Below are 56,432 nucleotides of genomic sequence, written 5' to 3'. Positions count from 1 at the left end.
GGCCACGCACGGGGGACCGGCGTCCGCGTTCACGCCGGAGGCCGCGCCGGGCTCCGCGGCTCCGGCCGCCGGGGACCGGCCGTGGCCCGCCGGCGGGAGCGGGGACGCGAACACGGAGGCAGCGCCGGGGCAGGTCCCGGGGGCCGCCGCCGACGCCCCGGGCACCGAGGGGGAAGCCGCCCCGGGGCGGCGGCGGGGGCGCGCCGGCGGGAAGAAGCGGCCCCGTGGGGCTCGGTACGCATGGCTGGACGACGCCGACGACGAGCCTGACGTCCAGGAGGGCGCGCCCGGCGCCGAGGCCGTGCCGCCCGGGCTCGACGGGCTCTCCGCCCCGGCCGCGACGCCGCGCGGCGCCCGCTTCGGAGGGGGCGCCGAACAGACGGAGGCCGCGCCCGAGGCGCCCGCCGCTTGGGCCGCCGGTGTGGAGGACCCGGCAGTCGTACGGGACGCCGTGACCGGGCTGCTGGCGCTGCGGGCGCAGGGGCGTGGCGGGGAGGCGCACGCGCTGCTCTGCGAGGCCGCCCTGTGGCCCGCGCCCAGGCTGCCGCTGCTCGCCGCCGAACTGCACCGCGCCGGCCTCGCCGCCGACTGGGCCACCCTCCTCTGGGAGGCCGCCTATCTGCCGTCCGACCGGCTCGCCGAGCTGGCCGGGGCGCTCGCCCGGACAGGCCGGGACCAGGACGCCCGGCAGCTGCTGCGCCAGGGCGTGGCCCGGCCGACCGGCGAGACGGTGGCGGCCGTGCTTGCCCTGGACGACGACGGGCGCGGCGCGGAGGCGCACGCCCTGGTCGCGGCGTTCGTCGAGGCCCGCTCGCCCGAGGACGTCGCCCGGTTCGCCGCCCAGGCCCCGCACCGCCTCGTGCCCGAGGTGCTGGCCGCCGCCCGGTCGGTCGCCCCGGCGAGCGAGCCCGCGCTCGTGCACGCCCTGCGCGTGGCGGGTCTTGTCGCCACCTGAGCGATGTGCCGCCGGACCGCGGCCGCGTGCGGCCCCGGCCGAGAGGGCGGCCTCAGGAGCCGTATCGAAACATGACCGCTGTGGACCACTTGGGTACGAAACATGATCGACTCCGGCGGTTGACGGCGGCGGTCTTGCTCCGCGATCTGACGAGGCTTACGTTCTCCTCCTACGCAACGCTCTACGTGCGTAGAGGCTCTCTGACGCCGTGCCGAAGGAGCAGCTCATGTCCGACACCGTGCGCGCCGCGCTCGTCCAGGCGTCCTGGACAGGCGACACCGAATCGATGATCGCCAAACACGAGGAGCACGCCCGCGCGGCCGCCCGCCAGGGCGCGCGGGTCATCGGCTTCCAAGAGGTGTTCAACGCCCCGTACTTCTGCCAGGTACAGGACACGGAGCACTACCGCTGGGCCGAGCCCGTCCCCGACGGTCCCACGGTCCGTCGTATGCGGGACCTCGCCCGCGAGACCGGCATGGTGATCGTCGCGCCCGTCTTCGAGGCCGAGGCACCCGGCTTCTACTACAACACGGCCGCCGTCATCGACGCCGACGGCACCTACCTCGGCAAGTACCGCAAGCACCACATCCCCCAGCTCAAGGGCTTCTGGGAGAAGTTCTACTTCAAGCCCGGCAACCTCGGCTGGCCCGTCTTCGACACCGCCGTCGGGCGCGTGGGCGTCTACATCTGCTACGACCGGCACTTCCCCGAGGGCTGGCGCCAACTCGGCCTGAACGGCGCCCAGCTGGTATACAACCCCTCGGCCACCCACCGCAGCCTCTCCTCCCACCTGTGGCAGCTGGAACAGCCCGCGGCCGCCGTCGCCAACGAGTACTTCGTCGCCGCCATCAACCGCGTCGGCCGGGAGGAGTACGGCGACAACGACTTCTACGGCACCAGCTACTTCGTCGACCCGCGCGGCCGCTTCGTCGGCGACACCGCCTCGGACAAGGAGGAGGAACTCCTCATCCGCGACCTCGACCTGGGCCTCATCGACGAGGTACGGCAACAGTGGGCCTTCTACCGCGACCGGCGGCCCGACGCGTACGAAGGGCTGATGAACCCGTGAACACCGGCCACCACCCCCACCACCATCACCTGCTCGACCGCCACAAGGCCGTCCTCCCCGACTGGCTCGCCCTCTACTACGACACCCCCATCGAGATCACCCACGGCGAGGGCCGCCACGTCTGGGACGCCGACGGCAACCGCTACCTCGACTTCTTCGGCGGCATCCTCACCACCATGACCGCCCACGCCCTCCCCGAGGTCACCAAGGCGGTCAGCGAACAGGCCGGGCGGATCATCCACTCCTCCACCCTCTACCTCAACCGCCCGATGATCGAGCTCGCCGAGCGCATCGCGGCCCTCTCGGGCATCCCGGACGCCCGCGTCTTCTTCACCACCTCCGGCACCGAGGCCAACGACACCGCGCTCCTCCTCGCCACCGCGTACCGCCGCACCAACCAGATCCTGGCGATGCGCAACAGCTACCACGGCCGCTCCTTCTCCACCGTCTCCGTCACCGGCAACAGAGCCTGGGCCACCACGAGCCTCTCCCCGCTGCGCACCCTGTACGTGCACGGCGCGGTCCGCGACCGCGGCCCCTTCGCCCATCTCCCGGACGCCGAGTTCACCGCCGCGTGCGTCGCCGACCTGGAGGACCTGATCGGCCAGACCGGCGACGTCGCCGCGCTCATCGCCGAACCGATCCAGGGCGTCGGCGGCTTCACCTCACCGCCCGACGGGCTGTACGCCGCGTTCCGCGAGGTCCTCGACCGGCACGGCATCCTGTGGGTCAGCGACGAGGTGCAGACCGGCTGGGGCCGCACCGGCGAGCACTTCTGGGGCTGGCAGGCGCATGCCGCGAGCGGCCCGCCCGACATGCTCACCTTCGCCAAGGGCATCGGCAACGGCATGGCCATCGGCGGCGTCGTCGCCCGCGCGGAGGTGATGAACTGCCTGACGGCCAACTCCATCTCCACGTTCGGCGGCTCCCCGGTCACCATGGCCGCCGGCCTCGCCAACCTCGCGTACCTCCTGGAACACGACCTCCAGGGCAACGCCCGGCGCGTCGGCGGCCTCCTCATGGAACGGCTCCGCGCCATCGGCGCAGGCGTCGACCTCGTACGAGCGGTACGCGGCCGTGGACTGATGGCCGGCATCGAACTGGCCCACCCCGACACCGGCGAGGCCGACCCGCAGGCGGCCGCGGCCGTCATGGAGGCGGCCCGCGAACGCGGCCTCCTCATCGGCAAGGGCGGCGGCCACAACACCAGCGTCCTGCGCGTCGCCCCGCCGCTCTCCCTGAGCGTCGCCGAGGCCGAGGAAGGCGCCGCCCTCCTCGAACAGGCCCTCCGCACCGTCCAGTAACGGAACACACCCAAGGGGGCCGACAACCCATGACCACCCGCACCCTCGTCCGGGGCGGCCTCGTCATCACCGCCGCCGAGGAGAGCCACGCCGACGTCCTCATCGAGGACGGCCGCATCGCCGCGCTCGCCGCACACGGCTCCAGCGCCGCCGACACCTGGACCCCCGACCACACCGTCGACGCCACCGGGAAGTACGTCATCCCGGGCGGCGTCGACGCCCACACCCACATGGAGCTGCCCTTCGGCGGCACCTTCGCGTCCGACGACTTCGAGACCGGGACGCGCGCCGCCGCCTGGGGCGGCACCACCACCATCGTCGACTTCGCCGTCCAGACCGTCGGCCACACCCTCCGCGAAGGGCTCGACGCCTGGCACGCCAAGGCCGACGCCAAGTGCGCCATCGACTACGCCTTCCACATGATCCTCTCCGACGTCGACCAGTCGTCGCTCAAGGAGATGGACCTGCTGGTGGAGGAGGGCGTCACCAGCTTCAAGCTGTTCATGGCGTACCCCGGTGTCTTCTACAGCGACGACGGCCGGATCCTCCGCGCCATGCAGCGCTCCGCGCTCAACGGCGGGCTGATCATGATGCACGCCGAGAACGGCATCGCCATCGACGTCCTCGTCGAACAGGCCCTGGCCCGGGGCGAGACCGACCCCCGCCATCACGGCGAGGTCCGCAAGGTGCTCCTGGAGGCGGAGGCCACGCACCGCGCCATCCAGCTCGCCCGGGTCGCCGGTGCGCCGCTCTACGTCGTCCATGTGTCGGCGGAGGAGGCCGTCGCCGAGCTCGCCGCCGCCCGCGACAAGGGCCTCCCGGTCTTCGGCGAGACCTGCCCGCAGTATCTGTTCCTGTCCACCGACAACCTCGCCGAGCCCGACTTCGAAGGCGCCAAGTACGTGTGCAGCACGCCGCTGAGGCCGCGTGAGCACCAGGCGGCGCTGTGGCGGGGGCTGCGCACCAACGACCTCCAGGTCGTCTCCACCGACCACTGTCCCTTCTGTTTCCGCGGCCAGAAGGAGCTGGGCCGGGGCGACTTCTCGAAGATCCCCAACGGACTGCCGGGGGTCGAGCACCGGATGGACCTCCTCCACCAGGCCGTCGTCGACGGGCACATCAGCCGCCGCCGCTGGGTCGAGATCGCCTGCGCCACCCCCGCCCGTATGTTCGGCCTCTACCCGAAGAAGGGCACGATCGCGCCCGGCACGGACGCCGACCTCGTCATCTACGACCCGAAGACCATCCAGACCCTCTCCGCCGAGACCCACCACATGAACGTCGACTACTCGGCGTACGAAGGGAAGACCGTGACGGGACAGGTGGAGACCGTGCTGTCGCGCGGTGAGTTCGTCATCGACCGCCGAACGTACACCGGGCGCGCCGGGCACGGCGTCTACACCCCCCGCTCGACCTGCCAGTACCTGGACTGAGGAGGCCCCCCATGGACTTCGGACTCGTTCTCCAGACGGACCCCCCGGCCTCCGAGGTCGTCAGCCTGATGAAGCGTGCCGAGCGCAACGGGTTCCGCTACGGCTGGACCTTCGACTCCGCTGTGCTGTGGCAGGAGCCGTTCGTCATCTACAGCCAGATCCTCGAACACACGACAAAGCTGCACGTGGGCCCGATGGTGACCAACCCGGGCACCCGCACGTGGGAGGTCACGGCCTCCACCTTCGCCACCCTCAACGACATGTACGGCAACCGCACCGTGTGCGGCATCGGGCGCGGCGACTCCGCGATGCGCGTCGCCGGCCGCAAGCCCAACACGCTGGCCCGGCTCGGGGAAGCCATCGACGTCATCCGCGACCTCGCCGAGGGACGCGAGGCCCAGGTCGAGGGCCAGGCCGTCCGCATTCCCTGGGTGAGGAACGGCCGACTGCCGGTGTGGATGGCCGCGTACGGGCCCAAGGCGCTCGCGCTCGCCGGGCGCAAGGCCGACGGCTTCATCCTCCAGCTCGCCGACCCGTTCCTGACGGAGTGGATGGTCAAGGCGGTACGGACCGCTGCCGAGGAGGCCGGCCGCGACCCCTCCACCCTCACGATCTGCGTCGCCGCGCCCGCGTACGTCACGGCCGACAGCTCGGCCGAGGCGCTGGCCCACGCACGTGAGCAGTGCCGTTGGTTCGGCGGCATGGTCGGCAACCATGTCGCCGACCTGGTCGCCCGGTACGGCGAGCACTCCTCGATGGTGCCGGACGAGCTCACCACCTACGTCAAGAACAGGCACGGCTATGACTACAGTCACCACGGCCGCGCCGGTAACCCCTCCACCGACTTCGTCCCCGACGAGATCGTCGACCGCTTCTGCCTCCTCGGCCCCGCCGAGGCCCACATCGCCAAACTCCGCCTGCTGCGGGACCTCGGCGTCGACCAGTTCGCCGTCTACAACATGCACGACGCCAGGGAAGCGACCGTCGACGCGTACGGCTCCGAGATCATCCCGGCCTTCAGCCTCTGACCGTCGTCGTGGCCGGAGCGGACCGCCCGGCGGACGTGGCGTCGGGCTCGGCGAAGGCCGTCGTGTTCGCGACGGGCGCGGCCACGGAGTCCGGCCGGACCTTCCGGCCGGCGGCGGTGGGGGCGCTGGGCTCGACGACCGTGGTGTGCGCGGACCACGCAGCTCGCCACCGAGAGCCACGACGTGCCCGTGGGCCACGACGTGCCCGTGGGCCACGACGTGCCCGTGGGCCACGACGTGCCCGTCGTCGACGTGCGGCCCGGGGACCGCGGGGCCGGCCGACCGGGGCCTCCGCGCGAGCGGAAGCACCCTCCGTCCGGAAGGGTTGGTGCCATGGGGCACTCGGCGCACATCGCGGTCATCGGCATCGGCAACGAGTTCCGGCGGGACGACGGCGTCGGATGGGCCGTGATCAGGCGGCTGCGGGAACGCGCCGCCCGGCGGTCCCTGCCACCGGGCACGGTGCTCGGGACGTCCGACGGAGAGCCGAGCCGGCTCATCGCGCTGTGGGAGGACACCGCCCTCACCGTCGTCGTCGACGCCGTGCGCACCCACGGCGGCAGCCCGGGCCGGGTGCACCGGCTCACGGCCGAGCACCCGGACGCGTACGCGACAGGTGCCGTCACCTCGCACGGGCTGGGCCTCGGCGAGGCCGTCGAACTCGCCCGCGCACTGCGACGGCTGCCCCGGCGCCTGTGCGTGTACGCGGTGGAGGCCGCCGACATGTCGCTGGGCACCGGCCTCACGCCCGCCGTCGGGGCCGCCGTCCAGCCGCTGGCGGAGCGCATCGAGGCCGAGGCCCGGCACCACCACGGCACCGGCCCCCGCCGCGCCCCGCCGGCACCCGGACCGGTGAACCGCCCATGAGACGTCTGGACGCGCCCGGCTCGCGGCCACCGCGCCCCGGCAGCACTCTGAAGGAGCCCGGGAGGAGCCCGGGACGAGCGGGTCGTGCCGAGGCCCATCGGCCTGTGCCCAGGCGACCGGGACCAACCGCACTGGAAGAGTGTCGTCCGAACCCCCGGAGCGCCGCGGTGGGGCCGGCGACGCGGAGGTGAGAGCGATGGCGGACACGGCCGTCCCGAGGACGGACCCGGGTACCCCGACGGCGGTGATCGACCGGGACGGTCTCGACGTGCTCGTGCGGGAGCTGCGGGCCCGCGGGCACACCGTCATCGGGCCGACGGTCCAGGACGGGGCCGTCGTCCTCGCCGAACTCGACTCCGCGGCCCTGCTGCCCCACGGCTGGGGCGTGGAGCACGAGGCCGGCCACTACAGGTTGCGGCGCCGTGAGGACGAGGCGGCCTTCGCCCACAGCGCGGGACCGCAGTCCTGGAAGAAGTACCTGCACCCCCAACGCGTACGCCAGTGGACCGCCGACCGAGACACCGACGGGCGGCTGACGGTACGGGCCGAGGAGCCCGACCCGGTGTCGTACGCGTTCCTCGGCGTACACCCCTGCGACCTGCGTGCCATCGGCATCCAGGACCGGGTGCTGAGCGGAGGCCGCCACGCCGACGAGGGATACCGGAGCCGGCGGGCACGGGCGTTCGTCGTGGTGGCCGAATGCGGCGAGCCCGGTGCCACGTGCTTCTGCGTGTCGATGGGCACGGGCCCCGGTGTGTCCGACGACGCGGGATTCGACCTGGCCCTCACCGAGCTCGTGGACGGCGGCCACCGCTTCCTCGTCCGCGCGGGCACTCCTGCCGGGGCGGAGGTGCTGTCCGCCCTGCCGCGCCGTACCGCGGACCAGGAGACGCGGGAGGCCGCCCGTGACACGGTGGCGAGGGCGGCCGACCGCATGGGGCGGTCGATGCCCCCTGTGGACCTGCGGGACCTCATGGCCGACACCCGTGAGGCCGAGCGCTGGAAGGACGTGGCCTCCCGCTGCCTCACCTGCGGGAACTGCACCATGGTCTGCCCCACCTGCTTCTGCACCACCACCGAGCAGGTCACCGACCTCACCGGCGACCACGCGGAGCGCTGGCAGCGCTGGGAATCCTGCTTCGACCTTGACTTCTCCCTGCTGCACGGCGGCCCCGTACGCACCTCGGGGCTCAGCCGTTACCGCCAGTGGCTCACCCACAAGGTCGGTACCTGGCACGACCAGTTCGGCACCTCCGGCTGTGTCGGCTGCGGACGCTGCATCGTCTGGTGCCCGGTCGGCATCGACATCACCGAGGAGGCATGGGCGCTGGACCAGGAGCGGTCCGGGACACCTGAGCAGGCTCCCGAAGGACCCGCCACGTCATGACGGACGACGCCACGACCGGCGGCGGCACGACCGGCGACGCGCCCCCGGGGCGGGGTCTCTTCGCGGCGCTGCCGCGGCACGGGGCGGAGGCGCTGTCCGCCCTCGCGGCGGACGTCGCGTTCACCGCCGGGAGCCGCCTGTTCGAGGAGGGGCGTCCCGCCGACCGCTTCTGGGTCGTCCGCACGGGGACGGTCGCGCTCGACACGCACATTCCCGGACGCTCCGCGGTCGTGGTGGAGACCGTCGGCGCCGGGGAGCTGGTCGGCTGGTCCTGGCTGGTTCCGCCGCACGAGTGGCGGCTGGGCGCGAGCGCGACCACGGCGGTACGCGCCTGGCAGTTCGACGCCTCCGGTGTGCGGGACCTGTGTTCCCGGGACCCGGTGCTCGGGCAGGCGCTCGCCCTGTACGTCGCCGGCGTCGTCGGCCACCGCCTGGAGGCCACCCGCACCCGGCTGCTGGACCTGTACGCGCCGCGCCCCGTCGACGTGCCGCCTGCCGGGGGAGCCCGGCGATGAGCGCCCCGGCCGCCGGTGCCGGGACCGCCGTCGGCGCCACCGTGCCGGTGCCGTACCGCGTGGTGCGGCACCGGCCGCAGACCCACGACACGACCACCCTCGTCGTGGAGCCGACCGGGCCCGCCCTCCCGCCCTTCGCGCCCGGGCAGTTCGCGATGCTGTACGCGTTCGGCGTCGGCGAGATCCCCGTGTCCGTCAGCGGCGTCACCCGGCCGGGGCACGGTCCCGGGCGCGCGGGGGGACACCGGCAGGAGCACACCGTCCGCGCGGTCGGTGCGGTGTCGGCCGCCCTCCGCGACACCGCGCCCGGCACCGAGATCGGCGTGCGCGGCCCGTTCGGCACCGCCTGGGACCTCACCCGGGCGCACGGCCGCGACGTGCTGGTCGTCGCCGGAGGTATCGGCCTCGCGCCGCTGCGGCCCGTGGTGCGCGCGGTCCTCGACGACCGGGAACGGTACGGGCGGCTCAGCGTCCTGGTCGGTGCCCGAGCCCCTGCCGAGCTGCCCTTCCGCGCCGACCTCGCCGACTGGACCGCGGTACCCGGGGCGCACGTGGCGGTCACCGTGGACCGCCCGGATCCCGGCTGGCGTGGCGAGGTCGGTGTGGTGACCACCCTTCTGGACCGCGCCCCGTTCACCCCCGCCCGCACGGTCGCGCTGCTGTGCGGACCGGAGGTGATGATGCGGGCCACCGCCCGTGATCTACTGCACCGCGGCGTACCCGCCGAGGCCGTACAGGTCTCCCTGGAACGCAACATGCACTGCGCGACCGGGCACTGCGGCCACTGCCAGCTCGGCCCGCTGCTGCTCTGCCGGGACGGGCCCGTCGTGGGCTACGACACCGCCGGACCGCTGCTGACCTACCGTGAGCTGTGACGGGGAGCTGTGACCGACATGACCGACGAGGCACGCGCCCGCCCCCGGCTCGGCGTCTTCAAGTTCGCCTCCTGCGACGGCTGCCAGCTGACCCTGCTGGACTGCGAGGACGAGCTCCTCGCGATCGCGGAAGAGGTGGAGATCGCCCACTTCCTGGAGGCATCCAGCGCCGTGGAGCCCGGCCCGTACGACCTGTCCCTCGTCGAGGGCTCCATCACCACGCCCGACGACGCCGAGCGCATCCGCCGGGTCCGGGAGGAGTCCCGCCACCTCGTCACCATCGGGGCCTGCGCGACCGCCGGAGGAGTCCAGGCCCTGCGCGACTTCGCCGACGTCGAGGAGTTCACCCGGACCGTCTACGCCACGCCCGCGTACATCGACACCCTCGCCACGTCCACGCCCATCTCGGCACACGTCCCCGTCGACTTCGAGCTGCGCGGCTGCCCCATCGACCGCGGACAGCTCGTGGAGGTCATCACCGCCTTCCTGCACGGCCGCAGACCGGACGTTCCCGACCACAGCGTGTGCTTCGAGTGCAAGCGGCGCGGCACCGTCTGCGTGACCGTGGCCCACGGTACGCCCTGCCTCGGCCCCGTGACGCACGCCGGCTGCGGGGCGCTCTGCCCCGCGTTCGGACGCGGCTGCTACGGCTGCTTCGGCCCGTCCCGGTCCACCAACCTGCCTGCCTACATCCCGGTCCTGCGCCGCGACGGCATGGACGACCGGGACATCGAACGGTTCCTGCGCACGTACAACGCCGCCGCCTTCGAGGACCCCGCGGTACGGGAGACCCGCCCGTGACCCGCGACGAGTCCCGTGTCCTGCGTGTCGGCGCCCTCAGCCGCGTGGAGGGCGAGGGAGCGCTGCACCTGCGGATCCACGACGGCACCGTCGCCGAGGCACGGCTGGAGATCTACGAACCGCCGCGGTTCTTCGAGGCGTTCCTGCGCGGCCGGGGCCACACCGAACCCCCCGACATCACGTCCCGGGTGTGCGGCATCTGCCCGATCGCCTACCAGATGAGCGCGTGCCAGGCCATCGAGGACGCCTGCGGCGTCACCGTGGACGGCCCGCCGGCGGTCCTGCGGCGGCTCGTCTACTGCGGCGAATGGATCGAGAGCCATGTCCTGCACATCCACCTGCTGCACGCCCCCGACTTCCTCGGCTGCGCGAGCGTCGTCGAACTGGCCCGCACCCACCGGGCGCACGTGGAGCGCGGTCTGCGGCTGAAGCAGACCGGCAACGCAGTCATGGAGCTCCTCGGCGGCCGCGCCGTCCATCCGGTGAACGTCCGGGTCGGCGGCTTCCACCGCGCCCCCACCCGCGCGGAACTGACGCCCCTGACCGAGCGACTGCTCCGCGCGCGCGACGACGCGTGGGAGACCGTGCGCTGGGTGTCCGGCTTCGAGTTCCCGGACGCCACCACCGACGCCGACCTGCTGGCCCTCGCCGCACCCGGGACGTACGCCATCGAAACGGGAACGCCGACCGTCCTGCCCTCCGGCTCCACGGCCCCCTCGCGCGCCTTCGGGCTACGGGACTTCACCCGGCACGTGACCGAGGAGCAGGTACCGTACTCGACCGCCCTGCAGTCCCGTCTGGACGGCCGCCGCCATCTGGCGGGCGCGCTCGCCCGCTACGCCATCAGCGGCCATCTGCTGTCGCCTGCCGCGCGTGAGGCGGCTCGCGAGGCCGGTCTGTCCGCGCCCGGCGACGGCGGAGCCGTGTGCCGCAACCCGTTCCGCAGCATCGTGGTCCGGGCGATCGAGGTGCTGTACGCCGTCGACGAGGCCCTCCGCCTCATCGACGCCTACGAACCGCCCGCGCGCCCGTCCGTCGACGTCGTCGCCCGGGCAGGCACCGGCCACGGAGCGACCGAGGCGCCGCGCGGCCTCCTCTACCACCGCTACACCCTCGACGGCGACGGCACCCTCACGGATGCCCGGCTGGTTCCGCCGACCGCCCAGAACCAGGGTGCCATCGAGCACGACCTCCGCCGCCTCGTCGAGGACGAGATCCGCCGACGCGGCCTGCCCGACGACGACACGGAGCTCACCGGCCTGTGCGAGCGTGCCATCCGCAACCACGACCCGTGCATCTCCTGCTCGACCCACTTTCTCCGACTGGACATCGAGCGCACGTAAACAACACGGCCCCTAAAGGAACTGAGCTTTCCGGCTCTGGGTCCCTGTGAGGCTCCGCTTATGCTCCCGACTGCCCCCTACGACAGGGCGGTCACGGGTCACATCGCCCGGCCCCGCTATGCGGGGCCGGGTTGGGGCATGTTTACGAATACCCACGCCGTGGCCCCTCGCTGTGCGATGTTGACCCCGGCGACGTGGTCGGCCGGCCCAGCGAGGCCGCACCGACGACAAGAGAAGTGGTCCCGAGTGCGGCGGTTGCCGCGCTCGGTGTGGCCGCAGCGCGGGCAGCGCTGCGAGGTGTAGGCCGGGTCCACCTCGATGAACGGCACGCCGGCACGGCGGGCCTTGTACTCGATGAACGAGCCGAGTTGGTGGAACGGCCAGGAGGACTGGCGTGCTCGCTGGTCGCGGGGAACCGTAACCCGCTCGCGGATGCCCTGGAGCTGTTCCAGGGACAGGCCGCGCTCGGTGCGTTGGGCGACAGCAACGACAGTCTTTGAGACCTTGTGGTTGACGTGGGTCGCGTGCCGGGCCTCGCGGCGGGCACGCTTCTTGAGGAGCTGGGCAGCGCTGCGGGTGCGCTTGGCCTGGATCTCGGCCTTCTTACGGGCCTGCCAGCGCCGGTACCGGCCCAGGCGGCGGCCGGAGTGGTTGTCCCCGTCGCTGGTGGTGGCGAGGTTGTTAATGCCCCGGTCCACTCCGATCCAGCCCTTCGGCTCGAACACCTCGGGCTCGGCGATGTCGATGGTGGCGACCAGGAACAACTTGCCGTCCCGCCCGATCAGATCGGACTCGCCCTTGCGGTGCTCGGTGAGCTGCTTGAGCGCGGCCGGAGAGCAGGCGAACCGCACGTTCTTGACCCGACCGCTCAAGGTCCAGATGGACACGGTCTGGGCGTCGTAGTTCCAGCTCAAACAGCGATCGTCATACGTGTGCGCCGCGTCGGACCGGAAGGTGATCGGCTTCGACTCGACCTTGCGGCGGCGTTTGGAGCCTTCCGGGCCGAGGTTCCCGGCCTTGATGCCTGCGCGCAGCGTCGTATACGCGTCGGCGACGCGCTTGATGATGTGCTGCGCGGCCTGCGCCCCGAAGCCACGGGCCTTCAGCTCGCCGTAACACAGCTTCCGCAGCTCGCGGACGGAGCCCTTGAGGCCGAAGTGTTCGAACGACACCTCGGACACCCGGTTCGCGGCCTCGTTCGCGGCATGCAGGGTCGACTCGATCGCCGGTGCCTGCACAGCATCCGGCGTGAGTTTGACCTGCACGACGATCTTCATACGAGCACCGTACCATCGTGTCTATGTCACCTCGATGGGAACCAAATCCCGATATCCGCAGGGGCCGTAGTGTCGTGTACGCCCTGCACGCGCATCTGGTCTTCACGCCCAAGTACCGGCGGAAGGTGTTCACCGACGAGATCCTGTCGCGCTGCGAAGAGATCATGCGGGAGGTGTGCGCCAAGGCGAACGTGGAACTGCGCGAGTTCAATGGCGAGACCGACCACGTGCACCTCCTGGTGCACTACCCGCCGCAAGTCAAGCTGTCTGCGCTGGTCGGCTCCCTCAAGGGCGTCTCCGCCCACTACCTCCGCAAGGAGTACCCCGACCACATCAAGCGGTACCTGTGGGGCGAACGCTTCTGGTCCCCGTCCTACTTCGCCGCCTCCTGCGGCGGCGCACCGCTCGCCGTGATCAAGGAGTACATCGAGAACCAGAAGCGTCCCGACTGAGGTCAACAGTGCGGACCCGTGCTCCGGTGCGGGTCACCCCTATCTTGAGAAGCAATTCCTCCCGAGCCCTGAAGGGGCCGGGGTTCCTTGCTAGATCATGCTGAAGCCGCTCGCGGACTACGGCTGGGCGGTGGGGCTCGCCGCCTCGCTGCTGCTGTATGCGGCCCTGATGTCCGGCCGGGCCGCTGACACGGAGGTTACGCGCCAGTAGGCTCCGCTGGTATGACCACTCACGCGGCGGTAGCGGACCTCGGACTCGCCGAACAGGCAAGGCAGTTGAGGGAGGGCCTGGTCACCTCCACGGCCCTGGTGCGGGCCTCGCTCGACCGGATCGAGGCGACCCGCACCACCCTGAACGCCTTCCGCTGCGTACGGGCCGAAGCCGCCCTCGCCGAGGCAGCGGAGGCCGACCGGCGCCTCGGCGCGGGAGAGGCCCTGCCGCTGCTCGGCGTGCCGGTCGCCGTCAAGGACGACACCGACGTCGCCGGGCTGCCCACCCGCTTCGGCTGCGCGGGCGACATCCCGCCCGCCGAAGCCGACGGGGAGGCCGTCCGCCGGCTGCGCGCCGCCGGGGCGGTCGTCGTCGGCAAGACCAACTCCTGCGAGCTGGGCCAGTGGCCGTTCACCGAGGGCCCCGCCTTCGGCGCCACCCGCAACCCGTGGAACCACGGCCACACCCCGGGCGGCTCCTCCGGCGGGTCCGCCGCGGCCGTCGCCGCCGGGCTGGTGCCCGCCGCGCTCGGCTCCGACGGGGCCGGCTCCATACGGATCCCTTCCGCGTGGACACACCTCGTCGGCATCAAACCGCAGCGCGGCCGGGTCGCCGTCCACCCGTACGACGACTGCTTCGAGGGCCTCACCGTCAACGGTCCCCTGGCGCGTACCGTCGCCGACGCCGCGCTCCTGCTCGACGCCGTCTCGGGGGCGCACCCCGGCGAGCGGTTCCGGCTGCCCGCCATCGACGCCTCGGCGGCCGCCCGCCGCGAACCGGGGCGACTACGGGTAGCGCTGGCCTGGCGGCCGCCGTTCACCGCCACGCCCGCCCCGCTGCACCCGGACGTACGCCGGGCCGTCACCGCCCTGGCCGAGTCGCTCGCCCGGCTCGGCCACACCGTCGAGGAGGCGCGGCCGCGGTACGGGCTGATCGGCCTGAGCTTCCTGCCTCGCGCGACCGCCGGGATCGCCGCGTACGCCGACCGGCACCCCGACCCCGGGCTCCTGGACCCGCGCACCCGCGGCGCGACCCGCACCGGCCACCGCCTCGGCGGCCGTGCCCTGCGCGCCGCCCGCGCCCGTGAGGCGCGTCAGCACCGACGGGTGGGCGCCCTGTTCACCGCGTACGACGTGATCCTCACGCCCACCACGGCCGCGCCGCCCCCGCGGATCGGCACCTTCGACGGCATGCCCGCGTGGCGCACGGACCTGACGATGGCCGCGGCCTGCCCGTACGCCTGGCCGTGGAACGTCCTCGGCTGGCCCGCCGTCAACGTCCCCGCGGGCTTCACCCGCGACGGCCTCCCGGTCGGCGCGCAACTCCTCGGCCCCGGAGGCGGGGAGGAGCGCCTCGTCTCGCTCGCCGCCCAGTTGGAGGACGACCGGCGCTGGTACGAGCACCGCCCGCCGGTCGCGCTCAGTCCGGCGAGCCCCAGGCCGTCGTGAGCCCGTCCAGCCACGCGGGCGGCAGTTCGGCGGCGTCCCACTCCTCCCGCAACGCCGACGACGCCGTGGCGAGTCGTTCCAGTACGGCGACGCTGGTGGGGGAGTGGACCAGGGAGTAGCGGCCGTGGACGGCGACGGAACTGCCGGGCCCGTACTCCGCGTAGAGGCGCTCCAGGCGCGCTCGGTCGGCCGAGGTGAACTCCGCCAGCCGCCCGGCGTATCCGGCGCGCTGCCTGGAGTTCATGGTGCCGAGGACGGCGGTGAGTACCTGCTCGGAGACTTCGGGATCGAGGTCGGACACGGCGGTGAACGAGAGGTACAGAGGCATGACCGCCGCCTTGGCCCGCTCCACCTGCATCCTCCTGACGGGAGGGCGGGCGTCCGGAGCGGCATCCGACGGATCGGAGGCGACGGCGCGCCGTAGCGCCCCTTCGGCGAGGCGGCCGAGTTCATCGGTGACGACCCCGGCCCCGTCGAGCCAGCCGGCCTCGTACAGCTCGCCCTTCTCCGTCGGCGCGCCCCGCCCGGTCACGCGGACCTCCTGGTGCGCGAGGGCGAGGGCGCCCGCCTCGACGAGCCCGATCAACTCCTCCGCGTCGCCGGAGTAGACCCCCGCGCGGCCGAGGAGCTGGAGGAGGGTCTGCTTCGCGTTGCGGACACTGACCGCGTCCAGCTGCTGCCGTCCTTCGTCGACGGCGTCCATGGGGTCCTCCTCGTCGCATGAGCCGTGCGGCGCGCCTCCGTGGACGCTCCGTTCGGGGCCGATGGTGTCGTGTCCTACAGCGACATCTTGACACCGAGCGGGTGCCCGTGGCGCCCGTGTCGTCGCCCGGGCTGACGCGGCCGTCTGCCGGAAGCCGGTGTCGGACTCCCGGCGCGCCCGCCCCCAGCTCCGGCCGGCCGCGCACCACGCGCCCGGGCGTCGTGACCGTCGAGTCCCGCCCGGACCCCGCCGTGGTCGCCGAGCCTGCGCCGTCGGCGCCTGAGATCACCGCACGTCACCGTCCGTACACCCCGGGTGTCAGCGGGGCGTGGTGTGATGGAGGCATGATCGATGACCTGCTTGACGACTCCGGTTTCCTGTCCGCCGCCGAGGACGCGGTACGCGCGGCCGCCGCCGACGAGGTGATGCCGCGCTGGCGGCAGCTCGCCGCGCACGAGGTCGACCAGAAGACGGGTCCGCACGATCTGGTGACCATCGCCGACCGCAGCGCCGAGACGCATCTGGCGAAGGCGCTCACGGCGCTGCTGCCCGGCTCCGTGGTGGTGGGCGAGGAGGGCGTCCACGCCGACCCGGCGGCCTACGCGGCGGTCCGGGGCGATGCCCCCGTGTGGATCGTCGACCCGGTCGACGGCACCCGCCAGTTCGTCCGCGGCGAGCCGGGCTTCTGCACACTCGTGGCTCTCGCCCACCACGGCGTACTGCTGGCGTCCTGGACGTTCGCCCCCGCACTGGGCGAGATGGCCGTCGCCGTACGCGGCAGGGGCGCCCGGCTGAACGGCGCGGAGCTGCGGGCGGGCTCGCCCGCCCGGGGCGCGGTCCTGCGGGTCGCCACGGCCCACCCCGACTTCGCCACGCCCGCGCAGAAGCGCGCCCTCCTGGGCCTCGCAGTGGAGGGCGTCGACGCCCGGCCGTGCGGCTCGGCGGGGCTGGCGTATCTGGCCGTGGCACGCGGCGACTCCGACGCCGTCGCGTTCACCTGGGAGTACGCCTGGGACCACGCGGCGGGACTCCTCCTGGTCACCGAGGCGGGCGGCGCGCACGTCACGCTCGACGGCGTCCCGTTCAGTGTCACGGGCGGCAACACCCTGCCGTTCACGGCGGCCCGGGACGCGGCGACGGCGGCACGGATACGATCCCTGCTCCGCGCGCAGTGACGCGCTCCCGATGACGGACCGACGGGTCAGGTGACGACGGGTCAGGTGACCGACAACGACCGCCCGGCGCCTGCCCGTCCGGTGCGGCGCAATATCCTGGCCCTCCTGGCCACCGGCTGACGAAGGAGTCCGAAGGTGCCGTCGATGCTCGATGCCGTCGTCGTGGGGGCGGGCCCCAACGGACTGACGGCCGCCGCCGAACTGGCCCGCCGCGGCTTCTCCGTGGCCGTCTTCGAGGCGCGGGAGGCGGTCGGGGGCGGAGCGCGCACGGAGGAGCTCACACTCCCCGGCTACCGCCACGACCCGTGTTCGGCGGTGCACCCCCTCGGCGTCGGCTCGCCCGCCTTCAAGGCCATGCCCCTGGACCGCTACGGCCTGGAGTGGCTGCACGCACCGCTGCCCATGGCGCACCCCTTCGACGACGGCACGGCGGCGGTCCTGTCCCGCTCCGTCGCCGAGACGGCCGCGTCGTTCGGCCCGCGCGACGCAGGTGCGTACCGCCGCCTGGTCGCTCCGTACACCGGCAGGTGGGACACGCTCGCCCGGGACTTCATGTCCCTGCCGATGACCGCCCTGCCCCGCGACCCGGTCACCCTCGCCCGCTTCGGCCTGACCGGCCTGCCGCCGTCCACCTGGCTGATGCGCCGCTTCCGCGACGACCGGGCCCGAGCCCTCTTCGCCGGGCTCGTCGCGCATGTCATCGCCCCCCTGGGCGGCCTGGCGACCGGTGCGATCGGCCTCGTCTTCGCCCTCGCCGCCCACGCGAACGGCTGGCCCGTCCCGCGCGGCGGCTCCCAGTCGATCTCGGACGCCCTCGCCGCGTATGTGAAGGACCTGGGCGGCGCGATCCACACCGACTACGAGGTCAAGCGACTCGACGACCTGCCGCCCGCCCGCGCCTACGTCTTCGACACCTCGCCCACGGCCCTCGCGCGCATCGCGGGACTGGGCCGGTACTACGACGGCTACCGCTACGGCGCCTCGGTCTTCAAGATCGACTACGCGCTCGACGGCCCCGTCCCCTGGACCGCCGAGGAGCCCCGCCGTGCCGGCACCGTCCAGATCGGGCCCGGCAGCCACGACATCGCGACCGCCCTGCGGCAGGCGTCCACCGGAACGGCCCCTGACACGCCCTTCCTGATCACCTCTCAACCCAGCCTGGTGGACCCGGGCCGCGCTCCCGCCGGGAAGCATGTCTTCTGGGCGTACGGCCACGTCCCGAACAGCTGGCAGGGCGACCTCACGGAGGCGATGGAGCGCCAGATCGAGCGCTTCGCCCCCGGCTTCCGCGACCTCGTCCTCGCCCGCGCCACCGCCGGCCCGCCCGAAATGGCCGCCCGCAACGCCAACTACGTCGGCGGCGACATCGCCTGCGGTGCGGCCCGCGGCCTCCAGCTCCTCCTCCGCCCCCGCCTGTCCCTCCACCCCTACAGCACCCCGCACCCGGCGGTCTTCCTCTGCTCCTCCGCCACCCCACCCGGCCCCGGCGTACACGGCATGTCGGGCCACAACGCGGCGAAGGCCGTCTGGCGCCACCTCCGCGCCATGAACCACGACACGAAGTCCTGAGCGGACGACGAACGGCCGCCATGAGCCGGCGCGCGGCCCAGGGGGCCCCAGAGGGCCCGCCAGGGAAAGGGGGGAGCGGCGGACCGTCAGCTGGGCGACACCTCCTTGGCGTACGGCGGGTCGGCTCCCGGGCGGGCGCAGGTGAGCGCCGAGACGCGGGCGGCCAGCCGCAGCGCGTGTGCCAGGTCCGGGTGCGCGGTGGTGCCGCGCGCCGCCTCACGCAGTCGCGGCGCGGCGCCGTCGCCGAGGAGACCGGCGGCGAGGAGCCCGGACAGCAGGCCCGCCATGAAGGCGTCCCCCGCGCCGATGGTGTCGGCGACGGTGACCGGCACGGGCGGTACGTCCAGGCGTCCCGCCGACGCCCAGTAGGCGCGGGCGCCCTCCGCGCCCCGGGTGAGGACGACGAGGGCCGGGCCCCGCCCTGACCAGCGGGCGGCCACGGTGTCCGGGGCCTCGTCCGGATACAGCCAGGCCAGGTCCTCCTCGCTGGCCTTCACCACGTGGGCGGCGGCCACCAGCTCCTCCACACCGGCACGTTCGTGTGCGGCCGGGCCCAGCAGGGCGGGGCGGAGGTTCGGGTCGTACGAGACCGTGCAGTGGTCCGGGGCCTCGGCGATCAGCTTCCGGACCCGGTCCGCGCCCGGCGGCAGGGCGGTGGCGATGGAGCCGGTGTGCAGATGCCCGTACCCCGTCGGCCGTACCGTCTCCGGCAGCTCCCAGCGGATGTCGAACCGGTACCGGGCCCCGCCGCTCGTGTCGAGCCGCGCGGTGGCGGTGGACGTCGGCGAGCCGGTCTCCGAGCCCGGGGTGAGCCGGACGCCGCTGGCCTCCAGGTGGCCGCGGAGCGTCCGGCCGTGGGCGTCGCGGCCGATCCGCGTGGCCAGCTCGACGGGGTGGCCGAGCCGGGCCAGGCCGAGCGCCACGTTCGCGGGGCTTCCCCCGGGGTGGGCGCGGTGCGTTCCGTCCGCCGCTGCGACGACGTCGGTGAGGGCTTCGCCGACGACGAGGACCGCGGGCGTCACCATCACGGCACCACCTGGATCTTACGGCCGAGACCGGCGCGGAAGCGGTCCATGGCGTGCGCGTAGTCGGTGAGCGGCAGCCGGTCGCTGATGAACACCTCGGGGTCCAGGACGCCCGCCGCGAACAGCTCGGCCGCCCGCTCGAAGCTGTGCAGCACCGCCATCGAACCGGTGATGGTGATCTCCTGGTTGTAGACGCGGTACGGCTCGAAGGAGGCGCGGGCCGCCTGGTCGGAGACGCCGAACTGGAGGAACGTGCCGCCCCTGCCGACCCGCGCGATGCCGTCCTCGATGGCGGCGGTGTTGCCCGTGGCGTCGATGACCACGTCCCAGCCGCGCGGGCGGTCGAGCTCGTCCGCCGACGTGGTGGCGTTGCTGCAGCCCAGCCGCCGGGCGGTGGCGAGCCGGTCGGCGTTGATGTCGACCATGTCGACGCTCGCCGCACCGGTGCGCTTGGCGAGTTCCAGCATCATCAGGCCCATGGTGCCGGAGCCGTAGATCAGCACATGGTCGGCGAGGTGGCTGCGGAGTACGTCGTAGCCGCGTACCGCGCAGGACAGCGGCTCGATGAGGCTCGCGTCGGCGGATGCCACATGGTCGGGCAGGACCACGCAGTTGGCGACGGGTACGGCGACGAACTCGGCGGCGGAGCCGGGCGCGGTGACCCCGACCGCCGCGTACCGCTCGCACAGGTTGCCCCGTCCGTGCCGGCACTGGTGGCACTCGCCGCAGTAGATGTTGGGGTCCGCGGCGACGCGGGCGCCCACGGCGAGTTCGGTGACCGCGTCACCGACCGCGACGACCTCCCCGGCGAACTCGTGGCCCGGCACGATCGGCAGCGCCGGGGCGTGCTCACCCTGCAGGATGTGCAGGTCGGTGCCGCACAGTCCGGTAGCCGCGACGGCGACGACCACCTCGCGCGGGCCGGGCGCGGGGTCGTCGAGCGTGGCGATCTCGATGGCTCCGGGTGCGGTGATGACGGCGGCCTTCACTTGACGGCTCCCAGGGACAGGCCCTGGACCAGTCGGTCCTGGGCGGCGAATCCGGCGATGAGGACGGGCAGGGACACCGCGAAGGCCGCGGCGCAGACCTGGGCGAGGAACAGCCCCTGGCTGGTGACGAACGAGGTGAGGAAGACCGGCGCGGTGACGGCGCGCACGCCGGTCAGGACCCGGGCGAAGAGCATCTCGTTCCAGCTGAAGATGAAGCAGATCAGCGAGGTGGCGGCGATGCCGGGGGCCGAGACGGGGATGATGATCCGGCGGAAGACGGTGGTGAGTCGCGCCCCGTCGACCTGGGCGGCCTCCAGGATGGCGACCGGGATCTCGGCGAGGAACGACCGCATCATCCACACCGCGATCGGCAGGTTCATCGACGTGTAGAGGACGACCATCAGCCAGATGTTGTCCAGCAGCCCCAGGTTCTGCGCGACCAGATAGACCGGCAGCAGGGCGGCCACGACGGGCAGCATCTTGGTGGACAGGAAGAAGAACAGCACGTCCGACCACTTGCGGACCGGCCTGATGGACAGCGCGTACGCCGCCGGTATCGCCAGCACCAGCACCAGCAGGGTCGAACCGACGGACGCCGTGAGCGAGTTGACCAGCGGTGGCCAGGGGCTGGCGCCCGTGGAGGCGCCGAAGAACTCCCGGTAGCCGTCCAGGGTCAGCTCGGCGGTCAGCGACGGCGGGTTGGTGGCCGCGTCGGTCTCGCTGTGCAGCGACGTGAGGACCATCCAGGCGATGGGGGTGACGAAGAGCAGCCCGACGGCCCAGGCGGCCAGACCCCACAGGGAGCCGGCCCGTCGCCGCGGCGCCGGTCCTCTGGTGGTGATCGCGGCGGTCATGCGTTCTCCTCCCGCAGCAGGCCGGACACCAGGCGCAGGGCGAGGGTGGCGACGACGATGGTCCCGGCGACCACCACCACGCCCGCGGCGGAAGCGCGGCCGTAGTCGTGCGCCTGGTAGAAGGTCTCGTAGATGGTGTAGGGCAGGTTGGCGGTGCCGAGACCGCCGGAGGTGAGCGTGAAGACGGCGTCGAAGTTCTGCACCACGTAGATCGAGCCGAGCAGCGCTGCCAGCTCCAGATAGCGCCGCAGGTGAGGCAGCGTCAGATAGCGGAAGACCTGCCAGGGACCCGCGCCGTCCACACGGGCCGCCTCCATCGCCTCGGTGGGGCGGGACTGCAGCCCGGCGAGCAGGATCAGCATCATGAACGGGGTCCACTGCCAGATCAGCGACACGGCGACCGCGGTCAGCGGTGTGGTGGTGATCCAGTCCGGCTGTGGCGCACGCTCGGCGCCGAACAGCTCCCAGACCCAGGTCAGCGTGCCGTTGAGCAGCCCGTACTCGGGGTTGTAGAGCGCGTGCTTCCACAGCAGCGCCGATGCCACCGGCACCAGCAGGAACGGTGCGATCAGCATCGTCCGCACCACGCCCCGGCCGCGGAAGCGCCGGTCGAGCAGCAGCGCCAGGCCGAGGCCGAGCAACAGGCTCAGCAGCACGACCCCGGCGGTCAGCCAGACGGTCGTCAGTACGGAGGCCCGCAGATCGGCGTCGGCGAACACGGCGGCGTAGTTGCCGAACCCGGTGAAGCCGCGATCGTCGGGGTAGAGCGAGTTCCACTCCATGAAGGAGATCACCAGCGTGGCCACGAAGGGCAGCTGGGTGACGATCACCATGAAGACCAGGGCAGGCATCAGCGGGGCGCGCCGGGCCCATGCCATGGCCCGCCCGGGCCGGGCCGCGGCGGCGGCCCGTACCCGGTCGGTGTCGTCCGAAGCCCTGCCGTCTTCCGTACGGCGGGGGGTGAGGGTGTCGACCACGGCGGGTCACCCGTTCCGGTACTTGGCGGCGACCTGCTCGGCCAGCTTCTGGCCCTTGTCCAGGGCCGCCTTGACGGAGGTGCGGCCGGCGATGGCCGAGGCGATCTCGCGGGACAGCTTGGTGCCGAGGTCGGGGAACTCGGGGACGCCCACGAACTGGATGCCGGTCGTCGGCCTCGGCTGCACGCCCGGGTTGGCCGGGTCGGCGCTCGCGATGGCCTGCCGGGTCGGCTCGGCGAACGCGGCGGCGACCTTCACATACTGCGGGTTCTGGTACGTCGAGGCACGCTTGCCGGCCGGGACCCTGGCCCAGCCCAGCCGCTCGCCCACCAGCTCCTCGTACGACCGGCTCGACGCCCAGGCGACGAACTTCGCCGCGTCGTCCTGGTTCTTGCTCGCCTTCTGGATGCCCCAGGCCCAGGTGTAGAGCCAGCCGGAGCTCTTGGTGTTGACGACGGGCGCCGGTACGTAACCGATCTTCCCGGCGACCGGGGAGCCCTCGCTCTCCAGGCTGCCCGCCGCCGCCGTGGCGTCGTACCACATGGCGGTCTTGCCCTGCTGGAGGCTGCTGAGGCACTCGGCGTAGCCGGCCTGGGCGGCACCCGCCTCACCGTGCTTGCGCACCAGGTCGACGTAGAACTGCGTCGCCTCGGTGAAGGCGGGGCCGTTCACCTCGGCCTTCCAGTCCTTGGTGAACCAGGTGCCGCCGAAGGTGTTGACCACGGTGGTGAGCGGCGCCATGACCTCGCCCCAGCCGGGCAGCCCGCGCAGACAGATGCCCTTCATACCGGGCTCGGCGCCGTCCGCCTTGGCGGCGAGTGCGGCGACCTGCTGCCATGTGGGCCGTTCGGGCATGGTGAGGCCCTTGGCCGCGAAGACGTCCTTGCGGTACATGAGGAACGACGACTCACCGTAGAACGGCTCCGCGTACAGCTTGCCGTCCGCGCCGGTCAGGCTCTGCCGGAGCGACGGCAGGATGTCGCCCTGCTCGAACGCCGGGTCGGCGGCGACGCTGTCGTCCAGCGGGGCGAGCCAGCCGTTGCGGCCGTAGATCGGCGCCTCGAAGTTGCTGATGGAGGCCACGTCGTAGCCACCGGCCTGGCTGGAGAACTCCTGGCTTATCTTGTCGCGGACGTCGTTCTCCGGCAGCACCGTGAAGTTGACCTTGATGCCCGTCTCCTCGGTGAAGACGGGGGCCAGCTTCTGCAGGTCGAGCATCTGCGGGTTGTTGACCATGAGGACGTTGACCGTGCGGCCGTCGCCGCCCCCGCCGGCTGCGCCGGCACCGGCGCAGCCGGTGGCCAGCAGGGCCGTACAGGCGGCTATGGCGGTCGCGGCGACGAGGACGGACCTGGGGCGGCGGCGGGCTCGTGCGGGTCTGCCGGCCGGGATGCCGTGCGGGGCGGTGTGCGGTGTGGTGTGCATGGGGTGCGGCCCTTCGGATGGGTGCGGTGCGGGCTTCCGTGGGGGGTTCAGGGTGTGACGGGACGGGCCTGCGGCGGCTCGCACGCAGGCCGGGATGGGAGGAGCGGGTCAGACGCGGGTGACGGTGGGGCCCAGGAGTGAGTACCGGTTGGCCTCGGCGACGGACAGACCGGTGTCCGTGACGATCGTCTCGAAGTCACCGATCTCGGCGAACCGGCAGAAGCTGCTGACCCCGAACTTGGTGTGGATCCCGATGAAGACCCGCCGCCGTGACGAGCGGATCGCCTGGGCCTTGACGTCGGCGACCACCGGGTCGGGTGTGGTGAGACCCGAGTCCCGGGCGATGCCGTTGGCCCCCATGAACGCCAGGTCGATGACGAACGAGGAGAGCATCTGCGTCGCCCACGACCCGACGGTGGCGAGCGTACGGCCCCGGACGCGGCCGCCCAGCAGCAGCACGGTCGTCTCCGGGGACTTGGCGACGGCCGCCGCGGTCGGCAGCGACGCGGTCACCACGGTGAGCGGCCGGTCGGTGGGCAGCATGCCGGCGAGGATCTGCTGGGTGTAGCCCTCGTCGATGAAGACGGTCTCCGCCGCGTCGATCAGCCGGACGGCGGCCGCGGCGATCCGCCGCTTGCTCTCCACCTGGTGGGTCTCACGGCGTGCGAGGTCCGTCTCGTACCCCGCGCTCTCCACCGGGTACGCGCCGCCGTGCGTACGGCGGACCAGACCACGCCGCTCCAGCTCGCTCAGATCCCGGCGGACGGTCTCCGGCGCGACCCGGAAGTCTGCCGCCAGGGCGGCGACCTCCGCCTGGCCGGCCTGGCGCAGTAGGGCCAGGATCCGGTGCTGCCGCTCCTCGCTCCGCATGCGCCCACCTCCTTGATCAGCCGATGACCGTTCGGGCAACCGGTGCCCGTTTCTGCCCGTGGGACCTTTATAGCCCGCCGCCCGGCGTGGGAGAGGGCCCGCGGCTCAGTGGAATCCGCCCGTTTCTGCCCGTTCTCGAAGCAGTGTCTTCGCAGGTCAGGGCCGGGGGAGGGGAGCGAAGGCGGTGTGTTCGCGGGGAAACGAGCGTTTGACTGATCTTCGGGCCGCGGCATTCCTCCACGGATCGGGGCCGGTCGGCCGGCCGTCACGGCCTGCCGGACAGGTCGATCCGGAACATGCCGCGGCCGTGTGTGACGCACACCGGGTCGCGGCGCGCCCTCAGCCCTCGCCGCGACCCCAGCCCCCGCCCTCACCGTCGCCCCCGCCCACGGCGGACTCGACCAGGACCACCTCCAGGGTGCGCGGGCCGTGGACGCCCTCGACACGGTCCAGTTCGATGTCGCTGGTCGCCGACGGGCCGGAGATCCAGGTCTGGGGGCGGCCGGGGTCGAGCCGTTCCAGGGCCTGCGGGACGGAGTCGACGACCTGGTCCGGGCAGCGTACGACGCAGATGTGATGGTCCGGCACCAGTGTGATGCGGCGTCTGCCCTGGTCGGGGCCGCCGTCCAGGACGATCGTGCCCGTCTCGGCGATCGCGACGGCGCAGCCCGTGACGACGCTGTCCACGGCGTCCAGCTGCTGTGGGGTGCTCGCCGCGCGGTCGGGCACCCGGGTCGCGTCCACGGCGGCCGTCCAGTGGGGCGGCAGCGCCGGTGGCAGGAGAACCGAGGTCGCGCCGCGCACGGCGAGCAGCCGCATGAGCAGGTCCGGGAGTCCGTCCTCGGTGGTGCGGTGCACGATCGCCCGGTAGTCCGCCAGGTTCTCCGCGAGAAGGACGACGGTCTCCTCGGCGGTGCGGGCGCCGTGCGCCCGAAGACAGCCACGCTCGACCGGGGCGTCCGCCGGCCGCTCGTCGCGCGGCACGTCCGCCAGGGCGCGGCGCACGCGCGCGAGTACCCGGTCCCTGCTGTCACCGCTCACCGGGCACCTCCATGTGTCCGCTGCCACCAGTCCCGGAACGACTCCGCCGGTACCTCCGGCAGCGTCCTCGTGTCCGTCCACGCCCGCCCCGGCCCCGGGAGCCGCTTCGGATGGAGGCGGCGCGTACGGGACGCCAGGCGCTGTCCGGCCCGCAGCGCGCCCGGGTGGTCCAGCGCCCAGCGGGCCGCGCGCATCGCCGCCCGTTCCGCGGCGTGGCCCTTCGCGGGGCGGAGGGTGACCTTCACCCCGTCCCGGGTGACCTCGCCGCCCTCCACCACCCGTTCGCGCAGGTGCACCAGCACCTCCGGGATGTCGATGGCGACCGGGCACACCTCGTAGCAGGCCCCGCAGAGGGAGGAGGCGTACGGGAGGGACGCGTCGACCTCGCTCGCCGTGCCGCGCAGTTGCGGGGTGAGGATCGCGCCGATCGGTCCCGGGTACACCGAGCCGTACGCGTGGCCGCCGGCCCGCTCGTAGACCGGGCACACGTTCAGGCAGGCCGAGCAGCGGATGCAGCGCAGCGCCTGCCGCCCCACCTCGTCGGCGAGCGTGTCCGTACGGCCGTTGTCCAGCAGGACCAGGTGGAACGTCTTCGGGCCGTCGCCGTCCGTCGTGCCCGTCCACGTGGACGTGTACGGGTTCATCCGCTCGGCCGTGGAGGAGCGGGGGAGGAGCTGCAGGAACACCTCCAGGTCCTGCCAGGTCGGCACCACCTTCTCGATACCGACCACCGAGATCAGCGTCTCGGGGAGGGTCAGGCACATCCGCCCGTTGCCCTCGGACTCCACGACCACCAGCGTGCCGGTCTCCGCCACCATGAAGTTGGCGCCCGAGACACCCACCTTGGCGCGCAGGAACTTCTCCCGCAGGTGCAGCCTGGCCGCCTCGGCCAGTTCCGCCGGGGCGTCGGTGAGGCCCTCGGGGGCCGGACGGCCCCAACCCCCCATCTCCTTGCTGAAGATGTCCCGGATCTCACCCCTGTTGCGGTGGATGGCCGGGACCAGGATGTGCGACGGCCGGTCGTGGCCGAGCTGCACGATCAGCTCGGCGAGATCGGTCTCGTACGCTCGGATGCCCTCGGCCTCCAGCGCCTCGTTCAGCCCGATCTCCTGTGTGGCCATCGACTTGACCTTGACGACCTCGGTCTGACCGGTCGCTTTGACCAGGTCGGTGACGATCCGGTTGGCCTCGGCGGCGTCGACGGCCCAGTGCACGGTTCCGCCGGCCGCGGTGACCGCCTGCTCCAACCGCACCAGATAGTGGTCGAGATGGCGCAGCGTCCGGTCCTTGACGGCCTTGGCGGCCGCGCGCAGCTCCGGCCAGTCGGCCAGTTCCGCGACGGCCTTCGCCCGCTTGTCGCGGATGGTGTGCGTGGCATGCCGGAGATTGCCGCGCAGCGTCTCGTTCCGTACGGCGTCGTGCGCCGCCTTCGGGAAGGCGGGCATCCCGAGATACGTACCGCTCGTGCCGCTCGTGCCGCTCATACGTAAGGAGCCTCCTCGGTCGCGGCCAGGATCTCGGCGAGGTGCACGGGCCGGACCGGCGAGCCCCGCCTGGCGAGGGTGCCGCCGATGTGCATCAGACAGGAGTTGTCGACCGTGCACACCGCCTCCGCGCCCGTCGCCTCCACCGCGCCCGCCTTGTCGGCGCCCATCGCGGCGGACACGTCGGCGTTCTTCACCGCGAACGTGCCGCCGAAGCCGCAGCACTCCTCCGCGCCCGGCAACTCGCGCAGCTCCAGCCCCTCGACCTGTTCGAGGAGCCGGCGCGGCCGGTCCCGCAGACCGAGCATGCGCAGACCGTGGCAGGTCGGGTGGTAGGTGACGGTGTGCGGGAAGTAAGCGCCGACGTCCGTCACACCGAGGACGTCGACGAGGAACTCCGTCAGCTCGTACGTCTTGGGCACGGCGCGCGCCGCGGCTTCCGCCAGCTCCCCGCCACGGCCCTCGGCGGCGGCCTTCGCGCCGACGCGGGGGTAGTTGTCGCGGACCATCGCGGCGCACGAGCCGGACGGGGTGACCACGTACTCGTACTCCTGGAAGGCGGCGTCGAAGCGGCGTACCAGCGGCTCGGTCTCGTGCCGGTAGCCGGTGTTGAACTGTGGCTGCCCGCAGCAGGTCTGCGCCGCCGGGAAGTCGACCGTCACCCCGAGCCGTTCGAGCAGCCGCACGGTGGCCTGGCCGGTGCCTGGGTACAGCGTGTCGTTGACGCAGGTGACGAAGAGCGCTACGCGCATGCCTCGCCCTCCTTCCGGCGGTTCCGGCCGCTCGGGCCGCTCGGGCTGTGGACCCGGTCCGTGGCCTCGTCCCAGGCCGCGCGGTCACCCGCCGGATCGTAGTGCCGCGGCGGCTGGGTGGCGCGCAGCGGCGCCCGGAGTTCCGGCAGCCCGCCGCCGACGACCCCCGCCGCCCGCGCCTGCACCAGGGCGTTGCCGAGCACCGCCGCCTCGGCCGGACCCGCGACGACCGGCAGGCCGGTCGCGTCCAGGCGCATCAAGTTCCGGCGCCGCTGAACGACGGCGCCCGAGGCCCCTCGCTCAGGCGGCCGGCAGCATGCGCGACACCAGGTCGTGCCAGCCCGCCTCGACGCGTTCCAGGGACATGCCGCGCCGGCTGAGGAGATGGTGCACGAGGCCCGGGTCGAGGTAGCCGAGCAGGGTCTGCGCGGCCAGCTCGGTGTCGGCGTCGCAGCCCGCCCGGCGCAGCAGGGTCACGAGGTGCGTGAGGCGCACCAGGCGGGCCGGGGCGATGTGGCGGCGTTCCGTGTCGGACTCGGCGGCGGCCAGGTAGAGGTCGCGGTGCTCGTGCTCGTGGCGCAGGGCGGCCGGGCCGAAGGCGTGCAGCCGCTCGGCGGCCGGCGCGCCGGGGCCGAGCGGGGCGGGGCCGGACATGAAGGCTGCCTGGAACCGCTGCTCCTGGTGGTCCAGGAGGGCCAGCAGCAGCCCGGCGCGGTCGCCGAAGCGGCGGAAGACGGTCCCCTTGCCCACCTCGGCGGCACAGGCCACGGCGTCCATCGTCAGTTTGGCCGCGCCGTGCTCGGCGGCCAGGCGGGCCGCGGCCTCCAGCAGACGGGCACGGTTGCGGGCGGCGTCCGCCCTGAGCTGCGGCGACGCGCCGACGGGGGAGAGGGACAGCTCCGTACGTCCGGGCGGTCCGCTCGGCGGCGGGAGGGTCATGGAAGAAGAGTAGCTCCGCCGGGAATGAAAGTGGACCGCGGTCCGGTTACCTGGTACAACATTAAACGGACCTCGGTCCGCTTATGTGTCCGCTGTTCCGACCGTTCCTTGTCTGGAGTCACCATGTCCGCTCGTATCCTCGCGCTCGTCGGCAGCCTCCGCGCCGGCTCCCACAACCGCCAGCTCGCCGAGGCCGCCGTCGGCCTCGCCCCCGAGGGCGTCACCGTCGAGCTGTACGAGGGCCTCGCCGACGTGCCCTTCTACAACGAGGACATCGACACCCCGACGGACGTCCCCGAGGTCGCCACCCGGCTCCGCGCCGCCGCCGGTGACGCCGACGCCCTGCTGCTCTTCGTCCCGGAGTACAACGGCACGATGCCGGCCGTCATCAAGAACGCGATCGACTGGCTGTCCCGCCCGTACGGCGCCGGTGCGATCAAGGACAAGCCGGTCGCGGTGATCGGTACCGCCTTCGGCCAGTACGGCGGCGTGTGGGCGCAGACCGAGGCCCGCAAGGCCGTCGGTGTGGCCGGCGGTGCCGTCATCGAGGACGTCGAGCTGGCCATCCCGGGATCGGTGACCCGCTTCGCCGACACCCACCCCTCCGAGGACGCCGAGGTCATCACCGGCCTCTCCGCCGTCCTCACCCGGCTGACCGCCGAGGCCACCACCCCCGCCCCGGCCACGGCCTGACCCGCACGGGCCGGTCCCCCGGCCCGAAGTCCCACCGGCCGCCCGGGCCGCACGGCCCCGGGCGGCCGCATGCCGTCTCGGGTGAGAGGCGCAGGCGCAGGCAGCGGAAGGCTCATGTCGGAATTCCGCCAGCCATCCACCTCTCGTCTCCCCGATGCTGGGAGCATGCACACCGACACCGAGCGCTGCGTGCGGGCCGTCCGGTCGAAGGACGCCCGCTTCGACGGATGGTTCTTCACCGCCGTCCTCACCACCCGTATCTACTGCCGCCCCAGCTGCCCGGTCGTGCCCCCCAAGCCGGAGAACATGACGTTCTACCCGAGCGCCGCCGCCTGCCAGCAGGCCGGCTTCCGGGCCTGCAAGCGGTGCCGGCCCGACACCAGCCCGGGCTCGCCGGAGTGGGATGTGCGGGCCGACACCGTCGCGCGGGCCATGCGCCTCATCCGCGACGGCGTCGTCGACCGGGAGGGCGTTCCGGGGCTCGCCGCGCGGCTCGGGTACTCGACGCGGCAGATCGAGCGGCAGCTGCGGGCCGAACTCGGTGCCGGCCCGCTCGCCCTGGCAAGGGCCCAGCGCGCCCAGACCGCCCGGGTGCTCATCGAGACGACCGCGCTGCCGATGGCGGACGTCGCGTTCGCCGCCGGGTTCTCCTCGGTCCGCACCTTCAACGAGACCGTCCGCGAGGTCTTCGCGCTCGCCCCGGCCGAGCTGCGCGCCCGTGCCACCGGCACCAGGAGCGCCCCGGCGCCCACACCGGGCGTGATCTCGCTCCGGCTGCCGTACCGCACACCCCTCAACCCGTCGAACCTCTTCGGGCACCTCACCGCGACCGCCGTCCCCGGCGTCGAGGAGTGGCGCGACGGCGCCTACCGGCGGACGCTCACCCTGCCGTACGGGCACGGCATCGCCGCCCTCGCCCCGGCCACCGGCCACATCGCCTGCCGCCTCCTCCTCACCGACCCGCGCGACCTCGCGCACGCCATCAGCCGCTGCCGCTGGCTCCTCGACCTGGACGCCGACCCCGTCGCCGTGGACGAGCAACTGCGCGCGGACCCGCACCTCGCCCCACACGTCGACCGGGCCCCCGGCCGCCGGGTGCCGCGCACCGTCGACGCCGCCGAGTTCGCCGTCCGCGCGGTGCTCGGCCAGCAGGTCTCCACGGCCGCCGCCCGCACCCACGCCGGACGCCTCGTCACCGCGCACGGCACACCCGTCGACGACCCCCAGGGCGGGCTCACCCATCTGTTCCCCGGTCCCGAGGCGCTCGCCGCCCTCGACCCCGAGGCCCTCGCCCTGCCGCGCACCCGCCGCGCCACGCTCACCACCCTGGTCGCCGCCCTCGCCGACGGCAGCCTCAAGCTCGGCCTGGACAGCGACTGGGACGAGGCCCGCGCCCACCTCCTCGCCCTGCCCGGCTTCGGGCCCTGGACCGTCGAGGCCATCGCCATGCGCGCGCTCGGCGACCCCGACGCCTTCCTCCCCACCGACCTCGGCGTCCGCCGCGCCGCCGCAGGGCTGGGCCTGCCCGCCACACCCGCCGCGCTCACGGCGCGCGCCGCCGCATGGCGCCCCTGGCGCGCGTACGCCGTCCAGTACCTCTGGGCGACCGACAGCCACCCGATCAACCACCTCCCCGCCTGAGGAAGCCGCACCCGTGAACCGACAGCACACCGTCGTCGACAGCCCCTACGGCCCGCTCACGCTCGTCGCCACCGACGGGATCCTCAGCGGGCTCTACATGACCGGCCAGCGCCACCGGCCCCCGGAGGAGACCTTCGGCGACCCCGACCCCCGGCCCTTCGGCGAGGCCGTCCGCCAGCTCGACGCGTACTACGCGCGCGAACTGACCGACTTCGACCTGTCCCTGCACCTGGACGGCACCCCGTTCCAGCGCGGCGTCTGGGACCTGCTGCGGAAGATCCCCTACGGCCGGACCCGGACCTACGGGGAACTCGCCGAGATCCTCGGCAAGCCCTCCGCGTCCCGCGCGGTCGGCCTCGCCAACGGGCGCAACCCCATCGGGATCATCGTCCCCTGCCACCGCGTCATCGGCGCGAGCGGCAGCCTGACGGGCTACGGCGGCGGCCTGGACCGCAAGCGCCGGCTGCTCGCCTTCGAGAGCGGCACTGCGGACGACGCAGGGGACGGCACCCTGTTCTAGCCCTTCCGGAGGTCCTGGAGCCGCCGCAGCAGTGAGGGGAGCGCCGTGCCGATCGGCTCCCGTACGACCTCGTCGGCCAGCTCGTCGTACGGCGTGGGCTCGGCGTTCACGACCACCAGCCGCGCCCCGTGCTCGGCGGCGATCCCCGCCAGCGACGCGGCCGGCTGGACCTGGAGCGAGGAGCCGACCGCGAGGAACACCTCGGCCGCCTTGGCGATGCCCATCGCCGTACCGAGCACCATCGGGTCCAGCCGTTCGCCGAACATCACGGTCGCCGACTTGAGGATGCCGCCGCACGCCGGACACGCCGGGTCGTCCTCGCCCGCGACGACCCGCTCCAGAGCGTCCGCCATCGACGACCGGGCATGGCAGCCGGTGCACACCACCGCCCGAGCGGTGCCGTGGAGTTCCAGGACCTTGCGCTCCGGCATCCCGGCCAGCTGGTGCAGCCCGTCCACGTTCTGCGTCAGTACCCGGACCGCGAACCCGGGCGCCCGGTCCAGCTCGGCGACGGCGTGGTGCGCGGCGTTCGGCTCCGCGCGCAGCACGGGCCCGTCGAGCCGCATGCGCCAGGAGCGGCGCCGGATGTCCGGGTCGGTCATGTAGTTCTCGTACGTGACGAGCTTCTGGGCCTCCGGGTCGCGCCGCCACAGCCCGTTGGGGCCCCGGTAGTCGGTGATGCCGGAGTCCGTGGAGATCCCGGCTCCGCTGAGGATCGCGACCATCGTCATATGCCGAGCGTACGCAGCGGTTCCGCCGATCGGCGAACGGATATTCACACCGTGGTGTAGGGTCCCGCCATGGCAAAGGTGACCATCGGTCTCGACGCCGAACTCGTCGTGGAAGTCATGGTCCTGGCGGGTGTCGGCAATCCCCAGGACGCGGTCGAGCTGGTCGTCCGCGACTACATCCAGCGCGGGCACCGCACCGAGGCCCGCGTGGCCATCCACGACGATCACCTCCGCGTCAAAGAGGTCAAGCCCCCGCAGCACGAGGGCTGAACCGCCCTGCGGGCACCGTCAGCGGGCCGGGCGGCCGTTCTCCAGCTCGACCGGGCCCCGGCCCTCCGCCAGGGCGTCCAGCGCGGCCAGTACCCGCGGGCCGAGCGCGCCCGGCAGATACGTCGTGATCTCCTCGGGCGCCACCAGCTTCCAGGACAGCAGCTCCTCCGCCTGGAGGCGGATCTCCCGGAACCGCTCGCCGTCCAGCACGCCGCCGTCGTACACATAGGCGACGATCGGCGGCCGCCCCCGTCCGAGCACCCAGTCGACGGCCAGGAGCGCCCCCGGCTCGACGTCCAGGCCGATCTCCTCCAGCGTCTCCCGGCGGGCCGCCCGCCGCGGTGTCTCCCCGTCATCGGACTCGACGGTCCCGCCCGGAAGCGTCCAGCCCTCGCGGTAGTTGGGCTCGACCAGCAGGACACGCCCCTCCGCGTCCCGGAAGAGGGTGGCGGCACCGGCGAGGACCCTGGGCAGACCGGCGATGTACGTGGCGTAGTCGTTGGTGGTCACGGGGCCAGCCTAGGGCTTTCCGCGGTCTGACCACCTGTCACCGTCGCCGAGGCGTCGGCGAGCGGGCCGCAGCGTGTGGCTCGCCAGGTACATGCCCTCCCCCCCTACGTCTCGGTCCTGTCGTCCGTCCCGCTCCGCGCCCGCGCCGCGCGCCGCAGCCGGTGGTGGTGGCCCGGGCCCGGCTCCGTGACCGCGTCGCCGACCATCGTCCGTACGATCTCCCCCAGGCCGTGCAGGCCGTGCAGCCGCGCCGGTCCGGCGCCCGGGTCCTGGCGCAGTTCCTTCAGGAGCGCCCAGCACAGTCCGAGCATGACCACCACGAACGGCAGCGCCACCAGGATCGTCGCCGTCTGGAGCGAGTTGAGGCCGCCGACCACCAGCAGGACCGCCGCGACCGACGCCATCAGCACGCCCCACGCCACCACCAGCCCCGTCGGCGGGTGCAGCGCGCCGCGGCTGGTCAGCGACCCCATGACCAGGGACGCCGAGTCGGCACTCGTCACGAAGTACGTCATGACCAGGACCATCGCCACGAACGCCGTGACCGTCCCGATCGGCAGCGAGTCCAGCATCGCGAACAGCGACGCCTCCGCGCCCTCCTGCACCGCGCTCGCCAGGTCGGCCTCACCGGTCGACTGCAGCCGCAGCGCCGAGCCGCCCATCACACAGAACCAGATGACGGTCGCACCGCTGGGCACCAGCAGCACCCCGATGAGGAACTCGCGGATCGTCCTGCCGTGCGAGATCCGTGCGATGAACGTGCCCACGAACGGCGCCCACGACAGCCACCACGCCCAGTAGAAGATCGTCCAGGAACCCAGCCAGGAGGGGTCCGAGAACGCCGCCGTGCGGGTCGCCATCGGCAGCAGGTTCTGAAGATAGCCGCCGACCGACGCCGGGATCGTGTCCAGGATGTAGACGGTCGGCCCGACCAGGAAGATGAACACCATCAGCCCGGCCGCCAGGATGATGTTCGTGGTCGACAGCCACTTGATGCCCCGGTGCAGCCCGGAGAACGCCGACACCACGAACGCGGCCGACAGCGACACGATGATGAGCAGCTCCGTCGAACGGTCCGCGGTGACCCCGGTCGTCAGATCCAGGCCCTTCGCCACCTGCAGCGCGCCCAGGCCCAGACTCGTCGCCGTACCGAAGACCGTCGCGAAGACGGCCAGCAGGTCGATCACCTTGCCCTGCCACGACACCGCCCTGCGTGCCCCGATGAGGGGTACGAACGCGGCGCTCAGCCGGTTGCCGCGGCCCTTGCGGAACCCCGCGTACGCGAGTGCGAGGCCCGCGACCGCGTAGATGGCCCACGGGGTGAGCGTCCAGTGGAAGAACGAGTACTCCATGGCCGTACGGGCCGCCTCGCCCGACTCGGCCCGTGCGCCGCTCGCCGGGGGCGGCGCGAGGAAGTGGGTGAGCGGCTCCCCGACCCCGTAGAACATCAGGCCGATGCCCATACCGGCGCTGAACATCATCGCGATCCAGGCCAGGTTGCCGAACTCCGCCTCCGAGTCGTCGGTGCCGAGCCTGATCCGCCCGAACCGGCTGAACGCGATCACGAGACAGAGCACCAGGAAGACGTCGGCGGCGACGACGAACAGCCACCCGAAGTTCTTCAGGACCCAGGACAGTCCGGTGGCGGACGCGCTGTCGAAGGACTCGTCGCCCAGCCAGGCCCACAGCACGACGGCGGTGACGGCCGCGAACCCGATACCGACGACGGTGCGGTCGGGCGCGGCTTCCACGGGGGTGCCCATGCCCGGAGTGGGGTCCGGCAGTGGCTGATCGATCGGTTCCATGCTCATGGCGCCCAACTATGGTGCGAAAAATCGGCATAGAGAGGGGTGGCACGCCGTCTGACGCTCCGGATAGGGTCGGCTCTGGCGCGACTGCCTGTTCGATAGCAAGGGATGCAAGGGTGACGGACGGAGCAGTTACTGAGGCCGCGCACGTGCTTGTGGCGGCCGACAAGTTCAAGGGGTCGCTCACGGCCGTGGAGGTCGCGGAGCGGGTGACGGCCGGGCTCCGCCATGTCGTGCCGGGCATCGAGGTGGAGGCCCTGCCCGTCGCGGACGGCGGCGACGGCACGGTCGCGGCCGCGGTGGCGGCCGGGTTCGAACGGCGCGAGGCCCGTGTGACCGGCCCGCTGGGCGAGCCGGTGACCGCGGCCTACGCCCTGCGCGACCGCACGGCCGTGGTGGAGATGGCGGAGGCGTCGGGCCTGAGCCTCCTGCCCGAGGGCGTCTTCGCCCCGCTGACGGCCACCACCTACGGCTCCGGCGAGCTGCTGCGGGCCGCGCTCGACGCGGGGGCCCGCACCATCGTGTTCGGCGTCGGGGGCAGCGCCACGACCGACGGCGGCGCCGGCATGCTGGCCGCTCTCGGGGCCCGTTTCCTCGACGCGGACGGCGACCCCGTCGGCCCGGGCGGCGGCGCGCTGCGCGACCTGGCCACGGCCGACCTGTCGGGCCTGGACCCGCGCTTCGCCGACGTCGACCTGGTCCTGGCGAGCGACGTGGACAACCCGCTGACGGGCCCGAAGGGGGCCCCGGCGGTCTTCGCCCCGCAGAAGGGCGCGAGCGAGGAGGACGTGGAGCTCCTCGACGCCGCCCTGTCCCACTACGTGAAGGTCCTGGAGCAGGCCATCGGCCCGCGCGCCGCGGAGGCCGCCGCCTCACCCGGTGCGGGCGGCGCGGGCGGAATCGGCTACGGCGCCCTGGTCGGCCTCGGTGCGAGCTTCCGCCCCGGGATCGAGCTGATGCTGGACATCCTCGGCTTCACCGAGGCCCTGGGCCGCGCCACACTCGTGATCACCGGCGAGGGCTCCCTCGACGAGCAGACCCTGCACGGCAAGGCCCCGGCAGGCGTCGCCGCTGCGGCCCGCACGGCCGGTGTCGAGGTCGTCGCCGTCTGCGGCCGCCTCGCCCTCCTCCCGGAGACGCTGGGCCGCGCCGGCATCCGCCGCGCCTACGCCCTGACGGAACTGGAGCCCGACACGGCCAGGTGCATCGCCGAGGCGGGCCCCCTCCTGGAACGAGCGGCGGCGAACATCGCCCGCGACTTCCTCTCCTGACCGAGCCGGGCGCGACACGGCGGTGGGACGCGGCGGTGGGACGCGGCGCCGCGATGCGGCGCCGCGATGCGGCGCCGCGATGCGGCGCCGCGATGCGACGGTGCGAAGATCCGATCATGGATATGGGAAGAGACACGGACGCGATACGCGTCGACGCCCTCACCGGCCCCCGCATCCGGGCCGAGGCCGAAGCCGGGCTCTGTGAGCTGCTGCGGGACGCCGTGCACAACGGGGCGTCCGTCGGGTTCCTCGCGCCGCTCGGCGCTGCCGAGGCGGCCTCCTGGTGGCGTTCCGTCGCCGAGGCGGCCGAACAGGGAGTCCGGAGCGTCTGGGGGGCGTACGACTCCGATGACGGGATCCTCGGGGTCGTGACGCTGGTCCGGGCGACCTACCCGAACCAGCGGCACCGCGGCGACATCTCCAAGCTCCTGGTGCACACCTCCGCGCGCGGGCGCGGGCTGGGCCGGAGGCTGCTGGCCGCCGCCGAGACGGGGGCCGTCGACGCGGGGCTCAGCCTCCTCGTACTCGACACCGAGACCGGCAGCGCCGCCGAGGGGCTGTACCGGAGCGCGGGCTGGACCAGGGCCGGGACCATCCCCGGGTACGCGGGCGACCCGGCCGGTGTCCCGAAGCCCACCACGTACTACTACAAGGCGCTCGGGTGACAAGGGTGAGGCCCGGATGCTCGAAGCATCCGGGCCTCACCCACCACCACACTCGTTACGGCAGCTGGGCCGCCCGCGCCTCCCGGCTCTCCCGCCGGTTGTCGCGGAACGTGTTCACCCGCCGCGCCGTCGCGAACAGCGGGATCACGGCGCCCAGCACCACCTGGAGCGCACAGCCGGTCTGCAGCAGCAGCTGCCCGCCCGGCGCGTCGAACGCCCACGCCGCCAGCAGGCCCATCGCGCCCACGATCCAGCTGAGCATCGCCACCGCGAGGACACCCCGCGGCTTCGGGTACTCGACCCGGCTCACCATCAGCCACGCCGTACCGATGATCGCCAGCAGCGTCGGGATGAACGGCAGCTCCAGCAGCACGATCGACACGACCGTCAGCGCCCCGAAGGGGCTCGGCATGCCCTGGAACATGCCGTCCTTCATCGTCACGCAGGAGAACCTGGCGAGCCGCAGCACGACCGCCAGCAGCACCACGATCGCGGCCACCGCGGACACCCGCTGGTGCGCGTCGTTCGCGACCATCCCGTAGACGAGCACGAAGTACGCCGGGGCCAGACCGAAGCTGATCAGGTCGGACAGGTTGTCCAGCTCGGCACCCATGGGCGACGAGCGGAGCTTGCGTGCCACGAGCCCGTCGAAGAGGTCGAAGATCGCCGCGCAGAGCATCAGGATCACGGCGGTCGCGGCGGAGTGCCGCGCCATCCCGGTCTCCTCGCTGCCCGTGAGGTGCGGGATGAGAATGCCGGTGGTCGTGAAGTACACCGCCATGAAGCCGCACGTGGCGTTACCGAGCGTGAGCGTATCGGCTATCGAGAGGCGGAGGGAGAGAGGCATCTCCTCCTGCTCCTCGGGGGCGGTGTCCGCGTCCGTCTCCGCGACCCAGCCGGCCGGCTTCTCGGGGTCAATCACGGTCAATGCGAGTCACCCCCGCTGTTGTGGTCTGACCGACCTCGACGGCGACGTCCACACCTTCCGGGAGGTAGATGTCGACCCGCGAGCCGAAGCGGATCAGACCGATCCGTTCGCCCTGCTCGACCTTGGCGCCCTGCGACAGGTAGGGGACGATGCGGCGGGCGACCGCACCGGCGATCTGCACCATCTCGATGTCACCGAGCTCGGTGTCGAAGTGCCAGACAACGCGCTCGTTGTTCTCGCTCTCCTTGTTGAACGCCGGTACGAACCCGCCCGGGATGTGCTCCACGGACGTCACCGTGCCCGCCAGCGGGGCGCGGTTCACGTGGACGTTCAGCGGGCTCATGAAGATGGCGACCCGGGTACGCCCGTCCTTCCACGGCATGATGCTCTGCACCACCCCGTCGGCGGGCGAGATGACCCTGCCCTGCGCGATCTCGCGCTCGGGGTCGCGGAAGAACCACAGCATGCCGGCCGCGAGCGCGGTGGTCGGCACGGCGATCGCCGCGGCGCGCCTGGACCGGCGGGCACGGAGAAGGCTTACTGCCGCGGTGGCGACGGTCGGCAGAAGCCACGGCGATGCTCCGCGCGCGAGGCGTACGCCGGCCAGGCTGTCGCGAGGTGCAGAGGTTTGGCTGTGGGGCATGGATGACCTTCGTAGCGGATGATGCCGCGCTGGGAACGGGGGACGGCGGCTTTTCGGCGATGCTATCGGTTGCGGGCCGCAACTGGGCAAGCCAGAAGCCGAGTCGAAGGCCGGAAGAAGATGACTGGTTGTGATCTTCTTCGCGACCTTATCGCCCCAAAGCCGACAATCAGCCCTGAATCCGGTACTCCTCGAGCAGGCGGCGACCGATGATCATTTTCTGGATCTCGGCGGTACCCTCCCCGATGAGCAGCATCGGTGCCTCGCGGTAGAGGCGCTCGATCTCGTACTCCTTGGAGAATCCGTATCCGCCGTGGATACGGAAGGCGTCCTCCACCACTTCCTTGCAGTACTCGGAGGCCAGGTACTTCGCCATGCCCGCTTCGAGGTCGTTTCGTTCCCCGGAGTCCTTTTTGCGAGCTGCGTTGACCATCATCGCATGAGCGGCCTCGACCTTGGTAGCCATCTCCGCGAGCTTGAACTGAATCGCCTGGTGCTGGGCGATCGGCTTCCCGAAGGTGTGGCGCTGCTGGGCGTAACCGACACCCAGCTCGAAGGCACGCTGAGCGACGCCGCAGCCACGGGCCGCCACGTTGACGCGGCCGACCTCCACGCCGTCCATCATCTGGTAAAATCCTCGGCCGGTGACCCCGCCGAGGACCCTATTGGCCGGAATGCGAAGGCCGTCCATGATGAGCTCGGTGGTGTCGACCCCCTTGTAACCCATCTTGTCGATCTTCCCCGGGATGGTCAGTCCGGGACGGACCTCCCCGAAACCCGGCTCCTTCTCCACGAGGAAGGTCGTCATCGACCTGTGCGGGGCCGCGGCTGCCTCCTGAGCGGAGTGTCCTTCGTCACTCCGGACCAGAACGGCGACCAGCGTGGACGTACCGCCGTTCGTCAGCCACATCTTCTGGCCGTTCAGGACGTACTCGTCGCCGTCCTTCACCGCCTTCGACGTGATGGCCGACACATCCGAGCCGAGCGCCGGCTCCGACATCGAGAACGCGCCACGGACCTCGCCCGCCGCCATCCGCGGCAGGAACGTGTCCTTCTGCTCCTGCGTGCCGTGCTGCTTGAGCATGTACGCCACGATGAAGTGGGTGTTGATGATGCCCGAGACGGACATCCAGCCACGGGCGATCTCCTCCACGCACAGCGCGTACGTCAGGAGCGACTCGCCCAGACCCCCGTACTCCTCGGGGATCATCAGGCCGAACAGGCCCAGCTCCTTGAGCCCGTCGACGATGTCCTGCGGGTACTCGTCCCGGTGCTCCAGCTCCGTGGCGACCGGGATGATCTCCTTGTCGACGAACTCCCGGACGGTGGAGAGGATCTCCTGCTGGACGTCGGTGAGGCCGGCGGTCTGCGCGAGTCGGGGCATGGCTACTTCTCCTGCGCCTTGAGTTCCGGGCGGCCGGGCTGCTCGCCGCCGCGCTCCTTGATGTACGTCTCGGTGGGGACCATCACCTTGCGGCGGAACACGCACACCAGCGTGCCGTCCTGCTTGTAGCCCTTGGTCTCGACGTAGACGATCCCGCGGTCGTCCTTGGACTTGGACGGCCACTTGTCGAGGACGGTCGTCTCGCCGTAGATCGTGTCGCCGTGGAAGGTCGGCGCCACGTGCTTCAGCGACTCGATCTCCAGGTTGGCGATGGCCTTGCCGGACACGTCCGGCACCGACATGCCGAGGAGCAGCGAGTAGATGTAGTTCCCGACGACGACGTTCTTCCCGAAGTCCGTCGTCTTCTCCGCATAGTTCACGTCCATGTGGAGCGGGTGGTGGTTCATCGTCAGGAGACAGAAGAGGTGGTCGTCGTACTCGGTGACCGTCTTCCCGGGCCAGTGCTTGTACACCGCCCCGACCTCGAACTCCTCGTAGGTGCGTCCGAACTGCATGGTGTCTTACGCCTCCGGGGCCTCGAACTTGCTGGTGCGCCGCATGCCGGCGGCCCGGCCCTTGCCCGCGATGACGAGCGCCATCTTGCGGCTGGCCTCGTCGATCATCTCGTCGCCGAGCATCGCGGAGCCCTTCTTGCCGCCCGCCTCGGACGTGAAGTACTCGTACGCGTCCAGGATCAGCTCGGCGTGGTCGTAGTCCTCCTGGGACGGCGAGAACACCTCGTTGGCGGCGTCGACCTGGCCGGGGTGCAGCACCCACTTGCCGTCGAAGCCCAGCGCGGCGGCCCGGCCCGCGACCGCGCGGAACCCGTCCACGTTCTTGATCTGCAGATAGGGGCCGTCGATCGCCTGGAGGTCGTTGGCGCGGGCGGCCATCAGGATCTTCATCAGGATGTAGTGGTACGCGTCCGCCGGGTAGCCGGGCGGCTGCTCACCGACGACCAGCGACTTCATGTTGATGGACGCCATGAAGTCGGCCGGGCCGAAGATGATCGTCTCGATACGCGGGGACGCCTGCGCGATCGCGTTGACGTTGTTCAGGCCCTGCGCGTTCTCGATCTGCGCCTCGATGCCGATCCGGCCGACCTCGAAGCCCATCGTCTTCTCGATCTGGGTGAGGAGCAGGTCCAGGGCGACGATCTGCTCGGCGCTCTGCACCTTCGGCAGCATGATGCAGTCGAGGTTCGGCCCGGCCCCCTCGACGACCGTGACGACGTCCCGGTACGTCCAGTGGGTCGTCCAGTCGTTGACCCGCACGACCCGGGTCTTGCCCGTCCAGTCGCCCTCGTTGAGGAACTTCACGATGGTGTGCCGCGCGTCGGGCTTGGCGAGCGGAGCGCAGGCGTCCTCGAGGTCCAGGAAGACCTGGTCCGCCGGGAGGCCCTGGGCCTTCTCCAGGAAGCGCGGGTTCGAGCCCGGCACCGCCAGGCAGGAACGGCGGGGGCGCAGCCGGTTCACTGAGCCGGCAGGCGTGGTGTCGGTCATGCGGGGACCTCCAGAGGGTCGAGCTTGTTCGTTTTCCGGATCTCGTCGACGATACGGCCGATGATCTCCGTGATTCCGAAGTCCTTCGGGGTGAAGACGGCGGCGACTCCCGCACGCTTCAGTTCGGCGGCGTCGGCGTTCGGGATGATCCCGCCGACGACGACCGGGATGTCGGCGGCGCCGGCCTCCCGCAGCCGGTCCAGCACATCGGGCACCAGCTCGGCGTGCGACCCGGACAGGATCGAAAGCCCCACACAGTGCACGTCCTCGGCGAGGGCCGCGTCCACGATCTGCTCGGGCGTCAGCCGGATGCCCTGGTAGACGACCTCGAACCCGGCGTCACGGGCCCGTACGGCGATCTGCTCGGCACCGTTGGAGTGCCCGTCCAGGCCAGGCTTGCCGACCAGCAGCCGGAGCCGCCCGGAGCCCAGCTCGGTGGCCGTCCGGGCGACCTTGTCCCGGACGGCCGCGAGCGGGGTGCCCTCCTCCGCCGCCACCGCCACGGGGGCGGACGAGACGCCGGTCGGCGCACGGAACTCGCCGAACACATCGCGCAGCGCCCACGCCCACTCCCCGGTCGTGACCCCCGCACGGGCGCACTCCAGGGTGGCGGCGAAGAGGTTTCCGTCCCCGGCGGCCGTCGCCTTGAGGGCGGCGAGGGCCTCCTGGGCGCGGTTCTCCTCGCGGTTGTCACGCCACTCGTGCAGCGCCGCGACGACCCGCGCCTCGTTCGCCGGGTCGACCGTCATGATCGCGGTGTCCAGATCCGCGGTGAGCGGATTGGGCTCGGTGGACTCGTAGCAGTTCACACCGACGATCTTCTCTTCGCCCGCCTCGATCCTGGCCCGGCGCTCCGCGTGCGAGGCGACGAGCTGCGACTTGAGGTAGCCGGACTCGACGGCGGCCATCGCGCCGCCCATCTCCTGGATCCGCTCGATCTCGGCCAGGCACTCGCCGACCAGGGCGTCCACCTTGGCCTCGACGACATGCGAGCCCGCGAAGATGTCCTCGTACTCCAGCAGGTCGCTCTCGTGCGCCAGGACCTGCTGGATGCGGAGCGACCACTGCTGGTCCCACGGCCGGGGCAGGCCCAGTGCCTCGTTCCACGCCGGGAGCTGCACGGCCCGCGCGCGGGCGTCCTTCGACAGCGTGACGGCGAGCATCTCCAGGACGATGCGCTGGACGTTGTTCTCCGGCTGCGCCTCGGTCAGCCCGAGCGAGTTGACCTGGACGCCGTAGCGGAACCGGCGCTGCTTGGGGTTCTCGATCCCGTACCGCTCGCGGGTGACCTTGTCCCAGATACGGCCGAAGGCGCGCATCTTGCACATCTCCTCGACGAAGCGGACGCCCGCGTTCACGAAGAAGGAGATACGGGCGACGACATCGCCCTTCCGGTCCTCGGGGACCTGCCCGGAGGCGAACACCGCGTCCAGGACCGCGATGGCCGTGGACATGGCGTACGAGATCTCCTGGACCGGTGTGGCACCCGCCTCCTGCAGGTGGTAGCTGCAGATGTTGATCGGGTTCCACTTGGGGATGTGGTTCACCGTGTAGGTGATCATGTCGGTGGTCAGTCGCAGGGACGGACCGGGCGGGAAGACATGCGTCCCGCGCGACAGGTACTCCTTCACGATGTCGTTCTGCGTCGTCCCCTGGAGCTTGGAGATGTCCGCACCCTGCTCCTCGGCCACCACCTGGTAGAGCGCCAGCAGCCACATGGCCGTGGCGTTGATGGTCATGGACGTGTTCATCTGTTCCAGGGGGATGTCCTGGAACAGCCGCCGCATGTCCCCGAGGTGGGAGACCGGCACGCCGACCCGGCCCACCTCGCCGCGGGCGAGGATGTGGTCCGGGTCGTAGCCGGTCTGCGTGGGCAGGTCGAACGCGACCGAGAGACCGGTCTGCCCCTTGGCGAGGTTGCGCCGGTACAGCTCGTTGGACGCCTCGGCGGTCGAGTGACCGGCGTACGTCCGCATCAGCCAGGGCCGGTCCTTCTGACGCTCTGTCATGACGGTGGTGTCGCCTCTCGGATGTTCCGGTCAGATGTTCCGGAAGCGGTTGATGGCGTCGATGTGCTTGGCGCGCATCTCCGGGTCGCGCACGCCCATGCCCTCCTCGGGGGCGAGGCAGAGCACGCCGACCTTGCCCTGGTGGAGGTTGCGGTGGACGTCGTACGCGGCCTGGCCGGTGTCCTCCAGGCTGTACACCTTCGACAGCGTCGGGTGGATCTTGCCCTTGGCGATCAGGCGGTTGGCCTCCCACGCCTCGCGGTAGTTCGCGAAGTGCGAGCCGATGATCCGCTTCAGCGACATCCACAGGTAGCGGTTGTCGTACTCGTGCATGTAGCCCGAGGTCGAGGCGCAGGTGGTGATGGTGCCGCCCTTGCGGGTGACGAACACAGACGCGCCGAAGGTCTCGCGGCCGGGGTGCTCGAAGACGATGTCGATGTCCTCCCCGCCGGTGAGCTCGCGGATGCGCTTGCCGAAGCGCTTCCACTCCTTCGGGTCCTGGGTGTGCTCGTCCTTCCAGAACCTGTAGCCCTCGGCGCTGCGGTCGATGATCGCCTCGGCGCCCATGGAGCGGCAGATGTCCGCCTTCTGCTCGCTGGAGACGACACAGATCGGGTTGGCGCCGCCGGCCAGCGCGAACTGGGTGGCGTACGACCCGAGGCCACCGGACGCGCCCCAGATGAGCACGTTGTCGCCCTGCTTCATGCCGGCGCCGTTGCGGGAGACCAGCTGGCGGTACGCGGTGGAGTTCACCAGGCCGGGGGCCGCCGCCTCCTCCCAGCTGAGGTGGCCGGGCTTGGGCATCAGCTGGTTGGACTTGACCAGGGCGATCTCCGCCAGGCCGCCGAAGTTGGTCTCGAAGCCCCAGATGCGCTGCTCGGGGTCGAGCATCGTGTCGTTGTGGCCGTCGGAGGACTCCAGCTCGACGGAGAGGCAGTGCGCGACGACCTCGTCACCGGGCTGCCAGGCGTTGACGCCCGGGCCGGTGCGCAGGACGACGCCCGCCAGGTCGGAGCCGATGATGTGGTACGGCAGGTCGTGGCGCTTGGTGAGCTCGGAGAGCCTGCCGTACCGCTCCAGGAAGCCGAAGGTCGACAGCGGCTCGAAGATCGAGGTCCACACCGAGTTGTAGTTGACCGAGCTGGCCATCACGGCCACGAGGGCCTCGCCGGGGCCGAGCTCCGGCAGGGGCACCTGGTCCAGGTGGAGCGACTTGCGGGGGTCCTTCTCGCGGGTGCTGAGACCGGCGAACATCTCGGTCTCGTCCTTGTGGACGGTGACCGCGCGATAGGACTCGGGGAGCGGAATTGCGGCGAAGTCGGCGGACGTCGTGTCCGGCGACTGGATCGCGTCCAGGATTTCCTTCACGGTGGTGCCTCCGGCGATGCATGCGTCCTGCGGGGACGCTGAGGGTTACGTCGGGGTGTGCTGCTGTGGAGGTGTGCCGTCGGTTCGGCCGGTGCTGCTGGGCGGCGCGGGTTGTGCGCGGAAGTGCCTGTGACGCAGGCGCCCGGGCGCGCGGCCCCGGGAAGGGCTGCGGGGACAGCCGGCGTACGAGAGGTCTCTGCACGCCGGCCGCCCGGACAACATCAACGTATGGCACCCCGTGCCAGCTGACAAGACACTGCGTGCCAACAATTTCCCTCAGATGCGACCTGGGCGCATCGAATGAGCGATGATCGATCGAACTCCGTATCCACCCCGCTCTGACCAGCACCGATACAGAACGGCGGCCGCCCCCCGGTGAGGGGAGCGGCCGCCGATGTGATCGGGATCGCGGAGTCCGGAGTCAGCCGCGGTGTTCCTTCAGCGTCTGCTCGATGGTCCGCATGACCTCGTCCAGCGGAGCGTCCGTCCGGGCGACCGCCACGACCACCTCACCGCCCGCACCCGCACCCGCGCCGGCCGACGCCGCCGGCGCCGGGTTCTGCGGCCCCGGCCGGCCCGCGCCGATGCCCGTGCCGAAGGTTCTGCGCACGATCGAGAACGCGTGGTCCAGCTGGCTCTCCACGTCGCCCTTGCCGCCCGCCCGGAGCCAGCGGCGCAGCACATGGTTGTGCGCGGTGACGACCGCGGACGCGGCCACCTCCGCCAGCAGCGGGTCGTCATTGCCGTCGTGGTGGTCGCGCTCGTCGAAGTGGCCCAGCAGATAGCGGGTGAACAGCCGCTCGTAGCGGGCGACCGAGGCGATCTCCCGCTCCCGGAGGGTGGGCACCTCCCGGGTGAGCCGGTAGCGCGCGACGGAGACCGCCGGGGACGCCGCGTACATCCTCATGACTTCCTTGATGCCCCGGCACACCGTGTCCAGCGGATGCTCGTGCGGCGGCGCCGCGTTGAGGACCGCCTCGGCCCGGACCAGCGTGTCGTCATGGTCCGGGAAGATCGCCTCCTCCTTGGACCGGAAGTGACGGAAGAAGGTCCGCCTGGCCACCCCCGCGGCGGCGGCGATCTCGTCGACCGTCGTCGCCTCGTACCCCTTGGTCGCGAACAGTTCCATGGCCGCGGTGGCCAGTTCCCGGCGCATCTTGAGCCGCTGGGCGGCTGCGCGGGTGCCGGCGGTGCTCTCCGGGGCGTCGGACGCGGTGCTGGCACGGGGTGTCTTCGCGGGCTGGGACATGCCCCGAACGTACTGCATCGGTGCGGGTGAGCGCGCCCGAGGGGGAGAGCCGCCCGCAGGTCCGAGCAGCCCGCCCCACTCGCCGTACGTCCCGTGTGGCCCCGGACCGTACGTCCCTTCGGGCTCAGCGCCTCGCATATTCGCGGAAGCCGCGCCCCGTCTTGCGGCCCAGGCAGCCCGCCGCCACCAGATGCTCCAGGAGCGGGGCGGGCGCAAGACCGGGCTCGCGGAACTCGCGGTGCAGGACCTGCTCGATCGCGAGCGAGACATCGAGGCCGACCACGTCGAGCAGTTCGAACGGGCCCATCGGGTAGCCGCCGCCCAGCTTCATCGCGGCGTCGATGTCGTCGAGCGACGCGTAGTGGTCCTGGACCATCTTGATCGCGTTGTTCAGGTACGGGAAGAGCAGCGCGTTCACGATGAAGCCGGCGCGGTCCCCGCAGTCCACCGGGTGCTTGCGGATCCTGGCGGTGACCTCGCGGACCGTGGCGTGGACGTCGTCGGCGGTGAGGACCGTACGGACGATCTCGACCAGCTTCATCGCCGGGGCCGGGTTGAAGAAGTGCATCCCGATGACGTCCTGCGGCCGGGAGGTCGCGCGGGCGCAGGCCACGACGGGCAGCGAGGACGTGGTCGTGGCGAGGATCGCGCCGGGCTTGCAGACCTTGTCCAGCGTCGCGAACAACTGCCGCTTGATCTCCAGGTCCTCCGCGACCGCCTCCAGCGCGAGGTCCACCTCGGCGAACGCGTCGAGCGAACCGGCGGGGGAGATCCGGGCCAGCGTCTCGTCGCGGGCCTCCGCGGTCAGCCTGCCCTTGTCGACGGAGCGGGCCAGGGACTTGGCGATCCGGGCCTTGGCCGTGTCCGCCTTCTCCTGCGAACGCGCGGCGATGACCACGTCGTAGCCGGCCTTCGCGAACACCTCGGCGATACCGGAGGCCATCGTGCCTGAGCCCGCGACACCCACCGAACGGACCTCGCGCGTGGCGGCACCGCCCAGCGCCTCCTCCTTCGGGGTGAGCGCGTCCGGGACGACGGTCGCGCTGCCCGGCGCCTCGTACGTGTAGAAGCCGCGGCCCGCCTTGCGGCCGGTCAGCCCGGCCTCGCTGAGCTGCTTCAGCAGGGGCGCGGGGGCGTGCAGCCGGTCCTGCGACTCGGCGTACATCGCCTCCAGGACGGTACGGGCGGTGTCGACGCCGATCAGGTCCAGCAGCGCCAGCGGGCCCATCGGCAGGCCGCAGCCGAGTCGCATCGCCGCGTCGATGTCCTCGCGCGAGGCGTACTTGGACTCGTACATCGCGGCGGCCTGGTTGAGGTAGCCGAACAGCAGGCCGTCCGCGACGAAACCGGGGCGGTCGCCGACCGCGACGGGCTCCTTGCCCAGGGCCTGGGCCAGCTCCGTGACAGCGGCGACGGCCTGCGGCGCGGTCAGCACCGACGACACGACCTCGACGAGCTTCATCGCCGGGGCGGGGTTGAAGAAGTGCAGGCCGAGGACCCGCTCCGGGTGCGCGGAGTCGGCGGCGAGCCGGGTCACGGAGAGCGCGTTCGTGCCCGTCGCGATGATCGCCTCCGGGCGGACGATGCCGTCCAGGGCGCGCAGCACCTGCTGCTTGGCCTCGTACGACTCGGGCACGACCTCGATCACGAGATCGGCGTCGGCCGCGGCCTGGAGGTCCGAGAACGTACGGAACCGGGCGAGGATGTCGCGCCGCTCCTCCTCGGTGATCCGCTCGCGCGCCACGGACCGCTCCGTGGCGGCCTCCAGCGCGGTGACCGCGCGCAGGGCGGCGGCCTCACTGATGTCGATACCGACGACCTCGCGGCCGGCGCGGGCCAGGACCTCGGCGATACCGGCACCCATGGTGCCGAGACCGACGACGGCGATGGTGGAGAGAGGGGTGTCCATCAGGGGACTCCAGGGATGAGTGACGACTGATGAGGGAGCGGGCGCGCGGTCGCGGGGGCGCACGCACGGGGCGTGGCGAAGGGCGTACCGCACGCGGGCTGCGCAGAGCAGGCACGTCCTGCGCGTCGCGCGGTGAGAGAGGCGACGGACCCTGTCCCGGAGTCACATCGTGAAAATGCCGAACCGACAAGCACCCTCGGCGGCTGCGTCACCAGGCCGCCGAGAGGAGGTGGCGGGGAGTGTGCCCCGCTCACCTGAGGTTAACTCGCGGGTAATGAGCGCGCCAGTCCTGCGGAGCAGCGAGATGATGTGATCTGGATCGCGGGCCCGGCCCGTCGCTACCCTGACCGCCATGGACCCGGAACTCGGCTCGCTCACCGACCGGCTGAAGGACGAGGCAGGGGACACGACCGCGTACGGACGGCTCGTCGCGACCGCCGACCACGAGGAGCTGGCCGCGGTCCTCACCGCCGCCGGGCAGCCGCTGTGGGCCCGGGAACTGGCCGCGTTCCGCCTCGGTGTCGCCGGGGACCGGCGCGCCTTCGAGGCCCTGGTGCTGCTCCTCAACCACCGGGATCCGGAGCGCTGTGTGTCCGCCGCCCACGCGCTGGGCCGGCTCGGCGATCCGCGCACTCCGCGCGCCGCCGCCGCGCTCGCCACCAACGAGCTGCGTGTCGCCTACGCGCTCGTCCCGGTCCGCCTCCTGGCGACGTTGCGCGCCCCCGAGTCCGTACCGGCCCTGATCACCGTCCTGGGCCGACGACTCGACCCGGACGACCCGCACTGGCGGGTGGGCGTCGCCTGCGCGGAGGGCCTCGGCGCCCTCGCCGACCCACGGGCCCGCCCGGTCCTGGAGGCCGCCCGCCGCCACCCGCGCATCGGGGAGGCGGCGACGACGGCGCTGGGGCGGCTGCCCGTCGCCTGAACCCGGGGCGTGCCCCGAGGCGCCGTACGCACGCGTCCTGGACGAGGCACCGTGCCGGTCCGTCGTGCCCACCCGTTCCGCCCCGGCGGAACGCATGCCCACAACGAACCGGCGTGTGGCGCGTCAGTCTCCGCGGCGCGCGACCGACAGCACGCCGTGCGCGGCGGGCGGTGCCGCCCGGGTGGCGGCCCTGGGCTTCGGTTCGGGCGCGGCCGGGCACACCGCGTCCGCCTCGGACCGGCCGTCGCCGCGCGGGACCTCACCCGTGTCCAGGTACCTGGCCAGCAACCGGTCCGCGCAGGCGTTGCCGCGCAGCGTCACACCGTGGTTGCCGCCGCCCTGCTCGACGACCAGCCGGGAGCCGCGCAGCAGCCGGTGGGCGGTGACGGCGCCCTCGTACGGTGTCGCGGCGTCCTCCGTGGCCTGGAACAGCAGCACCGGCGGCAGCGCGTCGTTCGCCACGTCCACCGGGGTGAGCGACGGCACCGGCCAGAACGCGCACGGCGCGTTGTACCAGGCGTTGTTCCAGGTGGAGAAGGGCGCCTTGGCGTGCACCGCCCAGTTGTCCCGGTGCCAGGTGCCCCACCACGACGGCCACCGCGCGTCCCGGCACTCCACGGCCGTGTACACCGAGTAGCCGTTGTCGGCCTCCGCGTCGGCCTCGGCCACCGCCTCGTACACGTCGACCAGCGGGGCGGTGTCCTTCTCGTTCGCATACGCCGAGAACGCCGCCGCCAGCATCGGCCAGTAGCCGTTGTGGTAGCCGCCCGGCAGGAACGTGTCCTCCAGCTCGGTGGCGCCGACCTTGCCGCCCGCCGGCTTCTCCCGCAGCGCGGCCCGCATCGCGTACCAGCGCGCCTCGACCTTCGCCGGGTCGGTGCCCAGCCGGTAGGCGGCGTCGTGCTTCGCCACCCACGCCATGAAGGCCTTGTGACGGGCGTCGAACGCGAGGTCCTGGGAGAGGTTCGCGTCGTACCAGACCCCGTGGGGGTCCACGACCGAGTCCAGCACCGCGCGCCGTACCCGCTGCGGGAAGAGCTTGGCGTACACCGCGCCCAGATACGTGCCGTACGAGTAGCCGAAGTAGCTGATCCGCTCCGCGCCCAGCGCATCGCGGACGGCGTCCATGTCCCGCGCCGCGCTGACGGTGTCGATGTGCGGCAGCAGCCGCCCGTGCTTGTCGGCGCACGCCCGCGCGAACGACGCCGCCCGCGCCAGCCTGCTCCGCTCCTCGCGCTGGTCGCGCGGTACCGAGTCGGGGCGCACGGGCTTGAAATGGCCCGGCTTGCAGTCCAGGACGGGCCTGCTGGCGCCGACGCCCCGCGGGTCGAAGCCGACCACGTCGTACTGCGCCGCGACCTTCGCGGGGAGGGACGCCGCCACGTACCCGGCCAGGGTGCGGCCGCTCGCCCCGGGCCCGCCGGGGTTCACCAGGAGAGGGCCCTGGGAGGTGCGCGAGGTGTGCCGGATCCGGGACAGGGCGAGGGTGATCTGCTCACCTCCGGGTTCGGCGTGGTCGAGCGGCACCCGCAGCGAGGCGCACTCCAGCTTCGGGTACTTCTCGGTGGCGCAGCCGCTCCACTTCAGCGGCGTGCGCGGCTCCGGCGCGGACGGTTCGGCGGCCGACGGCACGGCGCTGACCGCACCCGCGATCAGCGCCCCCGTGGCGATGAGTACTCCTGCGCGTTTCTGCATCCGGCCAGTGTCCGGGGCACGCGGCCCCGAACCGCGGCGGACGGCCCCGATCCACGCGGACTTGACCCGATCGGGGGGCGGGGCCGGTCAGAGCAGGGTGAGTTGGGTGGGCTCCGGCACGGCCGGGGGGTCGTCCGGCACCGGCGTGGACGGCGCCTCGATGCGCCGTGTCTCGCCCCGCCGCGCCGGGCCGATGCCGAACTCGGCGGCGAACTCGTGCACCTGACGGGTGATCCGGCGCTGGTACCAGGTCGGCGCGTAGGCCCCGGCCGCGTACATCTGCTCGTATCGCCGCACCAGCTCGGGGTGGTGACCGTGCAGCCACTCCATGAACCACTCGCGGGCGCCCGGCCGCAGATGCAGCACCAGCGGGGTGACCGAGGTGGCACCGGCCTCGGCGATGGCCCGGACCGTGGCGCGCAGCTGCTCGGGCCGGTCGCCCAGGAAGGGGACGACCGGCGCCATCAGCACCCCGCAGCCGATGCCGTGCCCGGCCAGTGTCCGTACGACGTCGAGGCGCCGCTCGGGCGCGGGCGTGCCGGGCTCGACGGTCCGCCACAGCTCGTGGTCGGTGAAGCCGACCGACACGGAGACGCCCACGTCGGTCACCTCGGCCGCCTGCCGCAGCAGGTCCAGGTCACGCAGGATCAGCGTGCCCTTGGTGAGGACGGAGAACGGGTTGGCGTGGTCGCGCAGCGCCTCGATGATGCCCGGCATCAACCGGTACCGGCCCTCGGCCCGCTGGTAGCAGTCGACGTTCGTGCCCATCGCGACATGCGCCCCCTGCCAGCGCGGGGACGCCAGCTGGCGGCGGAGCACCTCGGGCGCGTTGACCTTCACCACGATCTGGGTGTCGAAGCCGACCCCGGTGTCCAGGTCGAGATAGCTGTGCGTCTTGCGGGCGAAGCAGTACACGCACCTATACTTCAATGTATGACCCTGTTTAGTAAGGGTGCGTCATACGAGCGCATCAGCAAGGCGGATGAGGGCGACGAAGACGGTGTCATCCGTCAAGGCGAGGACACCGCAGAGTTGGCCGAACGGCGCGGAATCCCCCTCCAGGGGCGCCGCTTCCGGGACAACGACAAGTCGGCCACCCACGGCAAGCACCGCCCCCAGTACGAGCTCCTCATGGCTGCCGTACAGCGCGGCGAAGTCGACGTCATCATCGTCTACATGCTCGGCCGGCTCTGGCGGAACCGGCGCGAACGGGCCGAGGGAATCGAGATCCTCCGCAAGCACGAGGTGTCCGTGCTGTGCGTCAAGGGCCCCGAGTTGGACCTCACGACGGCCGCTGGCCGCCTCCTCGCCGGCCTCCTCGGCGAGGTCGACACGTTCGAGGTCGAGCAGATGTCGGAGCGGGAGCAGCGGGAGATGCGCCAGCGCGTCGAGCGCGGCCTGCCGCCGACCGGGCCGCGCTGCTTCGGTTACACCGCAGACGGCGCGGAGCTCGTCGAAGACGAGGCCGCCGAGGTCAAGAACTGCTTTCACGCGCTGCTCGCCGGAGCGACCCTCTCCGGCATGGCCGCCGACCTCAACGAGCGGGGCATCCTCAACCGCAACGGCAAACCCTGGTCACACAACGCCATCCGCGGCGTACTCCTGAACGAGCGCTACGCAGGGCTGCGTCAGTACCGCGGCGAACTGCACCCGGGTGAGTGGCCGGTCATCGTGGACGAGGCCACATGGCGGGCGGCGAAGCACGTCCTTGAGGACGAGAGCCGGAGGACGAGCCCGGGACCGGGCCGGCGGTGGCTGCTGTCGGGGGTCGCCCGGTGCGGTGTCTGCGACGACGGGACGACCGTGACGTCCGGGTCGCGGGGCGGCCCGAAAGGCACGCGGGGGCTCACGACGCCGCTGTACCGGTGCCGGACGACGAAGCACCTGGCGCGCGGTACGGAACCGATCGACCTCACCGTCGAGGAGTACGTGATCCGGCGCCTGTCGCGCCCCGACGCCGTCGATTTCCTCGTCGACGAGACCGCACCGAGGACGGAGGAGCTGCGGGCGAGGGCCGTTGCCTTGCGGTCCCGAATCAGGGTTCTGACCGACGAGTTCGCGGATGACGACGATGCGGACGCCGCCGAATTCAAGGCCGCTACCCGTAGAATCAAGGCCCGGCTGGCTGATGTCGAGGCGCAGATGGCGCACCCGCAGCGGGCGCGCATCCTGGTGGACATCGTGACCGCCGAAGATCCCGCCAAGGCCTGGAAGGATCTGACGCTGGACCGGCAGCGCGCGGTGGTCGAGACGCTGGCCACGGTAACGCTCCTGCCCGGCCGTCCGGGCAGGGCGCCGTTCGATCCGCGTTCGGTACGGATCGAGCCGCTCCAGGGGATGGGCTGACCCCGCGGGCGGAGCAGCCCGCGCAAAGGGTGCGTGTTCAACGCGCACCCTTACGGCGGACACCGCTCGCCCCTGTGTGACCGTTGATTCGCAGGGGCCCACAGGTTGCCGATGGTCAGCTTCCGCCCGGACGGCTGGGCACCGACGGGAAGATCGGAGCGTTCAGACCAGTTCACGGCCACGTGGTCGTCACAGAGCAGGCTGTAGGCGCTGCTTGAGGAGTCGCCGCCTGCGGTCGGCCGCTTCCACATCTGGCGGCCTTCGCTGTTGGTGCCGACGAAAGCGAAGCCGTGGGGTTTGAACCGCCGACTTGTATGGGGGTAGCGGGACGCGGTCGGGTTGGCCGCTCGTAGCGTGCCGTAGGACGCCGGGCCGGGTGACTCGTGAACCGTCTGCCGCTCTTCGGTGCTGGCTCTCCCGGGGTATGTCGCCGGTCCGGTGTCCGTCCGCGGTCTGACTCAACAGAGGCGTGTCCCGGCCGGTTGGTTCCGGAAGTCGGCGTGTCGGCCGTGGATGCCCTGTCGTCCGACCGTGAGGAACACTGTCCCGTGATACTGCTCGGTGTTGACCCCCACAAGTCCACCCACACCACCACCGCCGTCGAGCCGGAATCAAACCAGCAGGTCGGGACGATGCGGATCGAGGCGAGCCTGACGGACTACCGGCGGCTGCTGGCCTGGGCCAAGCGGTGGCCGCAGCGGAAGTGGGCTGTGGAGAACGCCAACGGATTGGGCCGGCATCTCGCTCAGTGGCTCATCGCCCGCGGCGAGAGCGTCGTCGACGTGCCTGCCGCAGCGACCAGTCGGGTGCGCGAACTCTCCCGCGGTGGACGGCGCAAGAACGACCAGATCGACGCCGCGGCCGCGGCCACTGTCGCCTATCTGCAGGGGGACGGACGGGATGTCGAGCCCGAGGATCACACCACGGCGCTGGCTCTTCTGGACGAACGGCGTGTGAACCTGGCCCAGGCCCGGGTCCGCACGGTTAAGCAGCTTCACGCGCTGCTGCGTGATCTGCTGCCCGGCGGCGCCCCGACCCAGCTGTCCGCGGACCTGGCCGCCAAACTGCTGCGGTCCGTCCGTCCCGCTGGCGACGTCGAGACCGTCCGCAAGGACATCGCCTGGGATCTGGTCGCCGAGATTCGGAAACTGGACAAGCAGCTCACGGACAATGCTGCCCGGATGCAGAGCCTTGTGGAGGCATCGGGCAGCGCGCTGATGGACACCCCGGGCATCGGGCCAGTCATGGCCGCCCGGCTGATCGGCCGCACCCGACGGGCTCACCGATTCCCCACCTCGGCGGCGTTCGCGAACTACGCCGGTGCCGCCCCGGTGGAGATCGCCAGCGCGGACAAGGCCCGCCACCGGCTCTCCCGCTCGGGCGACCGCCAGCTCAATTCTGTCCTCCACACCATCGCAGTCGTGCAGATACGGATGCCGAAATCACCCGGACACGCCTACTACCAGCGTAAACTCTCCGAGGGCAAGACGCCGAAGGAAGCGAAGCGGTGCCTGAAACGCCGCCTGGCCGACCACGTGTGGCGCGTCATGATCGCCGACGAACGAAGAGTCAAGTCCCTCCCTGGCCAGGCGGCTTGACAAGACACAGAGGCACCCCGGGTTCGGTAGAGATCTCAGCTTGTGGTTGTGACCTGGGGTTTTGCGGATTCCATGTAGTGGTTGGCTTCGTACTCGACGGGCGGAACGTGGCCTATCTCACCGTGGAGCCTGCGATGGTTGTACCAGTCGACCCACTCGGCGGTGGCCAGCTCGACTTGGGAGAGCGTCTTCCAGGGCCGCTGGGGTTTGATCAACTCGGTTTTGTAGAGGCAAGGCCGGGTAGTTAGGGCTTGCGGAGAAACAAGTCGTTGCTTCCCTGATTGCTGGTCGTTGTTGTGGTATGGGGAAGCTGGGCGCGGTTGAGGCGGAACTGGCCGCGAAGTTCGAGGCGTTGTTCCCGCATCTGGACGAGCGTCAGCGCCGGTTGGCCATGGGGGCGGAGGCCCGGTCGCTGGGGCATGGAGGGATCCGGGCGGTGGCCCGTGCGGCCGGGGTGCGCGAGGGTACCGTCTCGCGCGGAGTGGCAGAACTGGAGTCCGGGGTGGCCCCGTTGGGCCGGGTCCGCCGGGAGGGCGGGGGCCGCAAGCGTGCGGTGGATCTCGATCCCGGGTTGCGGCCTGCCCTGCTGGCCCTCGTCGAGCCGGACATGCGGGGTGATCCGATGTCGCCGCTGCGCTGGACGACGAAGTCGACCCGTCACCTGGCCGGCGAGCTGAGCCGGCAGGGCCACCGCATCTCAGCGGAAACCGTGGCCGACCTGCTGCGTGAAGAAGGCTTCAGCCTGCAGGGCAACGCCAAGACCGTCGAGGGCAGGCAGCACCCGGACCGCGACGGCCAGTTCCGCTATATCAACGAGCGGGCCAAGGAGCACCAGGCCGCCGGGGACCCGGTGGTCAGCGTCGACACCAAAAAGAAGGAAGTCGTCGGCAACTACAAGAACGCCGGCGCCGAGTGGCACCGTGAGAACGAACCGGTCCGGGTACGGACGCACGACTTCCCGGACCCGGAGCTGGGCAAGGCCATCCCGTACGGGATCTACGATCTGGCCGCGAACACCGGATGGGTCAGCGTCGGCACGGACCACGACACCGCCGCCTTCGCCGTGGAGTCCATCCGCCGCTGGTGGAGCAGCCAAGGGTGCGGCGCCTATCCGCACTCGCGGCGGCTGCTGATCACCGCGGACGCGGGCGGCTCGAACGGCTACCGCACCCGCGCCTGGAAGGCCGAACTGGCCGCTCTGGCCCTGGAGACCGGCCTGGAAATCACCGTCTGTCACTTTCCACCAGGTACTTCAAAATGGAACAAAGTGGAGCACCGGCTGTTCTCCCACATCACCATGAACTGGCGCGGCAGGCCCCTGACAAGCCACGAAGTCATCGTCAACAGCATCGCCGCGACGACCACCCGCACCGGGCTGACGGTGCACGCCGAACTCGACACAGACGCCTACGAGACCGGAGTCCGGATCGTCGACCGGCAGATGGATGCCCTACCCCTGCACCGCCACGAGTGGCACGGCGACTGGAACTACACACTGCGGCCCGAGGCGTATGCCCAGGTCGGTGACGCACCGGACCCGTTCGACCAGCCCAGCCCCGACCTCTCCTGGCTCTGCCACCCCGCTCTGACCGGAATGCCAGCCCAGGAGTGGGACACGCTGATCACCACACTCACCGCCCTCCACGAGGATCAGCGGGAAGCACACCTGGACAAGCGGCGCGGCCACCGGCCCCGCCTGGCAGCCCCGGGCACCGGACGGCGCCCCATGCTTACCCTCGCCGACCGGCTCCTGGCCGCCCTCCTCCACTACCGGCTTGGGCTCCCGCAGGTCGCCATCGCCTGCCTCTTCGGCGTCACCCCCGAAACCATCAACCGGCGCATCCGCGACATCCGCCAACTCCTCGGCACGGCCGGACACAACATCCATCGCACTGACCAGCAACTCGCCACCCTGGAGCAGCTTTACGACCACGCGAGCACGGTAGGCATCACCGTCCCACTCAAGATCAAGGCAGCGAGTTAATGATCTGCAAGCCCT

Annotated in this window: 51 protein-coding genes and 2 pseudogenes (1 of these 53 running past the window's edge); 25 read left to right on the top strand and 28 right to left on the bottom strand. The window is 71.9% G+C overall.

The genetic code is table 11. The annotated features are described in order from the left end of the window. From FVS66_RS31420 to FVS66_RS31370, 11 genes are all read left to right on the top strand, one after another. Positions 1-955: the 3' portion of a hypothetical protein gene (locus FVS66_RS31420; RefSeq protein WP_149184654.1), read on the top strand. Its footprint begins 683 nt before the window's first position; only the last 955 of its 1,638 coding nucleotides appear in the window; the start codon falls outside the window, past its left edge; it ends in the stop codon at positions 953-955. A gap of 226 nt (positions 956-1,181) precedes the next feature. Beyond that, positions 1,182-2,024: a nitrilase-related carbon-nitrogen hydrolase gene (locus tag FVS66_RS31415; protein ID WP_149184653.1), complete on the top strand. Its 843-nt coding sequence runs from the start codon at positions 1,182-1,184 to the stop codon at positions 2,022-2,024. Continuing rightward, the gene (locus tag FVS66_RS31410) at positions 2,021-3,328 is read left to right on the top strand and encodes an aspartate aminotransferase family protein (RefSeq protein WP_262387310.1); all 1,308 of its coding nucleotides are present in this window, start codon (positions 2,021-2,023) and stop codon (positions 3,326-3,328) included. The genes FVS66_RS31415 and FVS66_RS31410 overlap by 4 nt, the downstream gene beginning before the upstream one ends. Positions 3,329-3,357: 29 nt before the next feature. Beyond that, on the top strand, positions 3,358-4,761 hold the full coding sequence (gene hydA / locus FVS66_RS31405) for a dihydropyrimidinase (protein WP_149184652.1): 1,404 nt from the start codon (positions 3,358-3,360) through the stop codon (positions 4,759-4,761). Positions 4,762-4,772: 11 nt separating this feature from the next. Further along, positions 4,773-5,789 carry a TIGR03842 family LLM class F420-dependent oxidoreductase gene (locus FVS66_RS31400; RefSeq protein WP_149184651.1) on the top strand — a complete coding sequence of 339 codons (1,017 nt, stop codon included), beginning with the start codon at positions 4,773-4,775 and terminating at the stop codon, positions 5,787-5,789. Between the two features lie 333 nt (positions 5,790-6,122). Further along, the gene (locus FVS66_RS31395; protein ID WP_149184650.1) at positions 6,123-6,656 is read left to right on the top strand and encodes a hydrogenase maturation protease; all 534 of its coding nucleotides are present in this window, start codon (positions 6,123-6,125) and stop codon (positions 6,654-6,656) included. A 196-nt stretch (positions 6,657-6,852) separates the two neighbouring features. Further along, positions 6,853-8,043 carry a 4Fe-4S dicluster domain-containing protein gene (locus FVS66_RS31390; protein ID WP_149184649.1) on the top strand — a complete coding sequence of 397 codons (1,191 nt, stop codon included), beginning with the start codon at positions 6,853-6,855 and terminating at the stop codon, positions 8,041-8,043. Continuing rightward, positions 8,040-8,558 carry a cyclic nucleotide-binding domain-containing protein gene (locus FVS66_RS31385; RefSeq protein ID WP_149184648.1) on the top strand — a complete coding sequence of 173 codons (519 nt, stop codon included), beginning with the start codon at positions 8,040-8,042 and terminating at the stop codon, positions 8,556-8,558. Before FVS66_RS31390 ends, FVS66_RS31385 begins: the two co-directional genes overlap by 4 nt. After that, positions 8,555-9,433 (top strand): FAD/NAD(P)-binding protein, encoded by an 879-nt coding sequence (locus tag FVS66_RS31380; RefSeq protein ID WP_149184647.1) that lies wholly within the window; start codon positions 8,555-8,557, stop codon positions 9,431-9,433. Before FVS66_RS31385 ends, FVS66_RS31380 begins: the two co-directional genes overlap by 4 nt. An 18-nt stretch (positions 9,434-9,451) precedes the next feature. Then, entirely contained in the window at positions 9,452-10,234 is a 783-nt protein-coding gene (locus tag FVS66_RS31375) for an oxidoreductase (protein ID WP_149184646.1), read from the top strand. Continuing rightward, positions 10,231-11,577: a Ni/Fe hydrogenase subunit alpha gene (locus tag FVS66_RS31370; protein WP_149184645.1), complete on the top strand. Its 1,347-nt coding sequence runs from the start codon at positions 10,231-10,233 to the stop codon at positions 11,575-11,577. The genes FVS66_RS31375 and FVS66_RS31370 overlap by 4 nt, the downstream gene beginning before the upstream one ends. 116 nt (positions 11,578-11,693) lie before the next feature. Here FVS66_RS31370 and FVS66_RS31365 read toward each other — a convergent pair whose 3' ends face one another. Next, entirely contained in the window at positions 11,694-12,854 is a 1,161-nt protein-coding gene (locus FVS66_RS31365) for an RNA-guided endonuclease TnpB family protein (protein WP_187645777.1), read from the bottom strand. A gap of 23 nt (positions 12,855-12,877) precedes the next feature. On the opposite strand from FVS66_RS31365, the gene tnpA reads away from it, so the two are divergent. Together tnpA and FVS66_RS31355 are read left to right on the top strand one after the other, a co-directional pair. Continuing rightward, positions 12,878-13,306: an IS200/IS605 family transposase gene (tnpA, locus tag FVS66_RS31360; RefSeq protein WP_149184644.1), complete on the top strand. Its 429-nt coding sequence runs from the start codon at positions 12,878-12,880 to the stop codon at positions 13,304-13,306. Between the two features lie 222 nt (positions 13,307-13,528). Further along, positions 13,529-14,965, top strand: coding sequence for an amidase (locus tag FVS66_RS31355; RefSeq protein ID WP_149184643.1), 1,437 nt, complete (start codon positions 13,529-13,531; stop codon positions 14,963-14,965). Here the strand turns inward: FVS66_RS31355 and FVS66_RS31350 are convergent. Beyond that, positions 14,937-15,668 carry a hypothetical protein gene (locus FVS66_RS31350; protein WP_149184642.1) on the bottom strand — a complete coding sequence of 244 codons (732 nt, stop codon included), beginning with the start codon at positions 15,666-15,668 and terminating at the stop codon, positions 14,937-14,939. The genes FVS66_RS31355 and FVS66_RS31350 overlap by 29 nt on opposite strands. Before the next feature lie 344 nt (positions 15,669-16,012). Here FVS66_RS31350 and FVS66_RS31345 point away from each other — a divergent pair, with 344 nt between their 5' ends. Next, a complete protein-coding gene (locus FVS66_RS31345; RefSeq protein WP_149184641.1) occupies positions 16,013-16,843 on the top strand; it encodes an inositol monophosphatase family protein in 831 nt (276 codons plus the stop codon). Positions 16,844-16,978: 135 nt separating this feature from the next. Next, positions 16,979-18,412, top strand: a complete 1,434-nt coding sequence (locus FVS66_RS31340) for an NAD(P)/FAD-dependent oxidoreductase (protein ID WP_149184640.1) — start codon at positions 16,979-16,981, stop codon at positions 18,410-18,412. Between the two features lie 86 nt (positions 18,413-18,498). On the opposite strand, the gene FVS66_RS31335 is transcribed toward FVS66_RS31340, so the two are convergent. The 11 genes from FVS66_RS31335 to FVS66_RS31285 form a co-directional block, all read right to left on the bottom strand. Continuing rightward, entirely contained in the window at positions 18,499-19,437 is a 939-nt protein-coding gene (locus FVS66_RS31335) for a carbohydrate kinase (RefSeq protein WP_149184639.1), read from the bottom strand. Next, positions 19,437-20,426: a zinc-dependent alcohol dehydrogenase family protein gene (locus FVS66_RS31330; protein WP_149184638.1), complete on the bottom strand. Its 990-nt coding sequence runs from the start codon at positions 20,424-20,426 to the stop codon at positions 19,437-19,439. The genes FVS66_RS31335 and FVS66_RS31330 overlap by 1 nt, the downstream gene beginning before the upstream one ends. Continuing rightward, positions 20,423-21,280 carry a carbohydrate ABC transporter permease gene (locus FVS66_RS31325; protein ID WP_149184637.1) on the bottom strand — a complete coding sequence of 286 codons (858 nt, stop codon included), beginning with the start codon at positions 21,278-21,280 and terminating at the stop codon, positions 20,423-20,425. Before FVS66_RS31325 ends, FVS66_RS31330 begins: the two co-directional genes overlap by 4 nt. Further along, on the bottom strand, positions 21,277-22,158 hold the full coding sequence (locus FVS66_RS31320; RefSeq protein WP_149184792.1) for a carbohydrate ABC transporter permease: 882 nt from the start codon (positions 22,156-22,158) through the stop codon (positions 21,277-21,279). The genes FVS66_RS31325 and FVS66_RS31320 overlap by 4 nt, the downstream gene beginning before the upstream one ends. Before the next feature lie 105 nt (positions 22,159-22,263). After that, entirely contained in the window at positions 22,264-23,682 is a 1,419-nt protein-coding gene (locus FVS66_RS31315; protein WP_149184636.1) for a sugar ABC transporter substrate-binding protein, read from the bottom strand. A gap of 108 nt (positions 23,683-23,790) precedes the next feature. Beyond that, positions 23,791-24,552, bottom strand: coding sequence for a DeoR/GlpR family DNA-binding transcription regulator (locus FVS66_RS31310; RefSeq protein ID WP_149184635.1), 762 nt, complete (start codon positions 24,550-24,552; stop codon positions 23,791-23,793). A gap of 339 nt (positions 24,553-24,891) precedes the next feature. Continuing rightward, a complete protein-coding gene (locus FVS66_RS31305) occupies positions 24,892-25,593 on the bottom strand; it encodes a lactate utilization protein C (RefSeq protein ID WP_149184634.1) in 702 nt (233 codons plus the stop codon). Further along, positions 25,590-27,077, bottom strand: a complete 1,488-nt coding sequence (locus tag FVS66_RS31300) for a lactate utilization protein B (protein WP_149184633.1) — start codon at positions 27,075-27,077, stop codon at positions 25,590-25,592. Before FVS66_RS31300 ends, FVS66_RS31305 begins: the two co-directional genes overlap by 4 nt. Continuing rightward, on the bottom strand, positions 27,074-27,829 hold the full coding sequence (locus FVS66_RS31295; RefSeq protein WP_149184632.1) for a (Fe-S)-binding protein: 756 nt from the start codon (positions 27,827-27,829) through the stop codon (positions 27,074-27,076). Before FVS66_RS31295 ends, FVS66_RS31300 begins: the two co-directional genes overlap by 4 nt. Continuing rightward, the gene (locus FVS66_RS31290) at positions 27,820-28,086 is read right to left on the bottom strand and encodes a hypothetical protein (RefSeq protein ID WP_316248239.1); all 267 of its coding nucleotides are present in this window, start codon (positions 28,084-28,086) and stop codon (positions 27,820-27,822) included. Before FVS66_RS31290 ends, FVS66_RS31295 begins: the two co-directional genes overlap by 10 nt. Positions 28,087-28,129: 43 nt before the next feature. Next, positions 28,130-28,768 carry a TetR/AcrR family transcriptional regulator gene (locus FVS66_RS31285; RefSeq protein ID WP_149184631.1) on the bottom strand — a complete coding sequence of 213 codons (639 nt, stop codon included), beginning with the start codon at positions 28,766-28,768 and terminating at the stop codon, positions 28,130-28,132. A 123-nt stretch (positions 28,769-28,891) separates the two neighbouring features. Between FVS66_RS31285 and FVS66_RS31280 the strand changes: the two genes are divergently transcribed. From FVS66_RS31280 to FVS66_RS31270, 3 genes are all read left to right on the top strand, one after another. Continuing rightward, a complete protein-coding gene (locus FVS66_RS31280; protein WP_149184630.1) occupies positions 28,892-29,461 on the top strand; it encodes an NADPH-dependent FMN reductase in 570 nt (189 codons plus the stop codon). A 165-nt stretch (positions 29,462-29,626) separates the two neighbouring features. Then, positions 29,627-31,102, top strand: a complete 1,476-nt coding sequence (locus FVS66_RS31275) for an AlkA N-terminal domain-containing protein (protein ID WP_149184629.1) — start codon at positions 29,627-29,629, stop codon at positions 31,100-31,102. A gap of 13 nt (positions 31,103-31,115) precedes the next feature. Then, positions 31,116-31,622: a methylated-DNA--[protein]-cysteine S-methyltransferase gene (locus tag FVS66_RS31270; RefSeq protein ID WP_149184628.1), complete on the top strand. Its 507-nt coding sequence runs from the start codon at positions 31,116-31,118 to the stop codon at positions 31,620-31,622. On the opposite strand, the gene FVS66_RS31265 is transcribed toward FVS66_RS31270, so the two are convergent. Then, positions 31,619-32,353, bottom strand: coding sequence for a Sir2 family NAD-dependent protein deacetylase (locus FVS66_RS31265; RefSeq protein WP_149184627.1), 735 nt, complete (start codon positions 32,351-32,353; stop codon positions 31,619-31,621). The two genes, FVS66_RS31270 and FVS66_RS31265, sit on opposite strands and share 4 nt — an antisense overlap. A gap of 69 nt (positions 32,354-32,422) precedes the next feature. Here FVS66_RS31265 and FVS66_RS31260 point away from each other — a divergent pair, with 69 nt between their 5' ends. Then, a complete protein-coding gene (locus tag FVS66_RS31260) occupies positions 32,423-32,623 on the top strand; it encodes a type II toxin-antitoxin system VapB family antitoxin (protein WP_149184626.1) in 201 nt (66 codons plus the stop codon). An 18-nt stretch (positions 32,624-32,641) separates the two neighbouring features. Here the strand turns inward: FVS66_RS31260 and FVS66_RS31255 are convergent, their stop codons facing one another. Then, complete coding sequence (locus FVS66_RS31255; RefSeq protein ID WP_149184625.1) at positions 32,642-33,133, bottom strand: NUDIX hydrolase; 492 nt, start codon at positions 33,131-33,133, stop codon at positions 32,642-32,644. A 104-nt stretch (positions 33,134-33,237) separates the two neighbouring features. After that, complete coding sequence (locus FVS66_RS31250) at positions 33,238-34,944, bottom strand: BCCT family transporter (protein ID WP_149184624.1); 1,707 nt, start codon at positions 34,942-34,944, stop codon at positions 33,238-33,240. Positions 34,945-35,057: 113 nt separating this feature from the next. Between FVS66_RS31250 and FVS66_RS31245 the strand changes: the two genes are divergently transcribed. Then, the gene (locus tag FVS66_RS31245; protein ID WP_262387309.1) at positions 35,058-36,212 is read left to right on the top strand and encodes a glycerate kinase; all 1,155 of its coding nucleotides are present in this window, start codon (positions 35,058-35,060) and stop codon (positions 36,210-36,212) included. A 116-nt stretch (positions 36,213-36,328) separates the two neighbouring features. After that, positions 36,329-36,877 carry a GNAT family N-acetyltransferase gene (locus tag FVS66_RS31240; RefSeq protein WP_316248238.1) on the top strand — a complete coding sequence of 183 codons (549 nt, stop codon included), beginning with the start codon at positions 36,329-36,331 and terminating at the stop codon, positions 36,875-36,877. Between the two features lie 55 nt (positions 36,878-36,932). Here the strand turns inward: FVS66_RS31240 and pssA are convergent, their stop codons facing one another. The 9 genes from pssA to FVS66_RS31195 all read right to left on the bottom strand — a co-directional run bounded on the left by pssA (position 36,933) and on the right by FVS66_RS31195 (position 47,869). Next, complete coding sequence (pssA, locus tag FVS66_RS31235) at positions 36,933-37,799, bottom strand: CDP-diacylglycerol--serine O-phosphatidyltransferase (RefSeq protein WP_149184790.1); 867 nt, start codon at positions 37,797-37,799, stop codon at positions 36,933-36,935. Then, a complete protein-coding gene (locus FVS66_RS31230) occupies positions 37,792-38,448 on the bottom strand; it encodes a phosphatidylserine decarboxylase (protein WP_149184622.1) in 657 nt (218 codons plus the stop codon). Before FVS66_RS31230 ends, pssA begins: the two co-directional genes overlap by 8 nt. 169 nt (positions 38,449-38,617) lie before the next feature. Continuing rightward, a complete protein-coding gene (locus tag FVS66_RS31225; protein ID WP_149184621.1) occupies positions 38,618-39,832 on the bottom strand; it encodes an acyl-CoA dehydrogenase family protein in 1,215 nt (404 codons plus the stop codon). Between the two features lie 2 nt (positions 39,833-39,834). Next, entirely contained in the window at positions 39,835-40,347 is a 513-nt protein-coding gene (locus FVS66_RS31220; protein WP_149184620.1) for a MaoC family dehydratase, read from the bottom strand. Between the two features lie 6 nt (positions 40,348-40,353). Beyond that, a complete protein-coding gene (locus FVS66_RS31215; RefSeq protein WP_149184619.1) occupies positions 40,354-41,334 on the bottom strand; it encodes a CoA ester lyase in 981 nt (326 codons plus the stop codon). Next, positions 41,331-43,343, bottom strand: coding sequence for a protein meaA (locus tag FVS66_RS31210; protein ID WP_149184618.1), 2,013 nt, complete (start codon positions 43,341-43,343; stop codon positions 41,331-41,333). Before FVS66_RS31210 ends, FVS66_RS31215 begins: the two co-directional genes overlap by 4 nt. Positions 43,344-43,373: 30 nt before the next feature. Further along, the gene (gene ccrA, locus FVS66_RS31205) at positions 43,374-44,711 is read right to left on the bottom strand and encodes a crotonyl-CoA carboxylase/reductase (protein ID WP_149184617.1); all 1,338 of its coding nucleotides are present in this window, start codon (positions 44,709-44,711) and stop codon (positions 43,374-43,376) included. A 421-nt stretch (positions 44,712-45,132) separates the two neighbouring features. Beyond that, on the bottom strand, positions 45,133-45,960 hold the full coding sequence (locus FVS66_RS31200) for a TetR family transcriptional regulator (protein ID WP_187645776.1): 828 nt from the start codon (positions 45,958-45,960) through the stop codon (positions 45,133-45,135). A gap of 124 nt (positions 45,961-46,084) precedes the next feature. Next, the gene (locus tag FVS66_RS31195; protein ID WP_149184615.1) at positions 46,085-47,869 is read right to left on the bottom strand and encodes a 3-hydroxyacyl-CoA dehydrogenase; all 1,785 of its coding nucleotides are present in this window, start codon (positions 47,867-47,869) and stop codon (positions 46,085-46,087) included. 352 nt (positions 47,870-48,221) lie between these two features. On the opposite strand from FVS66_RS31195, the gene FVS66_RS31190 reads away from it, so the two are divergent. Continuing rightward, positions 48,222-48,794, top strand: coding sequence for an adenylosuccinate lyase (locus FVS66_RS31190; RefSeq protein WP_149184614.1), 573 nt, complete (start codon positions 48,222-48,224; stop codon positions 48,792-48,794). A gap of 123 nt (positions 48,795-48,917) precedes the next feature. Here FVS66_RS31190 and FVS66_RS31185 read toward each other — a convergent pair whose 3' ends face one another. Together FVS66_RS31185 and FVS66_RS31180 are read right to left on the bottom strand one after the other, a co-directional pair. After that, positions 48,918-50,489, bottom strand: a complete 1,572-nt coding sequence (locus tag FVS66_RS31185) for an alpha/beta hydrolase (RefSeq protein ID WP_149184613.1) — start codon at positions 50,487-50,489, stop codon at positions 48,918-48,920. Between the two features lie 87 nt (positions 50,490-50,576). Next, positions 50,577-51,413 (bottom strand): annotated as a pseudogene (locus FVS66_RS31180) (radical SAM protein); the annotation flags it as partial. Positions 51,414-51,422: 9 nt separating this feature from the next. On the opposite strand from FVS66_RS31180, the gene FVS66_RS31175 reads away from it, so the two are divergent. Together FVS66_RS31175 and FVS66_RS31170 are read left to right on the top strand one after the other, a co-directional pair. Then, entirely contained in the window at positions 51,423-52,835 is a 1,413-nt protein-coding gene (locus FVS66_RS31175; RefSeq protein WP_149184612.1) for a recombinase family protein, read from the top strand. A 548-nt stretch (positions 52,836-53,383) separates the two neighbouring features. Beyond that, positions 53,384-54,433 (top strand): IS110 family transposase, encoded by a 1,050-nt coding sequence (locus FVS66_RS31170; RefSeq protein ID WP_149184611.1) that lies wholly within the window; start codon positions 53,384-53,386, stop codon positions 54,431-54,433. A gap of 35 nt (positions 54,434-54,468) precedes the next feature. On the opposite strand, the pseudogene FVS66_RS31165 reads toward FVS66_RS31170, so the two are convergent. After that, a pseudogene (locus FVS66_RS31165) lies at positions 54,469-54,663 on the bottom strand (integrase core domain-containing protein); the annotation flags it as partial. Positions 54,664-54,734: 71 nt separating this feature from the next. On the opposite strand from FVS66_RS31165, the gene FVS66_RS31160 reads away from it, so the two are divergent. After that, positions 54,735-56,417 carry an ISAzo13 family transposase gene (locus FVS66_RS31160; protein WP_187645775.1) on the top strand — a complete coding sequence of 561 codons (1,683 nt, stop codon included), beginning with the start codon at positions 54,735-54,737 and terminating at the stop codon, positions 56,415-56,417. Positions 56,418-56,432: the final 15 nt, after the last annotated feature.

Source organism: Streptomyces sp. TRM49041 (assembly GCF_008271805.1).
In the GTDB taxonomy this organism is placed as follows: domain Bacteria; phylum Actinomycetota; class Actinomycetes; order Streptomycetales; family Streptomycetaceae; genus Streptomyces.
Note: the sequence above shows the minus strand (reverse complement) of the source record. Positions and strands in the feature narration are given on the sequence as shown.

Bases quoted from the DNA above. Each gene is read 5' to 3' on its own strand.
- FVS66_RS31355 (WP_149184643.1), top strand. From the start codon at position 13,529: ATGACCACTCACGCGGCGGTAGCGGACCTCGGACTCGCCGAACAGGCA.
- FVS66_RS31400 (WP_149184651.1), top strand. From the start codon at position 4,773: ATGGACTTCGGACTCGTTCTCCAGACGGACCCCCCGGCCTCCGAGGTC.
- FVS66_RS31380 (WP_149184647.1), top strand. From the start codon at position 8,555: ATGAGCGCCCCGGCCGCCGGTGCCGGGACCGCCGTCGGCGCCACCGTG.
- FVS66_RS31185 (WP_149184613.1), bottom strand. From the start codon at position 50,489: ATGCAGAAACGCGCAGGAGTACTCATCGCCACGGGGGCGCTGATCGCG.
- FVS66_RS31320 (WP_149184792.1), bottom strand. From the start codon at position 22,158: ATGGCATGGGCCCGGCGCGCCCCGCTGATGCCTGCCCTGGTCTTCATG.
- FVS66_RS31390 (WP_149184649.1), top strand. From the start codon at position 6,853: ATGGCGGACACGGCCGTCCCGAGGACGGACCCGGGTACCCCGACGGCG.
- FVS66_RS31240 (WP_316248238.1), top strand. From the start codon at position 36,329: ATGGATATGGGAAGAGACACGGACGCGATACGCGTCGACGCCCTCACC.
- FVS66_RS31280 (WP_149184630.1), top strand. From the start codon at position 28,892: ATGTCCGCTCGTATCCTCGCGCTCGTCGGCAGCCTCCGCGCCGGCTCC.
- FVS66_RS31315 (WP_149184636.1), bottom strand. From the start codon at position 23,682: ATGCACACCACACCGCACACCGCCCCGCACGGCATCCCGGCCGGCAGA.
- FVS66_RS31365 (WP_187645777.1), bottom strand. From the start codon at position 12,854: ATGAAGATCGTCGTGCAGGTCAAACTCACGCCGGATGCTGTGCAGGCA.
- FVS66_RS31265 (WP_149184627.1), bottom strand. From the start codon at position 32,353: ATGACGATGGTCGCGATCCTCAGCGGAGCCGGGATCTCCACGGACTCC.
- FVS66_RS31325 (WP_149184637.1), bottom strand. From the start codon at position 21,280: ATGACCGCCGCGATCACCACCAGAGGACCGGCGCCGCGGCGACGGGCC.
- FVS66_RS31215 (WP_149184619.1), bottom strand. From the start codon at position 41,334: ATGACCGACACCACGCCTGCCGGCTCAGTGAACCGGCTGCGCCCCCGC.
- FVS66_RS31295 (WP_149184632.1), bottom strand. From the start codon at position 27,829: ATGCGCGTAGCGCTCTTCGTCACCTGCGTCAACGACACGCTGTACCCA.
- FVS66_RS31345 (WP_149184641.1), top strand. From the start codon at position 16,013: ATGATCGATGACCTGCTTGACGACTCCGGTTTCCTGTCCGCCGCCGAG.
- FVS66_RS31260 (WP_149184626.1), top strand. From the start codon at position 32,423: ATGGCAAAGGTGACCATCGGTCTCGACGCCGAACTCGTCGTGGAAGTC.
- FVS66_RS31285 (WP_149184631.1), bottom strand. From the start codon at position 28,768: ATGACCCTCCCGCCGCCGAGCGGACCGCCCGGACGTACGGAGCTGTCC.
- FVS66_RS31375 (WP_149184646.1), top strand. From the start codon at position 9,452: ATGACCGACGAGGCACGCGCCCGCCCCCGGCTCGGCGTCTTCAAGTTC.
- tnpA (WP_149184644.1), top strand. From the start codon at position 12,878: ATGTCACCTCGATGGGAACCAAATCCCGATATCCGCAGGGGCCGTAGT.
- FVS66_RS31160 (WP_187645775.1), top strand. From the start codon at position 54,735: ATGGGGAAGCTGGGCGCGGTTGAGGCGGAACTGGCCGCGAAGTTCGAG.
- FVS66_RS31275 (WP_149184629.1), top strand. From the start codon at position 29,627: ATGCACACCGACACCGAGCGCTGCGTGCGGGCCGTCCGGTCGAAGGAC.
- FVS66_RS31210 (WP_149184618.1), bottom strand. From the start codon at position 43,343: ATGACAGAGCGTCAGAAGGACCGGCCCTGGCTGATGCGGACGTACGCC.
- FVS66_RS31220 (WP_149184620.1), bottom strand. From the start codon at position 40,347: ATGCAGTTCGGACGCACCTACGAGGAGTTCGAGGTCGGGGCGGTGTAC.
- FVS66_RS31385 (WP_149184648.1), top strand. From the start codon at position 8,040: ATGACGGACGACGCCACGACCGGCGGCGGCACGACCGGCGACGCGCCC.
- FVS66_RS31200 (WP_187645776.1), bottom strand. From the start codon at position 45,960: ATGTCCCAGCCCGCGAAGACACCCCGTGCCAGCACCGCGTCCGACGCC.
- FVS66_RS31350 (WP_149184642.1), bottom strand. From the start codon at position 15,668: ATGGACGCCGTCGACGAAGGACGGCAGCAGCTGGACGCGGTCAGTGTC.
- FVS66_RS31225 (WP_149184621.1), bottom strand. From the start codon at position 39,832: ATGCCCCGACTCGCGCAGACCGCCGGCCTCACCGACGTCCAGCAGGAG.
- FVS66_RS31335 (WP_149184639.1), bottom strand. From the start codon at position 19,437: ATGGTGACGCCCGCGGTCCTCGTCGTCGGCGAAGCCCTCACCGACGTC.
- FVS66_RS31190 (WP_149184614.1), top strand. From the start codon at position 48,222: ATGGACCCGGAACTCGGCTCGCTCACCGACCGGCTGAAGGACGAGGCA.
- FVS66_RS31195 (WP_149184615.1), bottom strand. From the start codon at position 47,869: ATGGACACCCCTCTCTCCACCATCGCCGTCGTCGGTCTCGGCACCATG.
- FVS66_RS31230 (WP_149184622.1), bottom strand. From the start codon at position 38,448: ATGCCCCACAGCCAAACCTCTGCACCTCGCGACAGCCTGGCCGGCGTA.
- FVS66_RS31250 (WP_149184624.1), bottom strand. From the start codon at position 34,944: ATGAGCATGGAACCGATCGATCAGCCACTGCCGGACCCCACTCCGGGC.
- hydA (WP_149184652.1), top strand. From the start codon at position 3,358: ATGACCACCCGCACCCTCGTCCGGGGCGGCCTCGTCATCACCGCCGCC.
- FVS66_RS31300 (WP_149184633.1), bottom strand. From the start codon at position 27,077: ATGAGCGGCACGAGCGGCACGAGCGGTACGTATCTCGGGATGCCCGCC.
- FVS66_RS31395 (WP_149184650.1), top strand. From the start codon at position 6,123: ATGGGGCACTCGGCGCACATCGCGGTCATCGGCATCGGCAACGAGTTC.
- FVS66_RS31415 (WP_149184653.1), top strand. From the start codon at position 1,182: ATGTCCGACACCGTGCGCGCCGCGCTCGTCCAGGCGTCCTGGACAGGC.
- FVS66_RS31175 (WP_149184612.1), top strand. From the start codon at position 51,423: ATGACCCTGTTTAGTAAGGGTGCGTCATACGAGCGCATCAGCAAGGCG.
- FVS66_RS31310 (WP_149184635.1), bottom strand. From the start codon at position 24,552: ATGCGGAGCGAGGAGCGGCAGCACCGGATCCTGGCCCTACTGCGCCAG.
- FVS66_RS31290 (WP_316248239.1), bottom strand. From the start codon at position 28,086: ATGCGCCTGGACGCGACCGGCCTGCCGGTCGTCGCGGGTCCGGCCGAG.